At 72.4% G+C, this 55,936-nt stretch carries 51 protein-coding genes (1 of these 51 cut by a window edge); 23 read left to right on the top strand and 28 right to left on the bottom strand.

All coding sequences use genetic code 11. From position 1 onward, the window contains the following. From ABFX54_RS16535 to ABFX54_RS16560, 6 genes are all read right to left on the bottom strand, one after another. Positions 1-370 (bottom strand): precorrin-2 dehydrogenase/sirohydrochlorin ferrochelatase family protein (locus ABFX54_RS16535; protein ID WP_346105699.1); only part of this gene is annotated, 370 nt, incomplete at its 3' end. A 78-nt stretch (positions 371-448) separates the two neighbouring features. After that, complete coding sequence (gene speB / locus ABFX54_RS16540; protein ID WP_346105700.1) at positions 449-1,462, bottom strand: agmatinase; 1,014 nt, start codon at positions 1,460-1,462, stop codon at positions 449-451. 24 nt (positions 1,463-1,486) lie between these two features. Next, entirely contained in the window at positions 1,487-2,557 is a 1,071-nt protein-coding gene (cobT, locus tag ABFX54_RS16545; RefSeq protein WP_346105701.1) for a nicotinate-nucleotide--dimethylbenzimidazole phosphoribosyltransferase, read from the bottom strand. A 56-nt stretch (positions 2,558-2,613) separates the two neighbouring features. Continuing rightward, positions 2,614-3,459 carry a sirohydrochlorin chelatase gene (locus ABFX54_RS16550; protein ID WP_346105703.1) on the bottom strand — a complete coding sequence of 282 codons (846 nt, stop codon included), beginning with the start codon at positions 3,457-3,459 and terminating at the stop codon, positions 2,614-2,616. A gap of 70 nt (positions 3,460-3,529) precedes the next feature. Next, entirely contained in the window at positions 3,530-4,705 is a 1,176-nt protein-coding gene (locus ABFX54_RS16555; protein ID WP_346105704.1) for a bifunctional cobalt-precorrin-7 (C(5))-methyltransferase/cobalt-precorrin-6B (C(15))-methyltransferase, read from the bottom strand. 146 nt (positions 4,706-4,851) lie between these two features. Next, positions 4,852-5,952 carry a GNAT family N-acetyltransferase gene (locus tag ABFX54_RS16560; RefSeq protein ID WP_346105706.1) on the bottom strand — a complete coding sequence of 367 codons (1,101 nt, stop codon included), beginning with the start codon at positions 5,950-5,952 and terminating at the stop codon, positions 4,852-4,854. A gap of 202 nt (positions 5,953-6,154) precedes the next feature. On the opposite strand from ABFX54_RS16560, the gene ABFX54_RS16565 reads away from it, so the two are divergent. Next, positions 6,155-7,165: a baeRF2 domain-containing protein gene (locus ABFX54_RS16565; protein WP_346105708.1), complete on the top strand. Its 1,011-nt coding sequence runs from the start codon at positions 6,155-6,157 to the stop codon at positions 7,163-7,165. 15 nt (positions 7,166-7,180) lie between these two features. Here ABFX54_RS16565 and ABFX54_RS16570 read toward each other — a convergent pair whose 3' ends face one another. Genes ABFX54_RS16570 through ABFX54_RS16580 form a run of 3 tightly spaced genes read right to left on the bottom strand, consistent with a single transcriptional unit; the run spans position 7,181 to position 9,844 of the window. Further along, complete coding sequence (locus tag ABFX54_RS16570) at positions 7,181-7,738, bottom strand: LutC/YkgG family protein (protein ID WP_346105710.1); 558 nt, start codon at positions 7,736-7,738, stop codon at positions 7,181-7,183. Further along, on the bottom strand, positions 7,725-9,116 hold the full coding sequence (locus ABFX54_RS16575; protein ID WP_346105712.1) for a lactate utilization protein B: 1,392 nt from the start codon (positions 9,114-9,116) through the stop codon (positions 7,725-7,727). Before ABFX54_RS16575 ends, ABFX54_RS16570 begins: the two co-directional genes overlap by 14 nt. Continuing rightward, positions 9,113-9,844, bottom strand: coding sequence for a (Fe-S)-binding protein (locus tag ABFX54_RS16580; protein WP_346105714.1), 732 nt, complete (start codon positions 9,842-9,844; stop codon positions 9,113-9,115). Before ABFX54_RS16580 ends, ABFX54_RS16575 begins: the two co-directional genes overlap by 4 nt. 97 nt (positions 9,845-9,941) lie before the next feature. On the opposite strand from ABFX54_RS16580, the gene ABFX54_RS16585 reads away from it, so the two are divergent. Beyond that, positions 9,942-10,640, top strand: coding sequence for a FadR/GntR family transcriptional regulator (locus ABFX54_RS16585; protein ID WP_346105716.1), 699 nt, complete (start codon positions 9,942-9,944; stop codon positions 10,638-10,640). A gap of 40 nt (positions 10,641-10,680) precedes the next feature. On the opposite strand, the gene ABFX54_RS16590 is transcribed toward ABFX54_RS16585, so the two are convergent. Then, complete coding sequence (locus ABFX54_RS16590; protein ID WP_346105717.1) at positions 10,681-12,111, bottom strand: sulfatase family protein; 1,431 nt, start codon at positions 12,109-12,111, stop codon at positions 10,681-10,683. Positions 12,112-12,193: 82 nt separating this feature from the next. Between ABFX54_RS16590 and ABFX54_RS16595 the strand changes: the two genes are divergently transcribed. Continuing rightward, positions 12,194-13,195 (top strand): LLM class F420-dependent oxidoreductase, encoded by a 1,002-nt coding sequence (locus ABFX54_RS16595; RefSeq protein WP_346105719.1) that lies wholly within the window; start codon positions 12,194-12,196, stop codon positions 13,193-13,195. Positions 13,196-13,231: 36 nt separating this feature from the next. On the opposite strand, the gene ABFX54_RS16600 is transcribed toward ABFX54_RS16595, so the two are convergent. Beyond that, the gene (locus tag ABFX54_RS16600) at positions 13,232-15,172 is read right to left on the bottom strand and encodes an FtsX-like permease family protein (RefSeq protein ID WP_346105721.1); all 1,941 of its coding nucleotides are present in this window, start codon (positions 15,170-15,172) and stop codon (positions 13,232-13,234) included. 85 nt (positions 15,173-15,257) lie between these two features. Beyond that, on the bottom strand, positions 15,258-15,935 hold the full coding sequence (locus tag ABFX54_RS16605; protein WP_346105723.1) for an ABC transporter ATP-binding protein: 678 nt from the start codon (positions 15,933-15,935) through the stop codon (positions 15,258-15,260). 92 nt (positions 15,936-16,027) lie between these two features. Between ABFX54_RS16605 and ABFX54_RS16610 the strand changes: the two genes are divergently transcribed. The 3 genes from ABFX54_RS16610 to ABFX54_RS16620 are packed head-to-tail and all read left to right on the top strand — an operon-like array spanning position 16,028 to position 17,458. Continuing rightward, positions 16,028-16,675 (top strand): response regulator, encoded by a 648-nt coding sequence (locus tag ABFX54_RS16610; RefSeq protein ID WP_346105724.1) that lies wholly within the window; start codon positions 16,028-16,030, stop codon positions 16,673-16,675. Positions 16,676-16,721: 46 nt separating this feature from the next. Continuing rightward, positions 16,722-17,150, top strand: coding sequence for a DUF4328 domain-containing protein (locus tag ABFX54_RS16615; RefSeq protein ID WP_346105726.1), 429 nt, complete (start codon positions 16,722-16,724; stop codon positions 17,148-17,150). A 23-nt stretch (positions 17,151-17,173) separates the two neighbouring features. Continuing rightward, a complete protein-coding gene (locus tag ABFX54_RS16620) occupies positions 17,174-17,458 on the top strand; it encodes a hypothetical protein (protein WP_346105728.1) in 285 nt (94 codons plus the stop codon). A 22-nt stretch (positions 17,459-17,480) separates the two neighbouring features. On the opposite strand, the gene ABFX54_RS16625 is transcribed toward ABFX54_RS16620, so the two are convergent. From ABFX54_RS16625 to ABFX54_RS16635, 3 genes are all read right to left on the bottom strand, one after another. After that, positions 17,481-21,137, bottom strand: a complete 3,657-nt coding sequence (locus tag ABFX54_RS16625; protein WP_346105729.1) for a DNA polymerase III subunit alpha — start codon at positions 21,135-21,137, stop codon at positions 17,481-17,483. Next, positions 21,137-21,403, bottom strand: a complete 267-nt coding sequence (locus tag ABFX54_RS16630) for a DUF6504 family protein (protein WP_346105731.1) — start codon at positions 21,401-21,403, stop codon at positions 21,137-21,139. The genes ABFX54_RS16625 and ABFX54_RS16630 overlap by 1 nt, the downstream gene beginning before the upstream one ends. 81 nt (positions 21,404-21,484) lie before the next feature. Continuing rightward, complete coding sequence (locus tag ABFX54_RS16635; RefSeq protein ID WP_346105733.1) at positions 21,485-22,231, bottom strand: GntR family transcriptional regulator; 747 nt, start codon at positions 22,229-22,231, stop codon at positions 21,485-21,487. A 112-nt stretch (positions 22,232-22,343) separates the two neighbouring features. Between ABFX54_RS16635 and ABFX54_RS16640 the strand changes: the two genes are divergently transcribed. Genes ABFX54_RS16640 through ABFX54_RS16665 form a run of 6 tightly spaced genes read left to right on the top strand, consistent with a single transcriptional unit; the run spans position 22,344 to position 28,557 of the window. Further along, entirely contained in the window at positions 22,344-23,495 is a 1,152-nt protein-coding gene (locus tag ABFX54_RS16640) for an ABC transporter substrate-binding protein (RefSeq protein ID WP_346105735.1), read from the top strand. Continuing rightward, on the top strand, positions 23,492-24,316 hold the full coding sequence (locus tag ABFX54_RS16645) for an ABC transporter permease (protein WP_346105737.1): 825 nt from the start codon (positions 23,492-23,494) through the stop codon (positions 24,314-24,316). The genes ABFX54_RS16640 and ABFX54_RS16645 overlap by 4 nt, the downstream gene beginning before the upstream one ends. Next, a complete protein-coding gene (locus ABFX54_RS16650) occupies positions 24,304-25,152 on the top strand; it encodes an ABC transporter permease (RefSeq protein WP_346105739.1) in 849 nt (282 codons plus the stop codon). The genes ABFX54_RS16645 and ABFX54_RS16650 overlap by 13 nt, the downstream gene beginning before the upstream one ends. Beyond that, positions 25,149-26,222, top strand: coding sequence for an ABC transporter ATP-binding protein (locus tag ABFX54_RS16655; RefSeq protein WP_346105741.1), 1,074 nt, complete (start codon positions 25,149-25,151; stop codon positions 26,220-26,222). Before ABFX54_RS16650 ends, ABFX54_RS16655 begins: the two co-directional genes overlap by 4 nt. Then, on the top strand, positions 26,212-26,868 hold the full coding sequence (locus ABFX54_RS16660) for an HAD family hydrolase (protein ID WP_346105743.1): 657 nt from the start codon (positions 26,212-26,214) through the stop codon (positions 26,866-26,868). Before ABFX54_RS16655 ends, ABFX54_RS16660 begins: the two co-directional genes overlap by 11 nt. Positions 26,869-26,925: 57 nt before the next feature. After that, positions 26,926-28,557 (top strand): protein kinase domain-containing protein, encoded by a 1,632-nt coding sequence (locus tag ABFX54_RS16665; protein WP_346105745.1) that lies wholly within the window; start codon positions 26,926-26,928, stop codon positions 28,555-28,557. Positions 28,558-28,731: 174 nt separating this feature from the next. Here the strand turns inward: ABFX54_RS16665 and ABFX54_RS16670 are convergent, their stop codons facing one another. Then, positions 28,732-29,280, bottom strand: a complete 549-nt coding sequence (locus tag ABFX54_RS16670) for a TetR/AcrR family transcriptional regulator (protein ID WP_346105747.1) — start codon at positions 29,278-29,280, stop codon at positions 28,732-28,734. A gap of 130 nt (positions 29,281-29,410) precedes the next feature. Here ABFX54_RS16670 and ABFX54_RS16675 point away from each other — a divergent pair, with 130 nt between their 5' ends. The 3 genes from ABFX54_RS16675 (at position 29,411) to ABFX54_RS16685 (ending at position 33,512) form a co-directional block, all read left to right on the top strand. Continuing rightward, on the top strand, positions 29,411-31,120 hold the full coding sequence (locus ABFX54_RS16675; RefSeq protein ID WP_346105893.1) for an ABC-F family ATP-binding cassette domain-containing protein: 1,710 nt from the start codon (positions 29,411-29,413) through the stop codon (positions 31,118-31,120). A gap of 104 nt (positions 31,121-31,224) precedes the next feature. Beyond that, a complete protein-coding gene (locus ABFX54_RS16680; RefSeq protein ID WP_346105749.1) occupies positions 31,225-32,106 on the top strand; it encodes a Vgb family protein in 882 nt (293 codons plus the stop codon). 458 nt (positions 32,107-32,564) lie between these two features. Beyond that, positions 32,565-33,512, top strand: coding sequence for a quinone oxidoreductase family protein (locus ABFX54_RS16685; protein WP_346105751.1), 948 nt, complete (start codon positions 32,565-32,567; stop codon positions 33,510-33,512). A 382-nt stretch (positions 33,513-33,894) separates the two neighbouring features. Here the strand turns inward: ABFX54_RS16685 and ABFX54_RS16690 are convergent, their stop codons facing one another. The 3 genes from ABFX54_RS16690 to ABFX54_RS16700 form a co-directional block, all read right to left on the bottom strand. After that, positions 33,895-34,947, bottom strand: a complete 1,053-nt coding sequence (locus tag ABFX54_RS16690; protein ID WP_346105752.1) for a PucR family transcriptional regulator — start codon at positions 34,945-34,947, stop codon at positions 33,895-33,897. Positions 34,948-35,471: 524 nt separating this feature from the next. After that, the gene (locus ABFX54_RS16695) at positions 35,472-36,263 is read right to left on the bottom strand and encodes an ABC transporter permease (RefSeq protein ID WP_346105754.1); all 792 of its coding nucleotides are present in this window, start codon (positions 36,261-36,263) and stop codon (positions 35,472-35,474) included. Continuing rightward, entirely contained in the window at positions 36,241-37,152 is a 912-nt protein-coding gene (locus ABFX54_RS16700; RefSeq protein ID WP_346105756.1) for an ABC transporter ATP-binding protein, read from the bottom strand. The genes ABFX54_RS16695 and ABFX54_RS16700 overlap by 23 nt, the downstream gene beginning before the upstream one ends. 101 nt (positions 37,153-37,253) lie before the next feature. On the opposite strand from ABFX54_RS16700, the gene ABFX54_RS16705 reads away from it, so the two are divergent. Beyond that, positions 37,254-38,072 (top strand): patatin-like phospholipase family protein, encoded by an 819-nt coding sequence (locus ABFX54_RS16705; RefSeq protein WP_346105758.1) that lies wholly within the window; start codon positions 37,254-37,256, stop codon positions 38,070-38,072. Between the two features lie 19 nt (positions 38,073-38,091). Next, complete coding sequence (locus tag ABFX54_RS16710) at positions 38,092-39,120, top strand: 1-acyl-sn-glycerol-3-phosphate acyltransferase (RefSeq protein WP_346105759.1); 1,029 nt, start codon at positions 38,092-38,094, stop codon at positions 39,118-39,120. A 6-nt stretch (positions 39,121-39,126) separates the two neighbouring features. Here ABFX54_RS16710 and ABFX54_RS16715 read toward each other — a convergent pair whose 3' ends face one another. Then, positions 39,127-40,626 carry a cobyric acid synthase gene (locus ABFX54_RS16715; protein WP_346105761.1) on the bottom strand — a complete coding sequence of 500 codons (1,500 nt, stop codon included), beginning with the start codon at positions 40,624-40,626 and terminating at the stop codon, positions 39,127-39,129. A 136-nt stretch (positions 40,627-40,762) separates the two neighbouring features. Between ABFX54_RS16715 and ABFX54_RS16720 the strand changes: the two genes are divergently transcribed. After that, positions 40,763-42,082, top strand: a complete 1,320-nt coding sequence (locus tag ABFX54_RS16720) for an MFS transporter (RefSeq protein WP_346105763.1) — start codon at positions 40,763-40,765, stop codon at positions 42,080-42,082. 113 nt (positions 42,083-42,195) lie between these two features. Here the strand turns inward: ABFX54_RS16720 and ABFX54_RS16725 are convergent, their stop codons facing one another. Both ABFX54_RS16725 and ABFX54_RS16730 read right to left on the bottom strand, forming a co-directional pair. Then, positions 42,196-42,468 carry an antitoxin gene (locus ABFX54_RS16725; RefSeq protein WP_346105765.1) on the bottom strand — a complete coding sequence of 91 codons (273 nt, stop codon included), beginning with the start codon at positions 42,466-42,468 and terminating at the stop codon, positions 42,196-42,198. Between the two features lie 37 nt (positions 42,469-42,505). Further along, entirely contained in the window at positions 42,506-42,838 is a 333-nt protein-coding gene (locus ABFX54_RS16730; protein WP_346105767.1) for an SCO4225 family membrane protein, read from the bottom strand. A 126-nt stretch (positions 42,839-42,964) separates the two neighbouring features. Between ABFX54_RS16730 and ABFX54_RS16735 the strand changes: the two genes are divergently transcribed. Next, positions 42,965-43,954, top strand: a complete 990-nt coding sequence (locus ABFX54_RS16735) for a MerR family transcriptional regulator (protein WP_346105769.1) — start codon at positions 42,965-42,967, stop codon at positions 43,952-43,954. Here the strand turns inward: ABFX54_RS16735 and ABFX54_RS16740 are convergent. Continuing rightward, entirely contained in the window at positions 43,918-44,793 is an 876-nt protein-coding gene (locus ABFX54_RS16740) for an NAD-dependent epimerase/dehydratase family protein (protein ID WP_346105771.1), read from the bottom strand. The genes ABFX54_RS16735 and ABFX54_RS16740 overlap by 37 nt on opposite strands. A gap of 97 nt (positions 44,794-44,890) precedes the next feature. On the opposite strand from ABFX54_RS16740, the gene ABFX54_RS16745 reads away from it, so the two are divergent. Further along, a complete protein-coding gene (locus tag ABFX54_RS16745; RefSeq protein WP_346105773.1) occupies positions 44,891-45,811 on the top strand; it encodes a DNA-3-methyladenine glycosylase family protein in 921 nt (306 codons plus the stop codon). A gap of 97 nt (positions 45,812-45,908) precedes the next feature. Here ABFX54_RS16745 and ABFX54_RS16750 read toward each other — a convergent pair whose 3' ends face one another. After that, entirely contained in the window at positions 45,909-46,208 is a 300-nt protein-coding gene (locus ABFX54_RS16750) for a hypothetical protein (RefSeq protein WP_346105775.1), read from the bottom strand. Positions 46,209-46,557: 349 nt separating this feature from the next. Between ABFX54_RS16750 and ABFX54_RS16755 the strand changes: the two genes are divergently transcribed. Further along, on the top strand, positions 46,558-47,988 hold the full coding sequence (locus ABFX54_RS16755; protein ID WP_346105777.1) for a hypothetical protein: 1,431 nt from the start codon (positions 46,558-46,560) through the stop codon (positions 47,986-47,988). A gap of 14 nt (positions 47,989-48,002) precedes the next feature. Here ABFX54_RS16755 and ABFX54_RS16760 read toward each other — a convergent pair whose 3' ends face one another. Beyond that, positions 48,003-49,367 carry a sensor histidine kinase gene (locus ABFX54_RS16760; protein WP_346105779.1) on the bottom strand — a complete coding sequence of 455 codons (1,365 nt, stop codon included), beginning with the start codon at positions 49,365-49,367 and terminating at the stop codon, positions 48,003-48,005. Between the two features lie 144 nt (positions 49,368-49,511). Further along, positions 49,512-50,525 carry a LacI family DNA-binding transcriptional regulator gene (locus ABFX54_RS16765; protein WP_346105781.1) on the bottom strand — a complete coding sequence of 338 codons (1,014 nt, stop codon included), beginning with the start codon at positions 50,523-50,525 and terminating at the stop codon, positions 49,512-49,514. Positions 50,526-50,754: 229 nt separating this feature from the next. Here ABFX54_RS16765 and ABFX54_RS16770 point away from each other — a divergent pair, with 229 nt between their 5' ends. Both ABFX54_RS16770 and ABFX54_RS16775 read left to right on the top strand, forming a co-directional pair. Then, positions 50,755-51,513, top strand: a complete 759-nt coding sequence (locus ABFX54_RS16770; protein WP_346105783.1) for a ThuA domain-containing protein — start codon at positions 50,755-50,757, stop codon at positions 51,511-51,513. A 10-nt stretch (positions 51,514-51,523) separates the two neighbouring features. Continuing rightward, positions 51,524-52,615, top strand: coding sequence for a Gfo/Idh/MocA family protein (locus ABFX54_RS16775; RefSeq protein WP_346105785.1), 1,092 nt, complete (start codon positions 51,524-51,526; stop codon positions 52,613-52,615). A gap of 91 nt (positions 52,616-52,706) precedes the next feature. Here the strand turns inward: ABFX54_RS16775 and ABFX54_RS16780 are convergent, their stop codons facing one another. Together ABFX54_RS16780 and ABFX54_RS16785 are read right to left on the bottom strand one after the other, a co-directional pair. Beyond that, entirely contained in the window at positions 52,707-54,089 is a 1,383-nt protein-coding gene (locus ABFX54_RS16780; RefSeq protein WP_346105787.1) for a S28 family serine protease, read from the bottom strand. A 137-nt stretch (positions 54,090-54,226) separates the two neighbouring features. Beyond that, a protein-coding gene (locus ABFX54_RS16785) for a DUF2264 domain-containing protein (protein WP_346105789.1) crosses the window boundary here: on the bottom strand, positions 54,227-55,936 show its 3' portion. It continues 147 nt past the right edge of the window; 1,710 of the gene's 1,857 nt are visible here — the last part of the coding sequence; its start codon lies off the right edge, out of view — the gene reads right to left on this strand; its stop codon occupies positions 54,227-54,229.

Below are 55,936 nucleotides of genomic sequence, written 5' to 3' on the forward strand. Positions count from 1 at the left end.
CGCTGATCTCGTCGACCCGGCCGCTGGCCGGGGTCCAGGCGGCGGAGGCGTCCTTGTCGTCGGCGCGCACGCACCAGACGCGCTCGGCCTCCGCCTCGGCGGCGACCGCGGTGTTGACGGATCTGTCGTCGGTGCAGGCCTGGACGAGCCAGGCTCCGTCGCAGTCGCCGACCTCGTAGGGCCGGGCGTGCCAGGTGACCCTGCCGGCGGCGATCAGGTCGTCGAGCGCCGGCGTGACCGACGGCGACACGACGGTGACCTCCGCACCGGCCTCTAGCAGCGCGGGAACCCGGCGCTGGGCGACGCGGCCGCCGCCCACGACGAGCACCCGGCGGCCGGAAAGCCGCAGGCCGAGGAGGTAGGGGCCCATGGGGGGAATCTCCCGTTCGCGAACGTTGTGTTAGGAGGTAAACCTACCGGCTTCGCATGTGTCATTTGCTGCGCCCGGTCAACGACCGTCGAGAAGGGGCTGCCGGGGATCCCAGCGAGGCCCGCCCTCATCGTCCTTACGGCGTCTGGCCATCGCTGACAAGGCCTCAAGGATAACCCGGTTCCCGAGGTAGGCGGTGATGTCGGCATGATCGTACGGCGGCGCCACCTCGACCACCTCCATCCCCGCTACGGGCAGCTCGTAACAGATCCGGCGGACGGCGTCGAGGAGCTGCCTGGCCGTCAGCCCGCCCGGCTCGGGCGTGCCCGTGCCGGGAGCGTGGCCGGGGTCGCACACGTCGATGTCGACCGAGAGGAAGACCTGGTCACACTCGTCGAGCGCGATCCCGAACGACTCCGTCAGGCACTCGTCGAGCCCGCGGGCCACGATCTCGGTCATCTCGTAGGAGCGCATGTTCTGGGCGGCCATCCAGCCGAGCGTCTCCGGCTCGGGCCAGTAGCCGCGCAGCCCGAGCTGCAGGAACCGGTCGCCGCGGATCGCCCCCGACTCGATCAGCCGCCGCATGGGCTGGCCGTGGCCGTACAGGTGGCCGAAGGAGATGTCACCGGTGTCGGCGTGGGCGTCGAAGTGGATCATCGAGGTGCGCCCGGGCGCGTGGGCCCGCGCGGTGCCCCGCGCGTCCGGCAGCGCCACGGTGTGGTCACCGCCGAGCACCAGCGGGATCGCGCCCGACGCGGCCACCCGGTGCACCGTCTCCTCGATGGCCGCCAGCGAGCCCTCGACGTCGCCGGAGTAGCACTCGACGTCGCCGGCGTCCAGCACCCGCAGGTCCCGCAGGGCGTCCACGCGCAGGGCGAGGCTTGGCCTGGAGCCGTCGTGGGGCAGGTAGCACGCCTGGCGCAGCGCCATCGGCCCGAACCTGGCGCCGGGCCGGTTGGAGGTGCCGCCGTCGAACGGAGCTCCGATGATCACCACGTCGGCGCCGGCGTAGGTCGCCGGATCGCCCACGTCGCACCGGCCGACGCCGAGGAACGTGATGTCGGGCCCGTACATGGGTCCGTAACGCGCCATGGCCTGCACCTCCCGCCCTCATCATCACACGGGTTTCTCGGTCACCCCCGCGGAGTCGAACGTGGCCACGTCGTGCATGACGCGTACCGCGGCGCAGACCATCGGATGCGCGAGCAGGCCGCCGGTGCCCTCGCCGAGCCGCAGCTCCAGCTCCACCAGCGGGCGCAGCCCGAGGTGGGCGAGCGCGGCGGTGTGGCCGGGCTCGGCCGAGCGGTGGCCCGCCACGCAGTGGTCGATCGCGGCGGGGTCGAGCGCGGCGGCCACGAGGGCGGCGGCGCCGGCGATGACGCCGTCGAGGATCACCGGCACGCGCTCCGCGGCGCCGCACAGGATGAGCCCGGCGATGGCCGCGTGCTCGAACCCGCCGACGGCGGCCAGGGCCCGCAGCGCCTCGCTGGGCGAGGAGGAGACGTCCGAGACCGCGTTCGCGCGCAGGGCCGAGCGGACGAGGCCGACCTTGCGCTCGTACGTCTCGTCGTCGATCCCCGTGCCCCTGCCGGTCACCTCCGCCGGGTCCATGCCGGTGAAGGCGGAGATCAGCGCGGCCGACGCGGTGGTGTTGGCGATGCCCATGTCGCCGGTGATCAGGCAGCGCGCGCCCGCGGCGATGAGCTCCTTGCCGACGAGGATGCCGGCCTCCAGCGCTCTGACGGCCTGGTCGACGGTCATGGCGGGGCCCTGCGACAGGTCCGCGGTGCCGTACGCGATCTTGTGCCTGATCAGCTGCGGCGCGTCGGGCAGGTCGGCGGCGACGCCGACGTCCACGACGGTCACCGTCGCGCCCGCCTGCGCGGCGAAGGCGTTGGCGACCGCGCCGCCGGCCAGGAAGTTGCCCACCATCTGCACGGTGACCTCCTGCGGCCACGGTGTGACGCCGCGCGCGTGCACGCCGTGGTCGGCGGCGAAAATGGCCAGCGCCGCCGGCTCGGGCATGGGCGGCGGGCTGACCCCCGCCGCGCCCGCGAGCCGGACGGCGACGTCCTCCAGCACGCCGAGCGAGCCGCGCGGCTTGGTGAGGCGGTCCTGGTGGGCTCGGGCCTCGGCGAGCGCCCGCGGGTCTGCGGGGCGGATCGCGGCGAGCGTCTCGGCGAGCACGGCAAACCTCCGGTCTAGGGGAAAGCTGGAGGATCTAGGGGGACGGGCTGGAGGGGCTAGGGGACGAGCTGGAGGGCTTCCTCGTAGCGGTCGATCACGACGTCGGCCAGGGTCTCGCAGTCGCCGATCACCTCGGCGCAGCGGATGTCGAGGTCGGGATGCCCGGCCCCGTAAGCGAGCGCCTGCGCCCAGACCCGCTCCAGCATGCCGCCCGCGAACAGCAGGTACGGCACCACGATCACCCGCTTGGCCCCGAGCCGCCGGCAGCGTTCGAGCCCGCCGGGCACTCCGGGCGGGGTGACCGACACGAAGGCGGTCTCGACGGTCATGTAGTCGTAGGCGTAGGTCTCCCAGAACAGCCGCGAGACGCGGTGCACCTCGGCGTTCGCGGTCGCGTCGGTGGAGCCCTCGCCGACCAGGACGACGGCGGTCTCGCCCGGCTCGACGTGCGCGTGGAAGTCGTCGGACGGCGGCGCGTCCACGGAGCGGAGCCTCGGCCTGGCGCCGACCAGCTCCAGGGCGCGCGGCCTGGACAGCTCGGCGGCGGCCTCGTTGAGCCGCTCGGCCAGCAGCGACAGCACGCGGGGGTCGGGGCCGAGGGGGCGGCCGTAGTCGTACATGAGGGTGGGGTGGCGCTGCTGCTCCAGCGCCATCGCGGCCGGGAACTCCTCGCTCACCCTGCTGAGGCTCAGCGGCAGCGCGACCAGCCGGTGGTGGCCCCTGGCGACGAGGGAGGCCACCGAGTCGCTCAGCCGGGGAGTGGCCCGCTCCAGGTAACCCCCTGACACGTCGGCGCCCGTCTGGTCGAGGCGGCAGCGGAGGCGGTGGACGAACCTGCCGAACTCCGCGGCATAGGCGTCGTCCTGTGAGCCCTGCCCGATCAGCAGGAGCGGCGGCTTCATTGTGAGGGATTCTCCGGTGCGGTAGACAAAGTCACGCGAGGATAACCGATGCGCACCGGTACGGAACAGGTCACCCTGTGTGTGCGGGCGTCGCGTGGACCACGAAGACGGGGTCGGAGGCGGTCAGGCGGTGTGAGCCGTCGGGGTCGAGGGTCAGTCTCGAGGCCATGATCTGGGTGCCCTCGCCGTGGTAGCCCTGCTCGCGCAGCCGGTCGAGCACGGCCGCGACCTGCTCGACCTTGCTCAGTGCGCACACGAGCGAACGGGGACGCCTGGCGGCGCAGGCCATCACCACGTCGAGGCCGCCGCCGCCCACGAAGACCGCGTCGGGATCGGGCAGCGGCTCCAGCGCGGGCGGCGCCTGTCCCCTGGTCAGAGCCACTTTGACGCCGTGTTCGAGCACGTTGGCGCGCAGCTCGGCGCAGCGGCCCTCGTCTCGCTCGACGGCCACGACGGCGGCGCCCAGCCGGGCGCACTCGACGGCGATCCTGCCGGTGCCCGCGCCCACGTCCCACACCAGGTCTCCCAGCCGGGGGCCCAGCTTGGCCAGCACGTACGCCCGCACCTCCGGCGGCAGCCCGCCCTGGTACGGCAGCGCCCACCCGGCCGGCCCGGGCCGCGCCCCCGCCACCCAGCTCGGCTCCTTGGGCTGGTGCAGCGGGTCGATGACGAGGACCACGTCGGGGTCCTTCCACGGCCTGGTGGTGGCCTCGCCCATCCGGCTGTGGGTGACCCGTTCGTCGGGCCCGCCCAGGTCCTCGCAGACGATCAGCGCGCGTGGCGTCGTGGGGGCCAGCTCCCTGGCGATCTCGCCGGGGCCGACGCCGGGCGCGACGAGCAGCGCGACCTTGGGATGGGCGCGGCAGGCGTTGACCACCCGGTTGAGCTGGGCGGGTCCTGAAGGGGCGACGACCAGGGCGTCCTCCCAGTTGAGCCCGGCGCGGGCGAAGGCGCGGCCGACGAGCGAGACGGCCGGTAACACGTCCGGCTTGAGCCCGTGTTCGCGCAGGGTGCGGACGACGCCGAAGAAGCCGGGATCTCCCTCCGCGAGCACGACCGCGGGGCCCTCGCCGTGTTCGAGATGGTCGTCGATGGCTTCGAGCAGCGACCCGTCCACCGCGGTCCTCGCGTTGAGCTGGAGCCTTCCGAGCACGGCCGCGGGCGCCACCACGAGCCCGGCCTCCTGCAGTTTGCCCACCGCTCTGGCCGAGAGCTCGGACCCGTCCCAGCCGACCACCGTGATCATTGCGCCTCACCGTCCTCACCTCAAGGGTGACGGGTACGGAGGTGTTTCACAAAGGGTGACAAGGTCAGTCCGGCGTGCCTCCGGGCCAGGCGGGCCGACTCTCCTCAGGCCAGGGACGGGTCTCTTCACGCCAGGGACGGGTCTCCTCAGGCCGGCGCCGGGTCTCCTCCGGCCAGGTCGGACGGGATGAGACTGTAGACGACCAGGTCCTCGCCACCGAGCGAAGCACGGGCGACGCCCTCCCGGACGAAGCCGGCCTTCTCCGCGACCCGCTGCGACGCGGTGTTGCCGGGCGAGGCGCGCAGCTGGAGCCGGCTGAAGCCCTGCCGCTCGAACAGCCAGCGGGCGATGGCCAGCACGGACTCGCCCGCGTACCCCTTGCCCCTGGCCCAGGGGGCGGTCATGTAGCCGACCTCGGCCGTGCGGCTGTTCCAGTCGACGTCGCGCAGGGACACGTTGACGGCGAAGCGTCCGGTCTCCAGCTCCTCCGCCGTCCAGGTGATGCCGGCGCCCCTGATCCTGGTCCGCTCCGAGCCTTCGACGTAGGCCAGCGCGTGCTCCTCGCTGTAGCCGCGCGGCACGCCCGTCATGGCCTGGGTGAGGGGGTCGGCGCCGGTGGCGGCCAGGTCGCGGACGTCGCCGGGGGACGGCTCACGCAGCAGCAGGCGCGGTGTGCGCAGCTCGGTCCTGGGCAGGGCGTTGGCGGGCAGGCGGCCGTCCTCGCGCAGGAGGCCGAACATGACCAGGTCGTGCGTCCCGTCCTCGTCGAGCACGGCGGAGCGCAGCACGCCCTCCCAGGTGAAGCCCGATTTGAGCGCGACGCTGAGCGAGGCCGGGTTGTCCAGGTTGGCCGTCAGGTCGATCCTGCGCAGGCGCGTGGTGTCGAACACCCAGCCCGTCAGCCCGCGTACGGCCTCGGTGGCGAAGCCGCGGCGGCGGTAGAGGGGGTGCACGCCGTACCCGACTTCGGTCGTTCCTGCCTCCCACGAGGTCTTGAACAGGCTGATGGCCCCCACGACGACCCCGTCTGCGTCGGCCATGGCCAGGTGGATGCCCTGTCCTGAGCGGCGCAGCTCGTGCACGCCGTGCGTGAGCCAGCGCGCGATGCCGGAGGTCCTGGTGGGCGCGCCCGGCGGGAGGAAGCGGGCGCCGGACTGCACGACGGACCTGATCCGCGCGGCGTCCCCGGGGCCGAAGGGGCGGAGCGTCAGCCGTGCGGTGGCGATGCTCACGTCGGGATCGAACACGCTGGGCAGGGTACACAGTCGCGATGTTTGCCCACGAAAGCGGGGGTAAGGGGGCGCTTGGGAGAGGAGTGAGAGAACCATGCAACGTGGGAGCGACAAGCACGGCCCCCGTCCGGACGAGCAGCAGAAGCACGAGACCGAGGGCATGGCCGATCTCGCCGAGGCGCTCGGCATCGGGGTGGAGAGGCGGAGGTGGTGACGGGTGCGGCTGGACTTCATCAGGCGCCTGTACGAGCGGCCGGGACCGTACGCGTCGGTCTATCTCGGCGCCTTCACCGGCTCTGAACGCCGGGCCCACTGGCGCGGCGCGCGTGACCGGCTCGGCCGGCTCACCGAGACCACCCTGGACGCGCTGGAGGAGGAGGCCCTGCGGCCCGCCGCCGGGCGGGCGCTGTTCGCCACGGACGGTGACGTCGTGCTGGCCGAGTCGCTCGACCGCCAGCCCGACGAGATGACCATGTGGACGCCGCTGCCGCACGTCACGCCCATGCTGATGCTGCGCGGCGAGAACGTGCCGCACATCCGGGTCATCGTGGACCACGCGGGGGCCGAGGTGACCGTGTTCGCGGGCGGGTCACCGCGGACGACCACCGTGCAGGCCGCCTCCTGGCCGCTGCAGAAGACCGCGCAGGGAGGCTGGTCGCAGAAGCGCTACGAGCAGGCCGTGGACGAGACCTGGGAGAAGAACGCGGTCGCCGTGGCCCACGAGATCGACGAGCAGGTACGCCGCATCGGCGCGGAGCTGGTGCTGATCGCCGGCGAGCCGAAGTCGCGCTCCTACCTGCTGCGCCACCTCGGTACCAAGGCCGCCGACCGGGTGACCATGGTCGAGCACGGCAGCCGCGAGAACCACGGCCGGTTCGAGGAGGACGTGGAGCGGGCCCTGGACGACTGGCTCGACCAGCGGCGCGCCGAGCTGCTGGAACGGCACCAGGAGTCCTCGGGGCCCACCGGCATGGCCCAGGTCTCGAAGGCGCTGCGCGAGGGCCGGGTGCACGCCCTGCTGGTGCCCGGCCAGATGCCGAGGCCGGTCTGGATCGGCGAGGGCGGCACGCAGCTGTGCACCGACCGGGAGGAGCTGCACCGGTGGGGCGTGGCCGAGCCGATCCAGGAGCGCTCGGACTCCGCGCTGGCCAGGGCCGCGGCGATGACGGACGCGGAGCTGTGGTTCACCGACGTGGTCGACGACGTGGCCGCGGTGCTCAGGTACTGATGATCGTGACCGTGCTCACGTGCTGATGATCACTTCCAGGGTACGGGGGCCGTGCACGCCCTCGACCCGGTTGAGCTCGATGTCGCTGGTGGCCGAGGGACCGCTGATCCAGGTGAGCGGACGGGCCGGGTCGAGCCGGGCGACGGCCTCGGGGACGCCGGCCACGATCTGGTCGGCCCGCACCACGCACAGGTGGTAGTCGGGGACCAGCGTCTGCGCCCGCGTGCCCTGGCCCGGCCCGTGGTCGAGCACGATGGTGCCGGTCTCGGCGATGGCCACGGCGCAGTTCGTCACCACGCCGTCGGCCGTCTTGAGGTCGCTCCAGCCGCCCGGACGGTCGAAGCCGTCCGGGACGATCATGCGGCGCTCGCCCAGGCACTCGTCGAGCTTGGCGGGCACGTCCGCCGCCGGCACGACATGGACGATCGCCCGGTAGTCGTCGACCCGCTCGGCGAACAGCCCGACGAGGTCCTCCACCTGCCGTTCCGTCCGGTAGTGGCGGGGGATCTCCACCTCCGCGCCGCCGGCGACGGCCCGGCCGATCCGGGCGAGGATCTCCTCACGCGCGCTCATTCCGCTCCCACCAGTCTCTGAACGATTCTTCGGGAATGTCGGGCAGATCCCGGGTGTCGGTCCAGGCCGACAGCGGGCCGGGCAGCCGCTTCGGCACCAGCTTGCGCAGCCGTCCGGCCGCCCGCTGAGCCTTGGCCAGCCGCTCGTGGTCGCTCAGGATCCAGCCGGCCACCTTCATGCCCGCCTGCTCCGCCGCCGCGTGCGGCGCCTTGGCCCGCAGGTCGACCAGCACCTCCGGGATGTCGATGGCCACCGGGCACGCCTCGTAACAGGCCCCGCAGAGGCTGGAGGCGAACGGCAGCGAGGCGTCGAGCTCGGAGGACATGCCCCTGAGCTGCGGGGTGAGGATCGCGCCGATCGGGCCCGGATAGACCGACCCGTACGCGTGACCGCCCGCGCGCTCGTAGACCGGGCAGACGTTCAGGCAGGCCGAGCAGCGGATGCAGCGCAGCGCCTGGCGGCCCACCTCGTCGGCGAGCACGTCGGTGCGGCCGTTGTCGAGCAGCACGAGGTGGAAGTCCTGGCTCTCGACCGCGCCCGTCCACATGCTCGTGTACGGATTCATCCGCTCACCCGTGGAGCTTCTTGGCAGCAGCTGGAGGAACACCTCCAGATCCCGCCAGGAGGGCAGCAGCTTCTCGATCCCGACGACGCTGATGAGGGTCTCGGGCAGGGTCAGGCACATCCGGCCGTTGCCCTCCGACTCCAGCACCACCAGCGTGCCGGTCTCGGCCACCATGAAGTTGGCGCCGGAGATCGCGACCTTGCTCCTGAGGAAACGTTCGCGCAGGTGCAGCCGGGCCGCCTCGGTCAGCGCGGGCGGGTCGTCGGTGAGGTCGGGCGAGACGTCCGGCATCTTGTCGAGGAAGATCTCGCGGATCTCCGACCGGTTGCGGTGGATCGCCGGGACCAGGATGTGGCTGGGGAAGTCGTCGCCGAGCTGGACGATCAGCTCCGCCAGGTCGGTCTCGTAGGCGGTGATGCCGTGCTCGGCCAGCGCCTCGTTGAGCTGGATCTCCTGCGTGGCCATCGACTTGACCTTGACCACCTCGCGCTCGCCGGTGGCCTTGACCAGGCCGGTCACGATGCGGTTGGCCTCGGCGGCGTCCCTGGCCCAGTGGACGGTGCCGCCCGCCCTGGTCACGGCCGTTTCGAGCTGGACGAGGTAGCGGTCGAGGTGGCGCAGGGTGTGGTCCTTGATCGCCTTGCCGGCGGCCCTGAGCTCCTGCCAGTCGGGCAGCTCGGCGACGACGCCCGCGCGCTTGCCGCGGATCGTGTGCGTCGCCTTGCGGAGGTTGAAGCGGAGCTGGGAGTCCTGAACGGCCTTGCGGGAGTTCTCCGGAAAACTCCCGGGCATGCCGAGAAAGGTGGCGCTCATGGGGCCTCCTCCGTCGATGCGAGGATTTCGGCCAGGTGCATGGTCCTGACGCCGGTCTTCTGGCGGCGCAGGGTGCCGCCGATGTGCATCAGGCACGAGTTGTCGGCCGCGCAGAGCACCTCGGCGCCGGTGTCCTGGATGTGGCGGACCTTGTCGGCGCCCATCGCGGCCGAGACGGCGGGGTTCTTCACCGCGAACGTGCCGCCGAAGCCGCAGCACTCCTCCGAGCCTGACAGCGGCACCAGCTCCAGGCCGCGGACGTTGCGCAACAGCCGGGCGGGCCGGTCGCCCAGGTGCAGGCCGCGGAGCGAGTGACACGTCGGGTGATATGTCACCCGGTGCGGGAAATATGCGCCGACGTCCTCGACCTTCAGGACGTCGATCAGGAACTCGGACAGTTCGTACACCTTCGGCGCCACCTCCGCGATGGCCGCCGCTCCCCTGCTGCCCGGTTCGGCCAGCTTCGGGTACTGCTCGCGCACCATGGCCGCGCACGACCCCGAGGGCGCGACGACGGCGTCGTAACCGGCGAACACCTCGGTGAAGTGGCGGGCCAGCCGTACGCCGTCCTCCCGGTAACCGGTGTTGACGTGCATCTGCCCGCAGCACGTCTGCGCGGCGGGGAAGTCGACCTCACAGCCGAGCCTGCGCAGGAGCGACACGACGGCCTTGCCGGTGCCGGGGAAGAGCGTGTCGTTCACGCACGTGATGAACAGGGCGACGCGCACGGCTCTCCTTCCGCTAATGGTCTGACCACAGTATGGTCAGACCATATCGAACCATCACGAATCCGGCCAGCATCCATCCCGGCACCAGGAGGCTTCGTTGGACGGCACCGGCTGGCGTCCCGTCAAGCGAACGCGGACGTTCGAGGACGTACTCGCTCAGATCGAGCGGCGCATCACCGAGGACGGCCTCACCGTGGGCGACCGGCTGCCCGCCGAACGCCAGCTCGCCGAGCAGCTCGGCGTGAGCCGATCGTCGGTACGCGAGGCCATGCGTGTGCTGGAGACCCTCGGCGTGGTCTCCTCCCAGGTGGGCCGGGGCCCCGACGCCGGCGCCGTGCTCACCTCGCGGCCGGACTCGGCGCTGACCGACCTGCTCCGGCTGCACCTGGGCCTGGCCAGCCTGGAGATGCGCGAGGTCATCGGAACCCGGCACATGATCGAGCAGTGGGCGGCCGCCCAGGCGGCCACCGCCCGCGCCGACACCTCCGCGCTCGCCGCCGCCCTGGCCGGGATGGACGCGGCGGGCTCGGCCGAGGAGTTCGTCGAGCACGACACGGCCTTCCACTGCGCCATCGCGGACGCCTCGGGCAACCGGCTCATCGCCGCCATCATGCGGTCGCTGCGCGACTCGATGCGAAAGTACTCGGTCGAGGCGGTACGACGCCTCGGGGACACGTCGATCCTGCGCGCCGACCACGTCCGCATCCTGGAAGCCCTCGAACGCGGCGAGGCGGACGAAGCGGTCGCGGCCGTCTCGGAGCATCTGGCGCACGCGTACCCGTCGCTGTTCACCTGAGCCGGCCCGGAACCAGGCAGCCGCAACCGGCCCTGGGCCGTCACTGCTGCCGGTCGGCCTCGCGGCAGCCGGCCCCCGCGCACCGCACCATCCCGTGCAGCAGCGCGTCCAGCCGGGCCATGAGTGCCGGATCGGCGCTCGCCGCCAGGTTGTGCAGCTGGTAGGGATCCGCGTGCAGGTCGTAGAGCTGCAGTTCCCCGGTCTCGTACCGGACATAGGTGTACTGATCAGTGCGCAACGCCCGATAGGCCGGCACCGGCGTCTGGGCCGCCGACGACCGGTTGAGCGGCCGGTTGAACTCGATCAGCACGTGCTTGCGCCACTCCCCCAGCGACCGGCCGCGCAGCAGCGGCACGAGCGAGCGCCCCTCCGCGAACGGCGGCACCGTGGCCCCGCCGAGCTCGGCGAACGTCGGCGCCAGGTCGATCGTGGCCCCCATCTGCGTGACCGCCGACGCGGCCGGCACGCCGGGACCCCTGACGACGAGGGGGATGTGGATGGCCTCCTCGAACGGCGTGGTCTTGCCCTGCTTGAGCCGGTGGGTGCCGAGATGGAAGCCGTTGTCGGAGGTGAAGAAGATGTAGGTGTTGTCGAGCTTGCCGGTGTCCTGGAGCGCCTGGACCACCGTGCCGACGAGGTCGTCGACGCCGAGCATGGAGCGCAGCCTGGTGCGATATCGCTCGTCGATCTCGGCCACGGTCTCCGGTGTGAACGGCGGCCGCTCGCGCAGCCAGAGCGGCTCGCCGGAGACGTCGGGCTGGTCGAAGGAGGGCGTGCGCGGCGCCATGGCCAGCGGGAACGCGTCGGCGTGCCGGTAGGCGGGGTTGGCCGGGTTGTGCGGGCCGATGGGCGCGAGATACAGGAAGAACGGCTCGTCGGACCCGGCGATGAAGTCGCGCGCCTTGCCGGCCAGCACGTCGGCCAGATAGTCCTGCTCCGACCAGCCGTAGTCGAACAGGCCGCCGTTCTCGTTGAGCCGGTAGCCGTACTCCTGGTAGAGCTGGCGCACCGGCACCTCCCACTCGTCCCAGCCCGGCGGCACGTACGCCTCAGGAGCCGAGTTGCCCGGATAGTGGTTGAGGAACTTGCCCATGAGCGCCGTGCGGTAGCCGGCCTCCTGCATCCAGGTGCCGATCGTGGAACGTTCCAGATTCTGCTCGTGGAAGCGGGCGAAACCGCCTTCCGGCGCCGTGTTGGTCAGGACGCCGTGGCTGTGGACGTGCTGGGAGCGCAGGATCGAGGCCCTGGACGGGCAGCACCAGGAGTTGGTGACGAAGAAGCGGTCGAACGAGGTGCCCTGCCTGACCAGGTGCTGAGTGATGTTCGGAAAGTACGGCAGCGTGCCGTTCTCCAGGTCGTCGGCCAGGATGAGGACGATGTTCGGCCGGGAGCCGCCCTCGGCCATCGTCGGCCCCGCCGCCGGCAGCAGAAGCAGCAGGCAGGCGACGAGACGGCACAAACCCTTGAGCACAGAGTGTGACTACCCAGGATCTTCCGCCATTGACACGCAGACCGCCCACCGCCGTAATAGAACTTAATTCCGGAGGTGTCTTATGAAGCTCGGCCTGAACCTCGGCTACTGGCAGCGCAACGCCGACGACGCGACAGAATCGGTGCTCGCCGCCGAGCGGCTCGGCTACGACTCGGTGTGGACGGCGGAGGCGTACGGCAGCGACGTGTTCACGCCGCTGGCCTGGTACGGCGCGCGGACGACCCGCATCAAGCTGGGCACCTCGATCGCCCAGCTGTCGGCCAGGCCGCCGGTCACGACCGCGATGACCGCGATGACGCTCGACGCCCTCACCGGCGGCCGGCTGCTGCTCGGGGTGGGCGCCTCGGGGCCGCAGGTCGTGGAGGGCTGGTACGGCCAGCCGTTCGCCCGCCCGCTGGCCAGGACGCGCGAGTACATCGAGATCATGCGCAAGGTCTGGCGGCGAGAGGAGCCGGTCACGTCCGACGGGCCCCACTACCCGCTGCCGCTGCCGGGCGGGCTGGGCAAACCGCTCAAGTCCATCACCCATCCACTCCGCCCCGACATCCCCGTCTATCTCGGGGCGGAAGGGCCGAAGAACGTCGCGCTGGCCGCCGAGCTCGGGCAGGGCTGGCTGCCGCTGTTCGCGTTCCCTGAGAAGATCGAGCAGATGTACGGCGAGGCGCTGTCGGGCGCCCGGCCCGGCTTCGATGTGGCGGCCATGGTGATGGTGATCATCTCCGACGACGTCAAGGCGGCGCTCGACGGCGTGAAGATGATGCTCACGCTCTACATCGGCGGCATGGGCGCCAAGCAGCGCAACTTCCACGCCGACATCATCGGCCGGATGGGCTACGCCGAGGCCGCCGAGCACATCCAGTCGCTCTACCTGGCGGGGCGCAAGGACGAGGCGTTCCAGGCGATCCCGGACGAGCTGGCCGACGGCATCTCGCTCGTCGGCCCGCCCGGCCGGATCAAGGAACGTCTGGAGCTGTGGCACCGCAGCCCGGTGACGAGCCTGCTCGTGATGGGGCCGCGCGACGAGCCCTCGCTGAAGCTCGTCCGCGACCTCGTCCTCGGCTGAGGCCCTCTGGTTTCCGCCGGACGCCCGCCCAGGGGGTTAGTCCGGGCGCGGGGCCGGGTCGGCGGTGACCGAGCGCAGCAGCGGGCGGCTCAGGGCGCCCGCCCCGATCACACCGGCGAAGCCCACGACGACGCATCCCGCCAGCGTGATCGCCCCGGCCGCGTTGACCCCGCCGATCATGAACGGCAGCGCGCAGAACGCCCCCACCAGGATCGCTCCCCCGCCCATCACCGCCAGCGGGATGAGCGTCTCGGACCGGCGGGCCCGGTCCAGCACCGACAGCGGCGTGCCCGCCAGGCGCAGCAGCCCGTACGTCTGCCGCCGGTCCAGCACCGACGACATGGCGGTGATCCCCGAGCTGGCGATGGCCACCAGGAACGACACCGACAGCACCACGATCGTGCCCACCCGCACGTCGGCGAGGATCTCGACGCCGAAGCGCTCGTCGTCGGCCTCCGTGGTGGGCGTGCGTCCCGGCACGAGCCCGGCCAGCGCCGTACGGGCCCTGTCCACGTCCGCCGCGCCCGCCGCGCTGCTCAGGGCCGCGACCACGACGTTCTTCACCGGCTTCACCTCGGCCGTCACCCCCGCCTCGCGCAGCCGCTCGCGGGCCTGCCGCACCATCTGCTCCGCCTGTCCGGCGGGCGCGGTGATCCGCAGCTGGGGCGGTCCTCCGGGGTCCTGGTCGAACGTCGCCGGGCTGAGCAGGCCGAGGAAGCCCGCCACGAACCCGGTCAGCGCCACCCCGCTCACCGTCCGCCAGGCCGAGCGCGGGTCGTCCACCAGCCGACGGCCGGCGAGCAGCCGGGCCGGGCCGCGCGCCGTGGCCGCCGTGATCCGGCCGATCAGGCCGACCACCCACGGGCCCACCAGGTTGACGCAGAGGAACGCCAGGGCCAGCGCCACCGCGATGATCGAGACGCTGCTGCCCCTGCTCAGCATCGGGAACACGGCCAGCACCGCGAGCAGGGCGAGCACCCGTACGAACCGCAGGGCGGGCGGCGTCTCGCGCTTGGCCACGCCGAGCGGGCTCACCACGACCCGCCGCAGACCGGCCACCGCCGACAGCCCCACCAGCAGCGGCACCGCGACCAGCACCCCGGCCAGCACCAGCGGTCCGGGGAACAGGTCGGCGGCGAACCACCGCCCGCCCTGCATCTCGATCCCGGCCAGCAGCGGCACGGCCAGGGCGAAGACGGCGGCGCCCACGAGCGCGCCGGCCAGCGCGACGATCACCGCCTCGGTCACGGTCATGCTCACGACCTGGCCCGGCGTCGCCCCGATCAGCCGCAGGGCCGCCAGCCGCTGATCGCGCCTGGCCACCGTGAGCCGGGCCGCCGCGCCCCCGAAGACGAGCAGCGGCACCGCCATCAGCACGCTGGCGACGAGCGAGAGCATCCGGTACGCCTCCGCGTCCTCGCTCGGCGTTCCCGCCAGGCTCGCGACCTTGACCGGCGGTTTGCCGAGCAGCCAGTCGTCGGAGCGGGCGGCGGTCATCTCGGGCGAGTCCGCCTGCCGGCCGACGACGGCGACGAGCTCGTCCGGATGGACGAGGGCCGCGTCGCCGAGCACCCCCTTGGGCGCGGGGTAGCGGGCGGCGAGCTGGTCGGCGGGCAGTTCCCTGGCCAGTTCGGTCAGGGCGGGCGACAGCCACACCTCGCCGGGCGCGGGGAAGCGGGGCAGCCCTGGCGGCGGGGCCGGGGTTCTGCCGTCCAGCGCGGCCAGGTCGACGACGGTGATGGTCCGGTCGCGGACGAAGTCGAAGCGCGACGCCTCGATCGCCACGGCGCCGGACGTGGCCGGGACCGGGTTGCGCCAGGCGCCGCGCTCGGCCCTGGCCTGGAAGGCGGAGTTCGCGGCCACCGCGAGCAGCAGCAGCGCCGTGGCCACGGCCGGGGCGCCCAGTGTCAGCCAGGCGCCCAGCAGTCCCCTGCGCCCGCCGCCCTTGAGGAGCCGCCAGGTCAGATCGAGGTTCACGGGCGCATCCCGCTCTTGAGCAGCGGCGAGGTCGGGTCGAGGTTCGTGCGCGCGTTCGCGTGCGCGTTCCAGGTCAGGCCGGAGGTCACGCCATCGCCCCGCTCGTCAGGAGCCGGCCGTCGCGGACCTCGACCGTGCGGTCGCACCAGGCGGCCACGTTCGGGTCGTGGGTGACGACGATCAGGCACGCCCCGTTGTGCTTGGTCGCCTCCACCAGCAACCGCATCGTCTCCTGCCCCGTCTGCTGGTCGAGCGCCCCCGTGGGCTCGTCGGCGAAGACCACGGCCGGCTTGCTCACCAGCGCCCTGGCGATGGCCACCCGCTGCGCCTGGCCGCCGGACAGCTCGCCCGGCCGCCGCGTCTCCATGGAGTGCAGGCCGAGGGGCGCGAACCACTCGCGCGCCTGCCGTACCGCCTGGGTCCTCGGCACGCCGCCCAGCATGAGCGGGAGCGCCACGTTCTCCTCGGCGGGCAGCTCGGGCAGGAGCTGGCCGAACTGGAAGACGAAGCCGAAGCGGGTGCGGCGCAGCGCGCTGCGCCGCCGCTCGCCGAGCGCGTCGATGCGCTGGCCGAGCAGGTGCACCTCACCGCTGTCCGGCTTCATGATGCCGGCCAGGCAGTGTAGCAGGGTCGACTTGCCGGAACCGCTCGGCCCCATGATCGCCACCGCTTCGCCGGCCCGTACCGCGATGTCCACGCCACCGAGGGCGACCGTCTGCCCGAACCGTTTGGCCAGGGCCCGTCCAACAAGCACGTCGTTCATGACGTCCAGCGTGGCCGGGAGCGGGGGTGCGCCGGATCGGCCGTGCGTCCATTTCCGCCTCAGCCGAACGGCCGATCCTTAGAGTTGGGGCCGTGACTATTCGGGTTCTCATCGCCGACGACCAGCAACTCGTACGAACCGGCTTTCAGATGATTCTGGACGCGCAACCGGACATGGAGGTCGTGTCCGCGGTCGCCGACGGCGCCGAGGCCGTGGCGGAGGCCAGGCGGCTGCGGCCGGACGTGTGCCTGCTCGACATCAGGATGCCCAAGCTCGACGGGCTGGAGGTGACCCGCGCGCTGGCCGGGCCCGGCGTGGAGAACCCGCTGCGCGTGGTCATCGTCACCACGTTCGACCTGGACGAGTACGTCTACGGCGCCCTGCGCTCCGGCGCCATCGGCTTCCTGCTCAAGGACAGCGGGCCGACGCTGCTCATCGAGGCGGTCAGGGCCGCGGCGGCGGGCGACTCGCTGGTGTCACCGTCGGTGACCGTACGGCTGCTGCAGCACCTGTCCAGGCCCCGGCGCAGCGCGCCGCCGATGGACGACCCGCTGACGGACCGCGAGCTGGACGTGGTGCGCCTGGTGGCCAAGGGGCGGACCAACCAGGAGGTGGCCGCCGAGCTGTTCGTGTCGTTGTCGACGGTGAAGACGCACCTGGGCAGCATCTTCGCCAAGCTCGGTGTCCGCAATCGGGTTGAAATCGCAGCTTGGGCGTGGGAATCCGGCGTGGTGAGCTGATTAACAGCAGGGCCGGCGGGATACAAGTGAATCAGAACCTCAGCGCATGGCCCGGGGGGAGAACAACGTGCGCTACACCCAGGCATCGCCCGCCAGAGCCGCCACCGCCGTCTACGCCACCCTCACCGCCCAGGTCCTCTCCCTCGGCGCCCTCGTGATCTTCGAGCAGTCCATGGGCCGCGAACTCGCCGCCCGCCTCGCCGCCTTCGGCGGTCGTCCCGTGGGGGCCGACGCGGAGGCGGTGGTGGGTGCGGTGACCACGTTCGCGGTGCTGATGATGACCGTGACCGGCACCTCGATCGCGGCCGCGGCCGCCTACGTGACCTGGCTCGTGCGGGCCAGGCAGGCCAACGACCGCTCGGCCGCGACCGGCCCGGTGGCGGCGGCCTGGCTGGTGCCCGGCGTCAACCTGTTCGCTCCCGCGCTGCTGGTCGACGAGGTCTGGCGGGGCACCCGCCCCCCGGATGGTGGCTGAGCTGGCTGGCCACGCTCGCGCTGGTGACGATCCGGCTGCCGCTCGACAGCTCGGCCGGCGGCCTGGCCGGGGTGGGGGCGCCTGAGCTGGGGTGCGCGCTGATGGCGGCCCTGCTGTGCGCGGGGACGGTGCGCGAGCTGACCCGGCTGCAGCGCGCGGCCCGCGACGCCAGGCCGGGCGCGGCGCCCGCCTTCGCCGCGGCCCCGGCCTCGGTCTCGGCCCCTGCGGCGCCGTCCGCGATCTCACCGCCGCCCACGTTCTCGCCGAGCGCCGTGATCGAGGGGCCGCTGGCGACCGACTCCCACTGACGGGCCCAGAAAGAACGCGTGCTCAGGCCGCGGTCGGGCCCGAGCTGCCCGGGCTGGCGTGCCAGAGCTTCCTGGGCGGGCCGGCCAGGGCGGGGGCGAGGTCGGCGTAGGGCGAGAGCCGGAAGCCGTTGGCGTACTCGATCGCGCGTCCTCCGACGCCCGCCAGGTCCTCGGGCGTCCGGTCGAGGACGGCGCGCACCGCCTCGACGCCCTGGGAGCGCCAGAGCGCGTCGAGGTCGGCCAGGTTCCAGCAGTCGACCGCCCGCATGGTCACCGCCCGTGTCCCCGTGCGCCTGACCACGCCCTTGGCCAGCATGAGCCATGAGCCGAACACGGTCGAGGCGCAATGGCCCTGCACCGACTCGAAGAAGGTCAGGTCGATCGGCCCCGTCGAGTCGTCGAGGGTGGTGAAGATGACCCGCTGCCCCGAGCGCACGGCCGGCGTCTGGGTCGCCACCTTGACCCCCGCCACCAGGATCTCCGCCCCGTTGCGCTGGGCGAGCAGGTCGCGGGAACGTACCACGCCGAGCGCGTCGAGCAGCTCGTCGTGGAAGCTGATGACGTGCCGGCTGACGTCGATGCCGAGGATCTCCAGCTCGGCCTCGACCATCTCCGTCTCGGTCATCTCGGGCAGCTCCCCCGGCAGCAGGTGCTCGCCGAACCCCAGCGGCAACTGGACCGCCGGAGGAGCCGCGTTCTGGGCGGACGACAGGTCCATGTGCGACAGGTGGGAGCTGTAGCGCTTCGACTTGCGCGGCCCGGCCCGCACGCCGATCGCCGAGGCCCGGTCGAGCGCTCCGACCTGGGCGATCAGGTCGCGCCTGGTCAGCTCGCCCGGCCGCCAGCGGGGCCCGCCCGGGTGGAGGTCGTGCAGCGCGTCGAGGCCGCCGACCTGGACGATCCGCTCGATCGTGGGCCGCGAGGGCCTGGCACGGTCCCAGAAGTCGGCCAGCGACGTGTACGGCTGCCCGGCCACCATGCGTTCGACCTCCGCCTCGCTCACCCCCTTGACCGCCGAGAACGGCACGCGCAACGCGTACCCCTTGCCGATGTCGCCGGCCCTGAACTCCCTGCGCGGCCCGCCAGGTCCTTCCAGCGCGGCCGGGCGCACCCGCACCTGGACGCGCGGCCCGAGCCGCTCCACCCGCCAGTCCTTGCCCGACTTGTTGATGTCCAGCGGCAGGATCTTCACCCCGCACTGCCTGGCCTCGTCGATGATGACCCGCGGCGGGTACATGCCGGGCTCGTGCGTGAGCACCCCGGCGAAGAACGCCGCCGCGTGGTGCCGCTTGAGCCAGGCCGACTGGTAGGTGGGCAGCGCGAACGCCGCCGCGTGCGCCTTGCAGAACCCGAACGCCCCGAACGCGTCCAGCACCTGCCAGGCCCGCTCCACCTCCGCGTCGCCGAACCCGTTGGCCCTGGCCATGGGCGTGAACGTCCTGCGCACCCGCTCGCGCCCCTCGGGCGTGTCGAGCGTGCGCCGCAGCTTCTCGGCGAACGACAGGTCGCGCCCGGTCATCACCGAGATGATCTTCAGCACCTGCTCGTGGAACACCACGACGCCGTGCGTCTCCTTCAGCGCCTCGCGCAGCCTCTCGTGCGGATAGTACGGCTGCCGCCACCCGTGCCTTGCCTCCAGGTAGGGCGTGACCATGTCGGAGTTGACCGGTCCAGGACGGAACAGCGAGATGTCCACGATCAGGTCGTGCATCCTGCGCGGCTCCAGCTTGGCCACCAGCTCGCGCTGGCCCGGGGACTCGATCTGGAAGCAGCCGAGGGTCCTGGACGCGCAGATCATGTCGTAGGTGTCCTGGTCGTCGTGGGGGACGTACTGGACCTCCGGGTCGTCGCCGCGCTGGGTGTCCAGCTCGACCACGACGTCGTCGACCCGCTTGACCTCGCTCAGCGCGTACGCCAGCGCGGACTGCATCCGCACGCCCAGCACGTCGAGCTTGAGCAGGCCTGCCTCCTCCACGTCGTCCTTGTCGAACTGCGACATGGGGAACTCCAGCAGGCTGCGCTCGACCGGCGTCCGGTCGCGCAGGCCGCTGTTGCCGATCAGCACGCCGCACGGATGCAGCGCGATGTGCCTGGGCAGCCCGTCGAGCTTCTCCGCCAGCCGGAACACCCGGTCCAGGCCGGCCTCGCCGAGCCGGCTCTCGCGCAGCTCGGGCAGGTCGTCCAGGGACGCGGTGATCTGCCTGGCCCTGATGTGCGGGAACGCCTTGGCGATGGCGTCGATCTCGTGCGGCGGCAGGCCCATCGCCCCGGCGACGTCGCGGATGGCGCTGCGCGCCCGGTAGGTCTCCATCATGGACACGCAGGCCACGCGGGCCTCGCCGTAGCGTTCGAAGATGGCCTGGTAGCAGTCGAGCCGGCGGGCCGACTCCACGTCCACGTCGATGTCGGGCAGCCCGATGCGGCCCTCGGACAGGAAGCGCTCCATGAGCAGGCCGTGTTCGAGCGGGTCGACCTCGCCGATGCCGATGAGGTAGTTGACCAGGCTGCCCGCGCCCGAGCCGCGGATGGCGCAGCGGACACCCATGCCGCGGATCATGTCGGTGATGCCGGCCACGGCGATGAAATATCCGGACAGGCGCTTGCGCTCGATGACGGCCAGCTCGGCCCGCAGGCGCTCCCTGGCCTCGCCGGAGCGGTCGAGGCCGCGCCTGATCAGCCCGTCCTCGACGCGGTGGCGCAGCAGCGGCACCGGGTCGCGGCCGACCTCGGGCAGGTGCAGGGCGGGCGGGTCGTTGCGGAGCGCGAGCAGGTCGAGCGGCTCCATCGCGCACGCCTCGGCCAGCCGCCTGGTGGTGTGCAGCAGCCGGGCCACCCGTTGCTGGTCGGCGCCGCACACCTTGGCCGCCACCTGCCACATCTCCTTGGTGCTCTTGAGATAGGCGTGGGAGGTGGTGCGTTCCAGGTGGCGCGGGTGCAGCGGGACGAGCTGGCGGGCCGCGTCGAGCACGTCGCCCACCTGGTGGTCGGCCGGGTCGAGGTAGCGTGCCGCGTTGGTCAGCACGGCGGGCACGCCCATGGACTCGGCCAGGCCGAGCATGCGGACGGCCGTGATGGCGTCGCGGAAGCCGTACTGGTCGACCAGTTCGACGACCACGCCGGGCACGGCGGCGCGCCACAGGCCGAGCAGTGTCCTCGCGTGCTCGTCGCGCCGGTCGGCCACCGCGCGGCCCACGTCGGAGCGGGGGCCGAGCAGCACCACGAGCCCGTCGTCAGCGCCGAACCCGTGATCACCACCAGGCCCGCCGGCCCATTCGCCGATCAGCTCCCTGGTCACCTTGGGCGCGCCGCGCTCGCCCGTGTGGTGGGCGGCCGTGACCAGGCGGCACAGGCGCGGCCAGCCCTTGCCCCTGGACAGCACGGTGACGCGATCCTCGGCGCCAGGGCCGGTCTTGGGGCGCCGCGCAGCCGCCCCGGGCACCGGGGCGAAGGGCGAGGCGGGGACGTCGAGGGCGAGGTCCACGCCGAGCACCGGCGCGATGCCGGCCTCCGCGCACGCCCGGACGTGCTTGATCGCGCCGTAGAGGCCGTCGCGGTCGGTCAGCGCGAGGATGTCCATCCCGTGCTCTGACGCCCGGTTCACCAGTGCGCGCGGGAAGGCGGTGCCGTAGCGCATGGAGTAGGCGGAGGACACGTGCAGGTGCGGGAACGGGGGCGCCATCAGTCCCACGCCCTCAGCAGCAGCCAGCCGTTGCCCGCGGTGTCGTAACGCAGCTCGTAGGAGCCCGACTCGCGGCCGGGGCTGGCCTCGACCCGCCAGAAGCGGCGTTCGCCCGGATCGCCCTCGCCGGTCTTCCACCACTCGCGCGCGACCACCCAGTGGTCGAGGACGCTCCGGACGAGGTAGAGCCGGTCACGCCAGACGAACTGGGTCGGCTCCCCGTCGCGGGTCCACACCTCTATCGGATCGCCATAGAGTCTGCTCAAGACGCTTCTCCCCGCCAGGCTCTGGTCCGTATGCTGAGCCACCCGGGGGAAGACGGGCGCTTATGACTCGAACATATGTTCTCAGCGCTCGAAACGCAAGTCGCCGGGCTCCCGTACGAGCGGGTTGGCCCCGATCGAGTTGCGGATGCTGAAGGCCACGCTGCCCGCCCGGTAACGGTCGTCCGACGACTCCACCGGCCGGCCCTCGTGCGTGGTCGTCACCCGCCTCTGGCGCAGCAGCGGGCTGCCCCTGCGCACGCCCAGCAGCCGGGCGTCCTCGGCGCCGGCCGGAACCGCGTCGATGAGATGCTCGCCGTAGGCGAACACCAGGCCGACGGACTCGTAGAGCGCCTCGGTGACCGACCCGCAGTCGGCGGGCAGGCTCTCCACGGCGGCGGCCACCCATCCGGCGTAGACCGTGCGCTCCAGCAGCACGGGCTCGTCCTCCAGCGAGCGCAGCCGCAGCACCTCCAGCACCTCGCCGGAGCCGAGCCGCGCGAGCTCCGAGCCGCTCGCGGGCCGGCGGCGCTGGGCGATCACCCGGCCGCCGTAGCGGTAGCCGTTCGCGCGGGCCCACTGGGCGAAGCTGTGCAGCTCGGCGAAGCTCTGACTGCGCGTCCTGCCGAGCACGATGCGCCTGGCGCCCTGCCGGGAGCCGACCAGGCCCTCGGTGGCCAGCACCGCGACCGCCTGCCGTACGGTGCCGCGGGCCGCGGAGAAACGCCCGGCCAGCTCCGCCTCGCTCGGAAGCTGCGAACCGACCGGATGGCCGCCGGACAGGATCTCGTCCCGCAGCTCATCAGCGATCCGTTCATAGCGGGCAACCATCCCCGACCCTTCCCATTCATGAAAGAGCAACACTTATGCGACTTACTGGTGCTCGCTTGTTTGTACAAGTTCCCCTACGTTCTTGCCACACCCCCTGGAAAGTGGAGGCGTCGTGTTCACACCTCGCGCCCGCGCGGCCGGCGTTGTCGCAGTCCTGACCGTAGTCACCGCGGCGTGCGGCGCCGCCCCGAGCTCCCAGACCACCCAAGCATCCCAAGGCGGGGTGAACGCGGCCACGGCCACGTCCGCCGCCGACTTCGGCGGATTCGACCAGTTGGTCACCGCGGCCAAGAAGGAAGGCGCCCTGCACGTCATCGCCCTGCCGCCCGACTGGGCGAACTACGGCGAGATCATCGAGAAGTTCCAGGCCAAGTACGGCATCAAGATCGAGAGCGAGACCCCCGACGCGGCCAGCGCCGACGAGATCAACGCGGTCAAGACGCGCAAGGGCCAGGACCGCGCCCCCGACGTGCTCGACCTGGGCCAGTCGTTCGCGATCAGCGGCGCCAAGGAGGGGCTGTTCGCCCCGTACAAGGTGCAGACGTTCGACAAGATCCCCGAGGGCCAGAAGGAGCCCACCGGGCTCTGGGTCAACGACTACGGCGGCTACGTCTCCATCGGTTGCGACGCCAAGCAGATCAAGACCTGCCCGACCAGCTTCGCCGACCTGCTCAAGCCCGAGTACAAGGGACAGGTCGCGATGAACGGCAACCCGACCGAGTCCGGCTCCGCCTTCGCCGGCGTGTACGCGGCCTCGATCGCCAACGGCGGCTCCTTCGACGACATCCAGCCCGGCATCGAGTTCTTCGAGAAGCTCAAGGACGCGGGCAACTACAACCCGGTCGAGACCACGCCCGCGACCATCGAGAAGGGCGAGACCAAGATCAGTATCGACTGGGACTACAACAACGCCGCCTACGCTCCCCAGATGGCGCCCAAGGGCCTCGACTGGAAGGTGAACATCCCCACCGACGGCCAGTACTTCCAGATGTACGCCCAGGCCGTCAACAAGGACGCCCCCCACCCGGCCGCCGCTCGCCTGTGGCAGGAGTACCTCTACAGCGCCGAGGGCCAGAACCTCTACCTCAAGGGCTTCGCCCGCCCCGTCCTGCTGCCCGCGATGACCGCCGACGGCACCGTGGACAAGGCGCTGGCGGACAAGCTGCCCGCGGTCGAGGGCACGCCCACGTTCCCGACGACCGAGCAGGTGGACGCGGCCAAGGCCAAGCTGGCCTCCGGCTGGGACGCCGCGATCTCCGGATGACCCGCACCCGTTCGAGGGGCTGGCTCGGCGCGCTCCCGCTGCTGGCGTTCTTCGCCTTCGTGTTCGGCATCCCCGCCGTCGCGCTGGTGGCGGGGGCGTTCACGGCACAGGGACGGCCGAGCCTGGCCAACCTGACGCAGAGCCTCCAGGGCGGCTACCTCACCGCCATGATCGGCAGCGTCAAGCTGTCGGCCGTGGTCGCGCTGCTCGGTGCCGTCCTGGGCACGTTCCTGGCCCAGGCGGTCGTGGCCTCGCGCGGCACGCTGCTGCGCGAGGCCGTGCTGACCGCCTCCGGCGTGCTGGCCAACTTCGGCGGGGTGCCGCTGGCCTTCTTCTGGATCGCCACGCTCGGCAACTCCGGCGTGATCAGCGGCCTGGTCGGGCTGCCCTCCGGCTCCCTCTACACGTTCTGGGGGCTGGTCGTGGTCTACCTGTACTTCTCCGTCCCCCTCATGGTGCTCGTCATGGCCCCGGCGCTGGACGGGCTGCGGCCGCAGTGGCGCGAGGCGGCGGCGAGCAGCGGGGCCACCTCGTGGCACTACTGGCGCTTCGTCGCGCTGCCGGTGCTGGCCCCGGCCATGCTGGGCGGCGTGGTGCTGCTGTTCGGCTCCTCCTTCTCCGCGTACGCCACCGCCAACGCCATGGTCGGCACCGTCGTCCCGCTCGTCACGCTGAAGATCGCCAGCGCGCTGACCGGCGACGTGCTGATCGGCTACGAGAACATCGCGCTGGCGCTCAGCCTCGACATGGTCGTGGTGGCCGGGCTGGTGATGGCGATCTACCTGCCGCTGCAGAGGAGGACCTCCCGATGGCTGCACTGACCGGCCTGGAACGTGTCTCCGGCACCGTCACGCGACGGCCGGGGACAGCCTGGCGCGGCGTGGTGTTCGCGCTGGCCGCGGCCTACTTCCTGGTCCCGCTGGGTACCTCCGTCTGGTACACGATCCACACGCCCACCGCCGGGGTGTCGTTCTCCGCGTACGGGGAGCTGCTCACCGCCGACGGCTTCGTGCGCTCGCTGTCGCTCTCGCTCGGGCTGGCCGTGGCCACGATCGCGGTGGTGCTGCTGCTCGCGCTGCCCGCGATGCTGGCCGTGCGGCTCTTCGCGCCCCGGCTGCGGCCGGTGATGGAGGTGCTGTGCACGCTGCCGCTGGTGGTGCCGCCGATCACGTTCGTGGCGGGGATCGGCACGTCGCTGCGCAACGGGACGGAGGTGCTGGCGCCGACGCCGTTCTGGGCCACGCTCATCGCGGTGCAGGACCCGGCCTTCCCCGTCGTGCTCGTGCTGGCGTACGTGGTGCTGGTGCTGCCGTTCGTGTACCGGTCGCTGGACGCGGGGCTGCGCACGATGGACGTGCGCACGCTGGTGGAGGCGGCCCGCAACCTGGGGGCGTCGTGGCCGTACGTGCTGGTGCGGGTGATCGTGCCCAACCTGCGCTCGGCCCTGGCCAGCGCGTCGTTCCTGACGCTGGCGCTGGTGCTGGGCGAGTACACCGTGGCCAGCCTGCTCGGCTACGAGCCGTTCGCCGTGTGGATCGTGACCGTCTCGGGCTCCAAGGGGCAGCTCTCCGTCGCGGTGTCGATCCTCAGCCTGCTGCTCATCTGGTTGTTGCTGCTCGCCGTGTCCACGGTGTTCGGCAGGAAGAGGGAGAAATGACGGCATCGGTGGAGTTCCGCGGGCTGCGGCGCGCGTACGGCAAGACGGTCGCGCTCGACGGGCTGGACCTGATCGTGGCGCCCGGCGAGTTCGTCGCCCTGCTGGGCCCTTCCGGCTGCGGCAAGACGACGGCGCTGCGCTGCGTGGCCGGCTTCGAACGGCCCGACTCCGGCGCCGTGCTCGTGGACGGCAAGGACGTCACCGACGTCCCGGCCAACAAGCGGGACGCGGGCATGGTCTTCCAGTCCTACTCCCTCTTCCCCAACCTGAACGCCCGCGACAACGTCGCCTTCGGCCTGCGCGTGCGCAAGGTCCCGGTGGCCACCAGGCGGTCCAGGGCCGACGAGCTGCTCGAACTCGTCGGCCTGCCCGCGCACGCCGACCGCTACCCGCACCAGTTGTCCGGCGGCCAGCAGCAGCGCGTCGCGCTGGCTCGCGCGCTCGCCCTGGAGCCGCGCGTCCTGCTGCTGGACGAGCCGCTGTCGGCGCTGGACGCCAAGGTACGCGTGAGCCTGCGCGAGGAGATCCGCCGCCTGCAGCTCGACCTGGGCATCACCACCATCTTCGTGACCCACGACCAGGAGGAGGCCCTGTCGATCGCCGACCGCGTGGCGGTGCTGCGCGACGGGCGGCTGGAACAGGTCGGCGCCCCCGCCGAGGTGTACGACCGGCCCGCCACGCCCTTCGTGGCCGAGTTCGTCGGCACCATGAACCACCTGGCCGGGCGCGTGTCCGGGGACCAGGTGACGGTGCTGGGCCAGATCCTGCCCGTGGACGGTCCCGTACCTGAGGATCCGTCCGTGGACGTCCTGATACGTCCTGAGGCGGTCACGGTCGTCCCCTCCCCCGACGGGCCGGCCGAGGTGGTGGCCGCGTCGTTCAGGGGCGCCTCCGTGCGGCTCAGGCTCGCGGTGGAGGGCGGGGAGGTGCTCGCGGACGTCCCCGGCCACGAGGCGGCCCAGCTCGGCCCCGGGACGCGGGTCACGGTGCGGCTGGTGGAGCGGCCGGTGCTGGTGGCCGAGCGCACGGTCACCGTTCCCGCGCCCGTCGTGGCGGCCGATGCGGTCTGAGCTCGCCGTGCCGTCCCGCCGCGCCGGTCCCGACGCGGTCCTGCTGGACATGGACGGCACGCTGGTGGACACCGAGGGCCTGTGGTGGCAGGCCGTCGCCGCCGTCGCGGGCCGTCCGCTGACCGAGGCCGACACGCCGTACGTGCTCGGGCGCACGATCGAGGACGTCGCCCGCCACCTCGGTGAGCCGGGGCTCACCCCCCGGCTCACCGCGGCCTTCGGCGAACGCGTCGCCCGTGACCTGACGGTCGTGGCGGGGGCGGCGGAGCTGCTGTCCGGGCTGGCCGCGGCCGCCATCCCGACGGCCCTGGTCAGCGCGTCGCCCAGGAGCATCGTGGAGCTGGTGCTGCCGCGGCTGGGGCACGCGTTCGACCTGGTCATCGCGGACGAGGACACGCCGCGGGGCAAGCCGTGGCCCGACCCGTACCTGGAGGCGGCCCGTCGGCTCGGCACCGTGCCGTCACGGTGCGTGGCCGTCGAGGACAGCCCGGCCGGGATCGCGGCGGCGAGCGCGGCGGGGTGCCTGGTGCTGGTCGCGGGGCCCGAGAACGGGCTGCCCTCGCTCGACCACCTGCGCGAGTCGTTCACCTGTTTCCCCGGGGGCTGTCCCGGAGGGAACGCCGAGGGGGCCCGCGACGAGCGCTGAGGGTGCGCGTGTGGCGCGACTGCGGCGGTAGGCCTTGTATCGGTAAGCTTGCGCGGCGTGAGCGGTGAAACCTCCCACATCGGGCGCTACAGGCTACTTAGCGTGCTGGGGCGAGGCGGGATGGGCACGGTCCATCTCGCCGAGGACGCCGCTGGGCAACGGGTCGCGGTCAAGGTGATCAACCCGGAGCTCAGCCAGCACGAGCAGTTCCGCATGCGCTTTCGCAGGGAGGCCGACGCGGCGCAGCGGGTGCGCCGGTTCTGCACCGCCGCCGTGATCGAGGCCGCGCTCGCCGGCGACCAGCTCTACGTGGTCACCGAATACGTCCCGGGGCCCAACCTCGAAGAGGCCGTGCAGCAGTCGGGTCCCCTGCGCGGCTCCAGCCTGGAGGCGCTGGCCGTGAGCGTGGCCACCGCGCTCACCGCCATCCACGGGGCCGGGGTGGTGCACCGCGACCTCAAGCCGTCCAACGTGCTGCTGTCCCCCGTCGGCCCGCGGGTGATCGACTTCGGCATCGCGCGGGCGCTCGACACGCTCGGCGGCGTCACCAGCACCGGCGAGATCGTCGGCACTCCCCGCTACATGTCGCCCGAGGTGCTGCGCGGCGACCCCGTCTCACCGGCCTGCGACGTGTTCTCGTGGGGCTGTCTGGTGGCGTACGCGGCCAGCGGGCGGGCGCCGTTCGGCGGGGAGACGCTGCCGGCCATCGTCTACCAGGTGCTCAACACCGAGCCCGACCTCCAGGCCGTCGACCCCGGCCTGCGCGAGCTGGTCGCCGCCGCCCTGCGCAAGGACCCGGCCGCGCGGCCCACCTCCCAGCAGCTGCTCGACCATCTCATCGGGCGCTCGGCCGGGCCTGAGCACGCGGCGCAGACCGTACAGGTGGCCTGGCAGCGGGCCACGTCGCCGTACACGATCGTCCCGACGGGCTCCCGGCCGCCGCGCAGGGGCCGGCTCTACACGGCGCTCGCGGCGGCCGGCGCGGTCGTGCTCGCGGCCGGCGTGGGCGCCTGGATGCTGTTCGTCCCCGGCGGGCCGCCCGACGACCTTCCCGTGCTGTACCAGGAGGACTTCACCACCTCGGGCGACTGGAGCGGCACGTACGACCCGTCCATGAGCGGGAGCTACTACGGATACCGTACGGACGGGACATACGGGATCGACGTCGGCACCGGGCACGAGGAGAAGTGGGCCAGGGCGCCCGTCCCCTTCACCTTCCACAAGCCGACCGCCACGCCCGAGCCCTCCGCCACGCCCACCCCGATGCTGCCCGCGACCGTGCTCATCTCCGTCACCGCCGACGTCAAGAAGTCCTCGGGCAGCGGCGACTACGGCATCTACTGTCACAACTCGGAGGACGACAAGTCGTACTACGAGTTCGCGCTGGACACGACGGGCAAGGCCAAGATCCGGCGCATCTCGAACGGCGCGGGCGGCACGGTGGCGCAGCCCGTGGACGCGGAGGTGGAGCGCGGGGACACGGCGCGGATCGCGGTGTCGTGCGAGCAGTCGGGGAAGACGGTGCGGCTGACGATGTGGGTGAACGGCAAGCAGGTGCACGACGTGGAGGACCCGAACGGGATCGGCAGCGGGTCGCTGGGGGTGTTCGCGCGCACGGTCAAGGACGGCAGGTCGCAACTGCAGACGACGTGGGACGACTTCGAACTGCGCGGCCGCCCGGAGTCCTGACCCCGGGCCCGTACCGAAGACGCCTCTCCCCAGGTCGTACCGAGCGCTGAGACGCGCTCGCCGCGGACACCGGCATCACGGACACCTGCGTCACGGACACCTGCGTCACAGACACCTGCGTCACAGACACCGGCAACACGGACGCCTTAAGAGTCGCAGAGGACCCGGCGGGGCTTACAGGACTCCCGCGCGGGCGGCGGCCAGCGCGGCGTCGGCGGCCCGGTCGGCGTCGCGCTCGGTCACCGGCTCGTGGGCGACGAACAGCCGGTAGTAGACGGGCGCGACCGCCACTCTGATCACCTCCCTGACGTCCACGACGTCGGGCAGCTCACCGCGCGCGACGGCCCGCCGCACCACCTCGGCCGACTGCTCGTGCCTGGCCACGAAGAAGTCGTGCAGCGCCCGCGCGGCCGAGGAATTCTGCATGGCCGCCGCCACGAACGCCGACGACACCGGCCCCAGCTCCGGATCGTCGAACCCGGTGCGGACGAGCTGGACGATGCCCCGCAGATCACCCTCGACCGAGCCGGTGTCGGGAATGGGCCACGGCTCGTCGCCGGCCAGCTCAAGGGCGTCGGCGATCAGCCCTTCGACGCCGCCCCAGCGCCGGTAGACGGTCGTCTTGTGCACGCCTGACCGCTCGGCGACGTTTTCCACGGTCAGGCGCGCGTAGCCCCCTTCGAGCAGCTCCGCGAGCGTGGCCCGCCGCACGGCGTCACGCACGCGCGCGCTCCGCCCCCCGGGGCGTTTGTTAGGTTCCAAAGACTACTCCAGTTGCATTAAGCCTCAAGCCATGCCACACTAACGCTACAACAGTCGCGATTGGAGTTCCATTCTGATCCACGTTCACCAGATCACCAAGTCCTACGGCGAGCGGGCCGTCCTCACCGACGCCTCCCTCTCCGTGAGACCCGGCGAGCGCGCCGGCATCGTCGGGGAGAACGGCTCCGGCAAGTCCACGCTGCTGCGCCTCATCGCGGGGGTCGAGCGGCCCGACGACGGCGAGGTGCGCATCGAGGGCGACTTCGGCCACCTCGGCCAGACCCTCGGCCTGCCACCGGACCACACGGTCCAGCAGGCCGTCGACGCCGCGCTCGCCGACCTGCGCGCGATGGAGCGCAGGATGCGCGAGCTGGAGTCGGCGCTCACCGACGAGGTCATGGACGAATACGGGGAGCTCATGACGGCCTACGAGCTGCGCGGCGGCTACGAGGCCGACGCCCGCGTCGAGCGGGCCTTCCACGGCCTCGGGCTCGCCCACGTGAGCCGCGACCGGCCGCTGTCGAGCCTGTCCGGCGGCGAGCAGGCGCGGCTGGGCCTGGCCTGCGTGCTGGCCGCCGCGCCGCGCGTGCTGCTGCTCGACGAGCCGACCAATCACCTCGACGAGTCGGCGCTGACCTGGCTCGAAGAGCGCCTGCGCGAGCACCGGGGCACGGTGGCCGTGGTGTCCCACGACCGCGTCTTCCTCGATCGGGTCGCCACGGTGATCCTGGAGGTCGAGCACGGCACGGTCACCCGCTTCGGCGGCGGCTACACCGGCTTCCTCGCCGCCAAGGCCGCGGCCAGGGCGCGCTGGGAGCAGGCGTACGCGGCCTGGTGCGAAGAGATCCGCCAAGTGCGCGAACACGCCGCCACCACCGCCCACCGCGTGGCCGCCGGGCGGATGATGCGCGACAACAACAAGATGGCCTACGACCGCAACGCCGGGCGGGTGCAGAGCTCGGTCGCCAGCCGCGTCCGCAACGCCCACGAACGCCTGCGCCGCCTGGAGGCCGACCCGGTCCCCCGCCCACCCGACCCCCTCCACTTCCACGCCACCTTCGCCACCACCGGCCGGCCCGGCGACCCGTCCGGACGCGACACCGGCGGGGGCGACGGCGCGGCCGGCGAGCGCACCCATCAGCCAGACGGTGCTGCGACGGGAGGCGGCAGGACAGCCGGCGCCACGCGGGCATCCGCAACCTCACCCGATGCGCCACAGGACGTCGCGGCGTCATGGAGTACGACGCGGGGGGCCGCGACCGCACCACCGGTGCTGGTGGAGCTGCGTGACGTCCGGGTGGCCGACCGGCTCCAGATCGAGTCGCTGACCATCAGGGCCGGCGACCGCCTGCTGCTCCGGGGCGCCAACGGCGCGGGCAAGTCGACGCTGATGCGCGTACTCGCCGAGCGGGCCGGCTGCCGCGTCGGCTACCTGCCGCAGGAGGTGACCTTCGACCCCGGCCAGAGCGTGCTGGAGGCCTATGGCATCGGCTACGCCGACGAACGCAGATCGGCGCTGCTCAACACCGGCCTCTTCCGGCCCCACACCCTCACCCAGCGGACGGGCGACCTGTCGGTCGGCCAGCAGCGCAGGCTCGCGCTGGCCAAGCTGCTGGCAGGGGAGCACGACCTGCTGCTGCTCGACGAGCCGACCAACCATCTGTCACCGGTGCTGGCCGAGGAGTTGGAGCGCGCCCTCGACGCCTTCGCAGGGGCGCTCGTCGTGGTCTCCCACGACCGCGCGCTCCTGCGCCGATTCCGCGGCGAAGAGCTCAAGCTGGCAGGAGGACGCCTCCAATGACCGACACCCCACCTTCCTCGCCCCGCAGGAGCCACGCGGAGACATCAGCGGATGTTCGGGGGCGGGGGTTCTCGACCACACCTACCACCATCGGGGAGAAGCACATGTTGACCATGATCGACGCGGGCGCGCCCTACGGCATCGCCACGGCAACCGACGGAGCCCTCTGGTTCACGCTCGCGCACCAAGGCTGCGTCGGCAGGCTGGTGCCGGGCGAGAAGCCCGTGATCCACCACCTCGACCCGGCGGATGGGCAGCCGACCCTCATCGTGCGTGGTCCCGACGGGGAGATGTGGTTCTCCGAGTACAAGGGCAACCGGATCAGCCGCATCACCGCCGACGGACGGCTCACGACTTACGAGGCGAAGACGCCGTACGGGATCGCCACCGGCCCTGACGGGGCCCTGTGGTTCACCGAACTGGAGTCGGGCCGAATCGGGCGCATCGGCGTCGACGGGGTCATGAGCACGTTCGACGTGCCGGTCGAAGGCGGCATGCCCTCATTCATCACCGCAGGGCCGGACGACGCGCTCTGGTTCACCCTCAACCAGGGCAACGCCATCGGACGCGTCTCCCTGTCGGGCGAGATCACCCTTCACCCACTCCCCACGGAGGGCGCCGCCCCGGTGGGGATGACGCTGGGACCTGACGACGCCCTCTGGTTCGTCGAGATCGGCGCCGGCCAGATCGGCCGCATCGACGTCTCAGGCCAGATCACCGAACACCCCCTGCCAGACCGGGGCGCCCGCCCTCACGCGATCATCACCGGCCCTGACGGCGCGTTGTGGTTCACCGAGTGGGGCGTAGGCCGACTGGGCCGCATCACCACCGACGGCACCGTCGACGAGCACCCCCTGCCCGTCCCACCGGCCAAGGAGGACGCGGACCCCGCCAGGCCCGAGCCCCACGGGCTGACGATCGGCCCGGACGGAGCAATCTGGGTAGCCCTGGAAGCAGGGGCCCTGGCCCGCGTAGAGGTCCCCTGACTCGGCCGTTCCCCACCCATCCCTCAGGAAGGGCCTGTCGCCCCACCCAGCTGTTCCCCACCCACGCCTGAGAGGGCGCAGGACCGTGTCCTTCCTTCCCCCAGTCCGACCGTCTCCCACCGACGTCAGGGGAAACGCCGGTCTGCGGTCTTGGCCCCAGCCCGATCAAGCCTCGGAACCGCCGAGCTGCACCCATCCGGGCAGAACCGGCCGGGGACGCTGAGACGTACATGAAGGTTGCGGAGGCATGCCGCCGAGCAGTGACGATCCGGTCGATGCGCTCACCATCCGCTGGGCCACGGCTGCCGGTGGGCCGTGGCTGCCGGTGGGCCGTGGCTGCCGGGCCTGGGGGCGTGGGCGGGCCGGCCGGTGGGAGGGACGGATGCGTCACCGCGCTACCATCCGAAACCATGGCCCCGGGGTGGCATGGCCCGAGGACGGCGGAGTTGACTAGGGGCATGCATGCCATCGTCATCTCCGCCCAGGGCGGTCCAGAGGTTCTCCAATACGTCGAGCGTCCCGACCCGGTACCCGGTGAGGGGGAAATCGTGGTCGACGTCGCCGCCAGCGGCGTCAACTTCATCGACATCTACCAGCGCTCCGGCGCGTACCCGCTCGATCTGCCCGCCGTCATCGGCAGCGAGGGCGCGGGAACGGTGTCGGCCGTGGGGCCGGGGGTTCGGGATGTCGCCGTGGGGGACACGGTGGCGTGGGCGAGCGTGCTCGGCAGCTACGCCGAGAAGGTCGTGGTGCCCGCCGATCGGGCGGTGCCGGTGCCCGACGGCGTGTCTGCCGAGGTGGCGGCCGCGACGATGTTGCAGGGCATGACGGCCCACTATCTGACGCACTCCACGTACGCGGTGAAGGAGGGCGACCAGGTCCTCGTGCACGCGGGCGCGGGCGGCATGGGGCAGTTGCTGATCCAGTTGGCCAAGCTCAAGGGCGCCAAGGTCTACAGCACGGTCTCCACCAGCGAGAAGGAGAAGCTCGCCAGGCAGGCCGGGGCGGACGAGGTGCTGGGGTACGACGACTTCGCCGACGCCCTGCGCGGCAAGATGCACGTCGTGTACGACGGCGTCGGCAAGTCCACGTTCGACGGCGGGCTGGAGGTGTTGCGCCCCCGCGGCTTCATGGCCCTGTACGGCGCCGCCAGCGGACCCGTCCCGCCGATGGACCCTCAGGCGCTCCAGAGGAAGGGCTCACTCTTCCTGACCAGGCCCACGCTCGGTCACTACATCGCCGACCGCGAGGAGCTGCTCCAGCGCGCCTCCGACCTGTTCGGCTGGATCGCGGCGGGCCGGCTGGCGATCAACATCTCCCACCGCTACCCGCTGGCCGACGTACGGCAGGCCCACGAGGACCTCGCCGCTCGCCGCACCACCGGAAAGCTGCTGCTCATCCCCTGACGCCGACCCACTAAGACGCGACATTCTCGAACATCCCGGGCCCGGATCCGGGTCGGGAACCAGGTCTGGGCCCAGGCCCAGGTCCGGACCCGAGCCCAGATCCGGAACCGGGCGGGTTGTTCGCCGTCGTGATCGCAACCCGCATCGCCGACTCCCGCTCGGTGCCCGGCCCCGACGCGGCCCCTCGTCCTGCGTACGTTCCTGATGGCGATGGACGCCTCCCAGCCCAGATGGGATACAGACCGGCAGACCCACCTGGGGCGTATGCGCCGCCGTGGGGCCGTCAACGCCACTGACAGCCTCGCGACCGGAGCTCGTCCTGCCCCAGGTTGGTCATACAGCTCGGCACGCCCACCTGGGAGATACGCGCCGCCAGTAGGGGTCATGGGTTCTGGCGCGGGGTGGGGGTGGGGCGGGGAAAGGTGGTGGGCCAGCCCAACAGGCGGGCGCCGAGTACTGCTGTCTCCAGGGTGAAGCGTTGCGTGGGATCGTCCGGGGAGAAGCCGGTCAGGCGGCGGATGCGTTCCAGCCGGTACGTGATCGCCCGCGGGCTCACCCGCAGCCGCCTGGCCGCGGCCGTCTGGTTGCCCTGGGAGGCGAAGATCGCCTCCAGCGTCTCCAGCAGCGGCTCATGGCCGCCCCGCGCCTCCAGGAGCGGGTTGAGCACGCTGGTCACCAGGTCTTCGATGGCGCTTCTGTCGCGTAGCAGTACGGGGAAGACCAGGAGGTCGGCCGCCTTGACGACGTCGGGTTTGAGTCCGAGGCCGTCGGCCAGCTCAAGGGCTTGGGCCGCCTCCCGGTAGGAGGCCACCACTCCCCCGGGGCCCCGGTGCGGGCGGCCCACGCCGACGCGCCAGCCGACCGGGAAGCGGGCGCGTACGAGATGGGTGAACTCGCCGAGGGCGGCCGGGAGCATCGCCGGGGCGACGCACACGAGCAGCCCGTCGCGTACGGCCACGAGCACGTTGTGGGAGCCGAACCTGGCGATCAGGTCCCGTTCGATCCGGTCCTGGTCGCCGTCGCGCATGCCGCGGGCCGCCGCCACCACGTACGACTCGGCCAGCCGCAGCCCGAAGTGCTCGGCCCGCTCCGCCAGCCGCTCGGCCCGGCCCTGGAGCAGGTCGTCCACGAACTCCCTGCGCGCGTCCTCCTCGGCACGCAAGGCCAGTTGCTGCGCCCGCTCGTACCCCTCCATGAGCGCCGCGACGGCCTTGCGGAGTGCGGGCAGTACGCCGGGCAGACCTTCGCCGGCGGCGAGGGCGGCGTCCACGAGGGCCCGCAGCGGGACGCCCTCCTCCGCCGCCCTGGTGCCGGCGGCGCGGTAGGCGTCCATGGCCTGCCTGTCGGGTAATCGGCCGGTGGCCGCATGATCCGCCAGCCGCTGCCGGTGCCCGCCGAGCAGTTCCGCGGCCCCGCCTCCCTCCGTCCTGTCCACGTGCGGCTCCTCAGGCAGGCCCGCCCCCACCGGTCCGTCTGCCCCCAGGTCGTCAGACTTCTCCGCCCGAAGGTCACCGGGCCTTTCTGCCCGAAGGTCGCCAGGCCCTTCCGCCTGCGGGTCGCCAGGTCCCTCTCCCCGCTGGTCGCCAGGTCCCTCCGCCCGAAGATCGCCAGGCCCCTCTCCCCGAAAGTCACCGGGCCTCTCCGCCCGAGGGTCACTGGGTCCCTTTGCCCGTAGGTCGGTGTGCGGGGCCGTGGGAAGACCCGCAGGCACGTCCGCCGACAGACCCGCACGCCTGTTCGCAGGCATGTCGGCGGGAGCATCCGTCCGGAGACCCGAGGGCGGGCCGGTGTCCGGAGGCAGGCCGGCGGGCGGGCCCGCGCGCGGGCGTAGGCCCGCAGGCGAACCGGCGTCCGGCGGTAGACCAGCGGGCGAGTCAGCCTCCGACCCCGGACCAGCAGGCGGGTCGGCGTCCGGCGGCGGGTCGGAGGACGGGTCTGGGGGGAGGGTGGGGCGGGGCATCAGACTCCTACGTCACGCCTGTCGAAGGCGAGTACCGCGGTGAGCGCGAGCACCACCGTCGCCCCCGCCAGCACAAGGTAGTCCCCCACCGGCAGCCCCTCGTAGAGGGGTCGCCCCGAGGAGTAGTAGTAAAACGGTGAAACCCACTTCAACCAGGCGATGGACTCCACCGACCGCCCGATGGTGGTGACCGCGTACCCGGCCACCACCCACACCCCCACCACGGAGGTGGCGACGATCCGGCGGCCGGTGGCGGCGCCGACGGTCAGGGCGACGGTGCCGTAGAAGAGGGCGATCAGCAGGACGCCGGTGTGCCCGGCGAGGATCCGGCCGAACGGGACCCCGGCGGAGACGAGCGCGACCATCCCGACAGCGACCAGCAGCGTCACGGCCGCCAGCAGGAGCAGGCCCAGGACCAGCGCGGCGAACCTGGCGAGCACGAGCCGCCGCCGGTCCACCGGCAGGGTGACGATCAGCTCCAGCGTCCCCGTCTCCTCCGGCGCCGCCAGCGCCCGGTTGGCCAGCAGGGTCGCGCAGGCGATGCACAACATGGGGACGAACAGCTGGTAGACGACGGTCTGCAGGAAGCCGGCGCCGGAGGTCATGTCCTCGAGGCCGCCCATGAGGTCGCGCAGCGGGCCGGGGAACTTGCTCAGCATCGCGGGCCCGTACAGGTCGGGGCTCTGCTTGATGCTGCGGAAGACGGACAGGTACATGACGATGAAGGCACTGACGCCGGCGGTCCACCAGGTGAGCGCCCATCGGAAGTCACGCAGACCGCGGGCGATCATGGTGTGCCTCCTCGTTGCTGTAGTAGGTCAGGAAGATCTCCTCCAGGTCCGGCTCCGCGCTGACCAGGTGCACGACGGTGAATCTGGCCGCCGCCTTGATCAGCGCGTCGGGCCGGCCGTCGATGGTGCAGCTCAGGCCGGCGCCCTCGACGCGCAGGTCCCGTACGCCGGGCAGGCCGGCGAAGGCGGCGCGCGGCACGGGCGACTCGAAGTGCAGCTCGACCCGGCGGACCGCCTTCTCGCGCAGGACGGCGACGTTCTCCACGGCCACCAGCCGGCCGCCGCGGACGATGCCGACCCGGTCGGAGACGTTCTCCACCTCGGCCAGCACGTGGGAGGACATGAGCACGGTCCGCCCGGAGGTGCGCACCTCGCGCACCAGCGCCAGGAACTCCTGCTGCACCAGCGGGTCGAGCCCGGCGGTGGGCTCGTCGAGGATGACGAACTCCGGTTCGTGCATGAACGCCTGGATCAGCCCGATCTTCTGCTTGTTGCCCTTGGACAACCTGCGCATCGGCACCGACAGGTCGGCGTCGAAGCGTTCGGCCAGGGCCTCGATGCGGGAGGCCGGCACGCCGCCGCGGACGCGGCCGAGGAAGCGCAGGTAGTCGATGGCCCGGTCGCGTTCCTCCAGCACCAGGTCGCCGGGCAGGTAGCCCATCCTGGCGCGGGTCGCGGGCTCGCGCGGATCGGCGCCGAGCACGCGTACGGTGCCCCTGGTGGGCCTGATCACGTCCAGCAGCAGCCGGATCGTCGTCGTCTTGCCCGCGCCGTTGGGGCCGAGGTAGCCGAAGACCTCGCCCGGCTGGATGTCGAGCGTGAGATCCTCCAGACCCCGGCGTTTGCCGTAATACTTGGTCAGCCCTTCGGTCTGCACCACTGCTGTCATGGCCGAATCGTCGCGCCTCGCCGGGCGGCACGTCATGGGGCGGGCCCGGCAGGTTGTGGCCCGCTTGGCTTCCGGAACCCGGCAAGGAGAGGGTGAGTCGCGTGGAGACCGCGTTCGTGCTCGGTGGCGGCGGCGTGCTCGGCGCGCACGAGGTCGGCATGCTGCGGGCGCTCGACGAGGCGGGCATCCGGCCCGACCTGGTGGTGGGCACGTCCGTCGGGGCGCTGAACGGGGCGGTCGTGGCCGCCGCGCCGGGCGAGGCGGCCGACGTGCTGGCGGGCCTGTGGAGCTCCGACATCGTCCGTACGGCCTTCGCCGGCTCGTGGGTGGCCCGGCTGTCGACGCTGGCCAGGACGGGCACCCATCTGCACCCGATCGGCCCGTTGCGCGAGGTGCTGACCGAGACGCTGCGGGTCTCCCTGATCGAGGAGTTGCGGGTGCCGTTCCAGTGCGTGGCGGCCTCGGTCGAGCGCGCGGCGGCCCACTGGTTCACCAGCGGGCCGCTGGTGGAGGCGGTGCTGGCGTCGTGCGCGGTGCCGGGGCTGCTGCCGCCGGTCGTGATCGGCGGTGAGCATTTCTACGACGGCGGCCTGGTGCACAGCATCCCGATCGGGCGGGCCGTGCTGCTCGGGGCCAAACGCGTCTTCGTGCTGCACGTCGGCAGGATCGAGCAGCCGTTGTCGCCGCCCAGGAGGTTCTGGGAGGTGGGCATGGTGGCGTTCGAGATCGCCCGCCGGCACCGGTTCGCCGAGGACCTGGCCACGCTGCCGCCGGGCGTCGAGGTGCACGTGCTGCCGACCGGGATGACCGAGCCGCTGTCGCCGCTGCGCTACCGCGACGTGTCGCAGATCGCGGCCTCGATCGAGCGCGCCTACCAGGCGTCTTCCCGCTATCTGCGCGACGGTGGAGACTGGGAGTAGACCTCTGAGGGAGGCCGCGTTGATTCCACCACGTATTCTGCGCAGGCTCGTGCTGGCTCCTCTGGTCATCGTGATGACCCTGTTCATGCTGGTGACGCTGCCGTTCTGGCTCGTCGTCACGGCCGCCGCCTCGTTGCGGCTGCCGCCGCCGCAGCGCAGGGGGCCGAGGTTCGTCTGGTTCGGGATCGTCTGGCTGACGCTGGAGTCGGCGGTGCTGATCGCCTGCCTGTGGTTGTGGCTGGCGGGCGGGGCGCGCCGGCAGGAGCGGCATTACGCGCTGATCGGATGGTTCCTGTCGAAGGTGTACGCCACCGCGGTGCGGATCTTCCGGCTGACCCTGGACATCGAGGAGCCCGAGCCGACGCCGGAGGAGCGGGCGGCCCGGCTGACGCGACCGGTCATCGTGCTGTCACGGCACGCGGGGCCGGGCGACTCGTTCCTGCTCATCTACCACCTGCTGGCGTTCTACCACCGGCGGCCCCGCGTCGTCATGAAGGCCGCGCTCCAGTACGACCCCTCGCTCGACGTCGTCATCAACCGGCTGCCGAACGCGTTCGTCCCCCGAGGCTCCGCCGCGCAGAGCCGGGTCGTCGAGGAGATCCGCCGCCTGGCCGCGACGATGGGCGACCAGGACGCCCTGGTGATCTTCCCCGAGGGCGGCAACTTCACCCCGCGCCGCCGCCGGCTGGCGATCAGGCGGCTGGAGGAGAAGGGCCTTTCCGCGCAGGCGGATCGGGCGCGCGGCATGGACCACCTGCTCCCGCCCCGCCCGAACGGCGCCATCGCGGCGATCGAGGCGTGCCCGGGGGCGGACGTCATCTTCGTCGCGCACACCGGCCTGGACGACCTGATCACGCTTGGGGACGTCTGGCGCAAACTCCCCCTACGCGCTCACATCACCGCGAAGTGGTGGCGGGTACCCGCCGCCGAGGTGCCCGCGGAGCGCGAGGCCAGGATCGGCTGGCTGTACGACCACTGGGAGCGGATCGACGCCTGGATCAGCGCCCAGCGCCAGGCCAAGACCCCCGACCGCGCCGAACACGGCTGAGCGCGGTCACCGGGGTTCGCCCATCTGGGAGCCCGGCGGCAGGAGCGGAAGGCCGGGTGGCGGGCCGTGCTGGATGAGGTGGAGCAGGGCGGCGGTGTCCAGGTGCTGTTCGACCAGGTCTCCGAGCGCGTCGAGCCGCTCCTCGCGCAGCGTGGCGAAGTCGGTGCCCGGGTCCGGGACGAAGTCCCGCCCCGCCCGCGCGGCCACGTCCGCCAGGAACGCGCGCCTGAAGCCGTCGTTCTCCAGGGCGCCGTGCCAGGTGGTACCCCAGACGTTCCCCTGGCGGCAGCCGTCGAGGAAGGGCTCGCCGCCCTCCACCGTGGCCACCCCGTGGTGGATCTCGTACGCCCGCACCCGCTCCCCGTACGCCTCCCCTTCGGGTCTGGCCAGGCGCTTCTCCCGCTCGAACGTGATCCGTACCGGCAGCAGGCCCAGCCCTTCGACCCGGCCCACGCCCGACTCCACCTCGTCCACGATCTCCCTGCCGAGCATCTGGAACCCGCCGCAGACGCCCAGCACGGGCCCGCTCCGCTCGCGCAGGGCCGCCGCCAGGCCGCGCTCGCGCAGCCAGGTCAGGTCGTCGACGGTGGCGCGGGAACCGGGCAGCACGACGAGGTCGGCGTCGTCCAGTTCGGCCGGATCGCTCACGAAGCGCACCAGGATGCCCGGCTCGGCGGCCAGCGCGTCCACGTCGGTGAAGTTCGAGATCCTGGGCAGCCGCACGACCGCCACCCGCAGGGTCTGCCGCCCGTACGGGGGCCGCGCGGTGACCTGACGGCCGTCGAGGGCCAGTGAGTCCTCGACGTCCAGCCAGGGTCCTTCGAGCCAGGGCAGGACGCCGTACACCTCGCGCCCGGTCAGCCGCCCGAGCATGTCGAGGCCGGGCTGCAGCAGCTCCTTCGCTCCCCTGAACTTGTTCACCACGAAACCGGAGACGAGGGCCTGGTCGGCGGCGTCCAGCAGGCTCAGCGTGCCGTAGAAGGCGGCGAACACGCCTCCTCTGTCGATGTCGCCGACCACGAGCACGGGCAGGTCCGCGGCCCTGGCCAAGCCCATGTTGGCGATGTCGGTGCGGCGCAGGTTGATCTCCGCCGGGCTGCCCGCGCCCTCGCACACCACCACGTCGTACTGCTCGCGCAGCCGGTGCAGGGCCTCCAGGGCCGTCTTACGCAGCATGCCCTTCAGCGCGCCGTACTCCATGGCGTCCACGTCCGCCACCGGGCGGCCCATGAGCACGACCTGACTGCGGCGGTCGCTGCCCGGCTTGAGCAGGACGGGGTTCATGTCGGCGACGGGCTCCAGGCCCGCCGCCCGCGCCTGGGCGGCCTGGGCGCGGCCGATCTCGGCGCCGTCGGCGGTGACGTACGAGTTGAGCGACATGTTCTGCGCCTTGAAGGGCGCGACCCGGACGCCCTGGCGGGCCAGCCAGCGGCAGATGCCGGCCGTCACCACGCTTTTACCCGCGTCGGACGTGGTACCCGCGACCAGCAGTGCCCCCTTGACCATGGGACCACCGTATCGAAGGAGTGAGTCACGAAATTTCGCGGTAATCACCCATTTACGAACGCTGTGACTTCTGCCACTCTGACTAGAACATCGCCCTAGAACAGAATTCTAGATTTCCCTACTGGAAAGGGTGGGCATGGTCGGGACGTTCGGTTCTCCGCGTGCTGGCTTGATCGACGCGCGTTCCCGCGCACCATTCGGATGGGCGCCCCTCGTGGTGCTCTTCATCGTCGGACTAGTGGACCGGATCGAGCACAACCTCCTGTCCGGGGTGCTTCCGCTCATCCAGCGGGAATGGGGCTTCAGCGACACCGCGGCCGGCTCCATCCCAACTGCCGCCGCGCTGGCCGCGGCCGTCGTGGCCCTGCCCGCCGGCTATCTGGCCGACCGCTTCAGCCGTACGCGCATCATCGCGATCGTCGTCTTCTGCTGGGCCATCGCCACGCTCGGCTCGGGCCTGGCCACGGGCTTCGCCCTGTTCTACCTGATGCGGGTGTTCCTGGCGGCGGCCGAGAACATCGACAACCCGGCCGCGGGCAGCCTGCTGGCCGACTACTACCCGCCCGCCAGCCGGGCCAAGGCGTACGGGCTCACCCGCGTCACCACCTACCTGGGCGGCGTCGGCACCCTGCTCGGCGGCGTACTGGCCGGGAGTTTCGGGTGGCGCGCCGCGTTCCTCATCATGGTCGTGCCCGGCGTGCTCACGGCGCTGCTCGTCTGGTTCCTGCGCGAGCCGCGCCGCGGCGAGCTCGACCGGATGGTGGCGAGCGGCGAATCGCTCCCGGCGGACCCGCCCGCGGCCGAGGCCAAGGCGCCGTTCTGGGCCCAGTTCCGGCAGGTGGTGGCGATCCCGACGCTGATCTTCGTCTGCGTCGGCCTGGCGCTGCTCAGCCTGGGCCTGGCCGGCGTCTTCTACTGGCTGCCCACGCTCATGGTGCGGACGTTCGGCGTCGGGGTGGCCACGGCCGGCTCGCTCAGCGGCCTCATCACCGTCGCGGGAACCCTCACCGGCACCCTCGTCGGCTCGTGGCTGGGCCGGAAATGGCACGGCACCCGCAAGGGCGGCCGGCTGCTCGCCGGTGGCGGCGGCATCACGGCGGGCTCCATGGTCCTCGCCGTCGCGCTGTCCATGGACTCGATCGGCGCGCTCACGGCGCTGGTGCTGCTCGCCTGCTCGCTGATGTCGATCGCGATCCCCAACATGACGGCGTGCCTGGCGGACGTGGTGTCCGCCGGCACCCGCGGGCTCGGCTTCGCCGTCCTGCAACTGCTGCTCACGGCTGGGGCCGCGTTCGGCTCGCTGGTCGTCGGCATCGCCTCCGACCGGTTCGGCTCGCTGTTGTCCGGGATGTACGTCCTGATCGTCCCCATGGTGGTGGGCGGGCTGCTCACGCTCGGGGCCAGGGCGTCGTTCGAACGGGACGCGAACAAGGTCCTGGAGGACGCGCGCCGCTGACGTGCGGGGACGGTGCCGGTGGTGTGGCCACCGGCACCGTCCCCGCCGTCAGCGGTCCCGCGACTCTCCGCTCGCTGGACGCTCAGCCCTGCGGCTCTGCGCGCGTTGGAGGCTCAGCCCTGCGGCGGCATGCGCCGCTCGCGCTCCTCCTGGGTCTCCTGGCCCGCCGGCTGCTGACCGGGCTGCTGCTGACCGGACTGCTGGCCGCCGCCCCCGCCGTAACGCTGCTGCACGGCGTCGGTGCCCTTGCTGATCTGGTCGTCGTATTTGTGCCCGGTACGTTCCTTCGCGTACTTCTCGGCGCGGTCCAGTATCTGGTCTGCCTGCTTGGAGTGCCCCCGGGCCAGGTTCTCGGCTTTCTTCAGCCACTCCGCTATGCGGCTCATGACCGTGTCCCCCTCGTTTGTCCTGTCTCCCGGCCCCCTACCCCGGCTGCCGCGGATGATGTACCACCCGCCGACCCCGCGTGAGCAGCCACAACACCCACGCCTGCAGCAGGCCGGCTCCCACGATCAGCGCGAGATACAGCTCCGACGGCAGCATGTCGGACACCGGGAGCAGCATGATGAGCCACGAGCTCGGAGCCGTGACCATGAAGAGGTAGATGCCCTCAAGCCCCTGGCTGTTCGCCGCCAGCCGGGTACTGATCTCGACATAGGCGGCGACCCCCAGGACGAGCAGCGCGTACGCCCCCGCTATCGCCAGACCGCGCCGCCACCGGTCGTAGCGCGACACGTACTCTCTCAGCGAACTCATTCCCCCAGCCTGTCAGGGGCGGGCCCGCGCCGGCCTGAGCATTCGTCCCCAGGCCCGCTGAGTACCCCGGCTCATCTCCGTCAGGGCGCTTGAGTCTCCAGTGAGGGGAGGCGCGAGAGTGGGGGCATGGACGGGGACACGCTCTACTCGATCGGCGACCTGGCCCGGCGGACCGGGCTCACGGTCAAGACCATCCGGTTCTATTCCGATCAGGGCATCGTGCCACCCGCCTGCCGCAGCCCCGCCGGCTACCGCCGCTACGACCCGACCGCCCTCGCCCGCCTCGACCTCGTACGCACGCTGCGCGACCTCGGGCTCGACCTGGCCACCGTGCGTGCCGTCGTGGACCGGGAGATCTCGCTGGCCGAGCTCGCGGCCGCGCACGCGGCGGCGTTGGAGACCCAGATCCGCACGCTGCGCCTGCGCCAGGCCGTGCTGACGGCCGTGGCCAGACGCGGCTCCACCCCAGAGGAGATGGAACTGATGCACGAACTCGCCCGACTGTCGCAGGCCGAGCGGCGCCGCCTGATCGGCGACTTCCTCGCCGCCGCCTTCGGCGACCTGGACGGGGATCCGGCCTTCGCCGGCATCATGACGTCGATGACGCCCGAGCTCCCGGAGGATCCCGAGGCCGAGCAGGTGGAGGCGTGGGTGGAACTGGCCGGACTCTCCCGCGACCCGGCCTTCCGCGCCTTGATCCGCCGCCTGGCCGAACACACGGCCGACCATCTGGCCGATCACCTGGCCGGACGCGGACGGGGTGAGGCGCAGATCGCCGTCGTGCGGCCGGATGCGGCCGCCATGGCTCGGGGTCGGGCCGCGCCCGCGCTCGCCGCCGGCATCGACCCGGCCTCCGCCGAGGCCGAACCGTACGTGGCGGCGCTGCTCACCGCGACGGGTCTCGATGGCGCGACCCTGCTGGACCGGCTGGAGGCGGCCGCGGATCCGCGCAGGGAGCGGTACGCCGAGCTGCTGGCCGTGATCAACGGCTGGCTACCGCCGGAGAGCCTGGCCCCGGCCCTCACCTGGTTCGTCACAGCACTGCGCACCCACCTGCCCGACCGGGACGCCCCGCCGAGTCAGCCCGCGCCGAAACCCGTTCGCCAGGTGGGGTGACGAGGGCGCCAGCCGCGGGAGCGGGCCAAGGTGTTGTCGGCGCCGCGTTGCCAGGCCGGCCGCCCCGCCGTCGGAGCGGGGGCGGGTGCGTCCACGGCGGCGGCGAGCGCCGGTAGCCACTCGCGGGCGGGCGCGGGTTCGTCGTCCACGATGTTGACCGGGCCCGACGGCCAGTCGAGCGCGGCGACGGCGGCCAGGGCCGCGTCCTCGACGTGGACGAAGGACGACACCGCGTCGTTCGCGGCCAGGTCGCCGAGCATCCGCGCGGCGGGATCGCCGGTGTCTCCGCGCAGCACGTCGGCGACCGGCCCGCCCGGCCGGTACCAGGTGCCGGGGCCGTAGAAGAGGCCGTAGCGCAGGATGACGTACCGGTCGAGCTCGGAGACGGCGTCTTCGAGGGCACGGACCGCGGCGATCATGCCGGCCCTGGGCTCGGGCGCCCGCTCGTCCAGAGGGGTGGCCTCGGTGGCGGGGGCGTCGCCGGGCTCGTACACCCAGGAGATCGACTGCGCCACGATGCGCGGAACGCCGGCGCGCCGGGCGGCGTCCACCAGGTTGCGGGTGCCGATCCTGCGGATGCGGCCGTTGTCGGCCGGGTTGCCGTCGCTCAGCGCGGTGAGCTGGTGGATGATCGCTTCGGGCGCGGCGGCGGCGATTGTCCGTCGGACGGCCTCGGCGTCGTAGACGTCGAGGCGCACGCCGGACGCCCCCTGGCCGGCCAGCAGGGCCAGCCCCGCCTCCGTCCGGCTGGTCGCGGTGACCTCGTGACCGGCGGCGACGAGCGCCGGGACGAGATACCGGCCGACGGCGCCGGTGCCGCCCGCGACGAAGATGCGCATGTGAGTACTCCTGTCAGTCCGATACCTGTTCTGCCGCCGTCGAGGCGCCGGCGACGGTGATCGCCGGCCGGCCCCGAGCGGCGCCTACCATACGCCCATGACCACGCACGGATTCACGATCACCGCCGAAGGTCCGTTCGACTTCGCCGACTCCCTGCGCTTCGTGGAGGACTGGCCGGCCACCAGCGCGCTGCCGCCCTCGGACGGCCGGACGCTGCGTTTCGCCTACTGCGCGGAGTCGGACTGGCGGCCGATCGGGGTGAGCGTGACGGGGGCACCCGGCGGAGTGGAGGTGGCGACGACGCGGGCGGCGGGGCCGGGCATCAGGGGCGAGGTGGCACGGATCCTCTCCCTCGACGTGGACGGCGCCGGATTCGCCAAGCTGGGCGAGGCCGACCCGGTGCTCGGCGACCTCCAGCGGCTGCGGCCGGGGCTGCGGCCTGTGTGCTTCTGGAGCCCGTGGGAGGCGGCCTGCTGGGCGGTGATCGTGCAGCGCTCGTCGATGCTGGTCGCGTCCCGGATCAAGCAGCGCATCGCGGAGCGGTACGGCGCGCGCGTCGAGGTGGGCGGGCAGCCGATCGCGGCCTTCCCACCGCCTGTCTCGCTGCTGGACGCGGGCGGTCTCGGGCTGCCCGCGCAGAAGGAGGAGTGGGTGCGCGGGCTGGCCAGGGCGGCGCTCGACGGGCTGCTCACCACGGAGCACCTGCGCTCGCTCGCCCCCGAGGAGGCGCTGGCCGAGCTGCGCGGACTGCCCGGGGTGGGGCCGTTCTCGGCGGGGCTGATCCTGATCAGGGGCGCGGGGGCGCCGGACGCGTTCCCCGGTGACGAGCCGCGGCTGTTCGCGATCCTGCGTGAGGCGTACGGGCTGGCGGAGGACGCGCCGCCGTCGGCGTACCGGAGGCTGGCCGACTCGTGGCGGCCCTACCGCTCGTGGGCGTCGTTCCTGTTCCGGGCGACCGCGTACGGCGTCATGAACGACGGCGAGCCGCGCGACCGGACCCCCGGCGACGCGTCCTGAGGCGGCGCCGACCGGCACCACCGGTCCGCGCCACCGAACCGGCACCACCGGTCCGCGCCACTGAGCCGGACCGGGACGCAGGGACGCGTCGGCTGGTCTAGCCGGTTCGGCCCGCCGGCCTGCGGTGCACGCCAACCAGGTGGCCGTTGTGGCGGATCTGGGCCGCGTCGTAGGGGCACACCGGACGGGTCACGTACGTCTCCGCGATGCTGTCGGCCTCGCCCCTGCCCACGCCCCAGCCGATCGTGTGCCAGCGCGGCCGGCCGTCCTCGCTCGTGGTGTCCAGGACGGCGATCTCGAACAGCGCGGCGGCGGCGGGAGGTGTGCAGCGGACGTGCGCGGGCGAGCCGCCCGCGGTGGTGCGCTCATGCCGGTCGCCGGATCCCCGCTGGTCCATGTGGATCTCCCTTCGATGTCGCACAATCCCGGTCCGGGAGATGCATTCCCGATCTCCGGCGGGTCAGTCATCCCGCAGGCGGCGACCCTCGCGAACGTCATGGACGGGCATGCGTTGCGCCAGCACTCGCCGTTCCGCCCGCCGTGGCGTGGCGACCGGGGCTAAGAACGGGGCGGTGGGATCGAATGAGACGCCGCTGCCCCGCCGGATGGCGCCGTGGTCGGCGTGGCGAGCACGGTCGCGGTCGGCGTGGCAGGCACAGTCGTGGTGGGCGTGGTGGGCGTGGTGGGCGTGGTGGGCGTGGCGGGCGTGGCGGGCGTGGCGGGCGTGGCGGGCACGGTCGCGGTCAGTGTGGCGGGCAGGGCGGGCGTGGCTGGTTCTGGTGGCGGTGGGTTACGCGGTCGTCCAGCTCGTCGCGGTCGCCCCCGGGATGGGGCTGGGCTGGGACGAGGTCGTCTACGTCAGCCAGGTCGACCCGCGCGTGCCGGCGGCCGAGTTCATCGCGCCGCGCGCCAGGGGGATCACGCTGCTGGTCGCCCCCGTGGTGCTGGTCACCTCGTCCACCGAGGCGCTGCGGGTCTATCTGTGCGTGCTGTCCGCTCTGGGGCTGTACGCGTCGTTCGGCGTCTGGCTGCGGGTGCGTCCCGGGCCCGTGGTGCCGGTCGCCGCCCTGCTGTTCGCGTCCACGTGGCTCGCGCTGTTCTACGGGAACGAGGCCATGCCGAACCTGTGGGTGGCCTTCGGCGCGGTGGCCGCCACGGGGTTCTTCCTGCGCTGCGTACGTCCGGGGGCGGGGCTCGGCCCGGCGACCGGGCTGGCGCTGAGCGTGGCGGCCGTGGCGCTGCTGCGCCCGCCGGACAGCGTCTGGCTCGTGCTCCCGCTCGCGCTCGCCCTGGCCTGGCCCGGGTGGAGGTGCCGGCGGGCCGGGGCCGCCCTCGTAGCCGGACTGGCCGTGGGCTGGGCGGACTGGATCGTCGAGGCGTACGTGCGCTTCGGCGGCCTGGCGGCGCGCTGGCACGCGGCCGGTGCGGCGAACGAGACCGGCCTGCACGTCTCGCTCCTCGATCACGTCAGGGCGCTGGACGGGCCGCTGCTGTGCCGCCCTCCCGCCGACTGCGGGCCCGTCGTGACGCCGTGGCTGGTCTGGCTGATCGCGGTTCCCGTCCTGGCTCTGCTCGGCCTGTACGCCGCCCGCCGCCACGACCGATCACCCGCAGCCCCGCGCGTGCCCGGCGGCGTGCCCAGCTTGCCCGGGTTCGTGCTGGCCGTCGGCTGCGGGCTGGCCATGGCCGTCCCGTACGCCTTCCTCGTCGGGTACGCGGCGCCCCGCTTCCTGCTGCCCGCGTACGCGCTGCTGGCCCTGCCCGTCGCGCACGCCGTGTGGTCTCCGGGCCGGCGCCCCGCCCTGGCCGGGCTCGTGGCCGCCGGTGTGGTGGCCCAGGTCGTCCTTCAGGGGATCACGCTGGACAAGGTCGTCACGGGCGGGCTGGCCAGGCGCGGGGACGACGTCCGGGTGGCCCGCGCGCTGCTGGCCATGGACGTCCGGCCGCCCTGCCTGGTCTACGGCGAGCACGCGGTGATGATCGCCTACCGGATGGGCTGCCACGGCTACCCGGTCCTGAGCTGGCCGCAGGAGGCACCGGCCCAGGTGCGCGGGGCGCCGGGCACGGGCACGCGGGTGGTGGTCGTGGACCGGGGAGGCCCGACGCCCGCGCCGTTCCTGCGGCCCTGGGAGGCGGCCGGGATGCCGGGCCGCTGGCACGCCTACCAGCTGCGCTGAACCGCGAAGACCGGTCAGTCCTCCGAGATCGGGATCCGGAGGACGAATCTGGCGCCGACGTCGGAGTCCTCCAAGGTCAGCGTCCCGAGGTGGACCGAGGCGATCTCGCGGGCGATGGCCAGCCCGAGCCCCGTGCCGCCGGCGTCGCGGCTGCGGGAGGCGTCGAGGCGGGTGAAGCGCTGGAAGACGATCTCGCGCTGATCCGGCGCGATGCCGGCGCCGTCGTCGACCACCTCGATCACGGCGTCGTCGCCCTCCTGTCGAGCGGTCACGACGATCTTCGACTCGGCGTGCCGCTCGGCGTTGTCCAGCAGGTTCGTCAGCAGGCGGGCGAGCTGGAGCCGGTCGCCCATGACCCGCAGGCCCGGCTGCAGCGTGGTGACGATCTGCTTGCGGCGTGGCCTCGCGGTCTCGGCGGCGATCAGCTCGCTCAGGTCGAGGGGCTCGCGGTTGTCGGCGGCGCCGGCGTCCAGCTTGGTCAGCGTGAGCAGGTCGGTCACGATGGCCTGGAGCCGGTCCAGGCTGGCCAGCACCGCGGCGCCCGTCTCCCGCCAGTCGGTGTCGTCGGGATGGAGCAGGGCGTCCTCGATCTGGGCGCGCATCGCCGTGATCGGGCTGCGGAGGTCGTGCGAGGCGTCGGCGGCGAACCTGCGCTGCCGTTCCATCAGCACCCGCTGCTGCTCCAGGGCCGACTCCAGCCGGCCCAGCATCTCGTTCGCGGTCTCCGACAGGGCCTTGATCTCGTCGTCGGACTCCGGCACGGGCACGCGCATGCCGCCGCCGCCCGCGCTGATCTCGGCGAGCTTCCTGGTGATGTCGCCGACGGGCGCGAGCGTCTGGGCCACGACGCGCGAGACCCCGAACCAGGTCAGCGCGACCAGCACCACCGCCAGGCCGATCTGGAACATGAGCACCTGCGGGCTGACGTACCAGGGGACGGCCGGGCCGAAACCGTAGATCGTCCACTCCCCGTCCGGCTGGTACGCGATCAGCACCACCGCGATCTGGCACTTGTGGTCGAAGGCGGGCAGATCGCACAGCGTGGTGTAGTCGTTGGTCTGGCGCAGGTGGGGGATCTCCGAGGTCACCCGGGGCTGACCGGCCAGGTTGGGGCTCCAGGCGACCGGCTCGCCGCGCGGGTTGAGCACCTGGAGACCGTCGAGCCCGGACGGGTCCAGCACCTGAGGCAGCTTGCCACGTTTGATCATGAGCAGCACCGTGATGGTCTTGCCCCTGATGTCGTGCGCCCTGGCGTCCGAGGCCTCGTTGCGGATGCCGTACAAGACGGACGCGCTGACGACGATGTACAGCAGCAGCATCGCGATGCCGGCGAACATCGCCAGCCGTGTCCGCAGCGAGCGGCCCAACCGTGTGCTCACGCAGTCTCCCCCGAGGGTCAGCAGAACACAGTCGTCGCCTTCGCCGCTAACCTCGGGAGATTCCCCGACAAATCCGTTTCGGCACCCATAACGGTGCATAGTCGCCGCAGGCCCAGGGCGGTGGGCACTCCCTCCGTTCGCGACTCAGCCCGTGGGCGCGGGGCCGACCGACTGGCCAGGCTCCAGGGCGCATGGGATCAGGACGTGCGGCGGCGCGTCCTGGACGCCTTCGAGCTGGTCGATCAGGGCGTCGGCGGCCAGGCGGCCCAGCTCGGGGGCCGGCGCCACCATGACGGTCAGAGCCGGCTCGATCATCTCGCCCAGCTCGCGCGTGGTGGCCGCCGAGATGATGGACAGGTCCTCGGGGACGCGCCGCCCGAGCGCCCGCGACCCCTTGACCAGCCCCGCCGAGGCGCCCTCGTTGACCAGGATCACGGCCGTCGAGCCGGGGAAGTCCGCGCCGAGCACGCTCGCGGCCTCGCGCCCCCCGGCCGACGTGCCCTCCACCGCGACGATGGCGGGCGGGGCCCCGAGCGGCGCGATGGCGTCGAGGTAGGCGGACTCGACCCGCGTGATCCGGCCAGGCTCGTGGCCGGCCTGCGCCTTCGTGCGCTGCGTGACCAGCGCGATGCGCTCGTGGCCGAAGGAGCGCAGATGCGCGACCGCCCGCTCGATCGTGGTGGCGAAGTCGATGTCGACGTACGGCAGGTCGTCCTTCTCGGTACGGCCGATCAGCGCGAACGGCACCCCCGACGCCAGCAGCCGCTCGACCCGAGGGTCGCGGATCCGCACCTCCATGAGCAGCACTCCGTCCACGAGCCCGCCGGCCAGCAGGTGGGACATCTGCTCGTCGTCGTTGACCGGCCACAACACCAGGTCGTAGCCGCGCTCGCGCGCCCCGTGGGCCGCCCCCATGACGAACTGGATCACCGTGGCGTTGGGCCGGGACTCCAGATCGGGGTGGAGCAGGGCGAGGATGCGCGTGCGCGAGCTGGCCAGGGCGCGGGCGACGACGTTGCGCCGGTAGTTGAGCTCCTGGATGGCCGCCTCGATGCGGGCGCGCGTCTCAGGGGAGACCCGTTTGCTGCCGTTGACGACGAACGAGACCGTGGCGATCGAGACGTTGGCCCGCTCGGCGACGTCGCGCATCGTGACCATCGAGGCCGCCTCCCCATCAGGCGCGGGCGTGCGAAAGCACTCGCGACTATATCGCCCCCGGGGCTTCCATAAACGCTCGACTTGTTATTGACATCACCAACAGAACGGCGCAACATACTGCACAAGCGAGCATGGTAAAGCGCTTTGATAAATCAAGGCCGACCGGCCGCGCGTGGCTCCGTACCGAAATCGCCGAACGCGCTGATCGAACGCCGAGGAAAGGACTGTCGTGGGAGCCATTCACGTCACGGTGTGGGGTGAGAACCGGCACGAGCAGGTCGAGCCGAAGGTCGCCGAGATCTATCCGGACGGCATGCACAACGCGATCCGGCGCGGCATCGAGGCCCGCCTGGGCGGGCGGGCCACCGTGGGCACCGCCACGCTCGACGAGCCCGAGCACGGCCTGACCGAGGAGGTGCTGGCCGGCACCGACGTGCTCACCTGGTGGGGGCACGCCGCGCACGGCGAGGTGGCCGACGAGGTGGTGGAGCGGGTGCACCGGCACGTGCTGTCGGGCATGGGGCTGCTGGTGCTGCACTCGGGCCACTTCTCGAAGATCTTCACCAGGCTCATGGGCACCACGTGCTCGCTGCGCTGGCGCAGCGAGAATGACCGCGAGCTGGTCTGGACGGTCGCCCCCACCCATCCCATCGCGCGCGGCATTCCCCACCCGATCGTGATCCCCGCCCAGGAGATGTACGGCGAGCAGTTCGACATTCCCGTGCCCGACGAGCTCGTCTTCATCAGCTCGTTCACCGGCGGCGAGGTGTTCCGCAGCGGCTGCACCTTCAGCCGCGGCAACGGCAGGATCTTCTACTTCAGCCCCGGCGACCAGGATTTTCCGGTCTACCACCATCCGGACGTGCTCCAGGTCATCGCGAACGGCGTCGAGTGGGCGGCCGGCGACCGGTCCAGGCGCGAGTTGCCCGCGGTGCGGCGTCACGACTCCGGCGACTTCCTCCCCAGCACGGCCCCCACGGCCCCGTGAAGCAGGCCCGGTGAGCGGGCTCCGCGTCGTCCAGGTCGGGGCCGGTGCGATGGGGCTGGCCTGGCTGCGTACGCTGACCGCCTCCCCCGACGTCGAGGTGGTCGGGGTCGCGGACCTCGACGTGGCGCGGGCGGAGCAGGCCGTGCGCTCGGTCGGCGGCGGCGCCGAGGTGAGTGCCTCGCTCGGCGCCCTGCTGGCGGCGACCAGGCCGGACGCCGTCGTGAACGTCACCGTCCCCGAGGCCCACACCGAGGTCAGCGTCGAGGCGCTGTTCGCCGGTGTCCCCGTCCTGTGCGAGAAGCCGGCCGCGCCCACGCTGGCCGAGGCGCTCGTCCAGGCCGCGGCCGCGCAGGCGTCCGGGCGGCTGCTGATGATCAGCCAGTCGCGCCGCTACTACGCCGCGCTGGCCGCCTACCGGGAGCGGATCGCCGCGCTCGGGCCTCCCGGCCTGCTGACCACCGGTTTCTACCGCGCCCCGAGGTTCGGCGGCTTCCGCGCCGAGATGCCGCAGCCGCTGCTGGTGGACATGGCCATCCACGCCTTCGACGCGGCCCGCTATCTGCTCGGTACGGAGCCGGTCTCGGTCGTGTGCGAGAGCTGGAACCCGTCATGGAGCTGGTATCGCGGGGACGCCTCCGCGACGGCGACGTTCCGCTTCGACGGCGGCGCCCGCTACGTCTACAGCGGAAGCTGGTGCGCGGACGGGCTGGAGACGTCGTGGAACGGCGAGTGGCGCGCGGTCGGCGCCGGCGGGAGCGCGACGTGGGACGGCGTGGACCGGGTCACCTCCAGCCTGGACGGCGCCGCCGACGTGCCGCCCGGCGCCGGTGAGGAGATCGCGGGTGCGCTGGCGGAGTTCGTCGCGGCGCTGCGGACCGGGGTGGAGCCGTCCGGGTCCATCGCCCGCAACCTGGGCAGCCTGGCGATGGTCGAGGCGGCGGTCCGCTCGGCCGAGTCGGGCGCGGCTCGGGTCGAGCTCGCGGACCTGCTGGAACGTGCGTACCGCGACGCGCTGGCGCTGACCGTCCGGCGGGAGGTCCGCGAGCGGCTGGCGTCCTGGGGAACGGCCGCACCGGCCCGCGCACCCGCCGGAACGGACTGACCGCCGCTCGCGCGCCTGCCGAGATGAGGCGGGCGCGCAGGGCGGCGGTCAGCGGGAGCGGTCAGCGACGGGCGGTCAGGAGGTGCCGTGGTCAGTGGGTGCGGCGGTCGATGAGCATGTCGTCGTCGGGCAGGCTCGCCGCCTCCGGCAGCCGCCGCGCCTGCGGCACGTCCGCCCAGCGCAGCAGCGTGGCGGTGGCCGCCTGCCGGTCCGCCTCGGTCAGCCGCGCGATGCTCGCCCCGTGGTTGGAGCCGGGCGCGACGTAGAGGTAGGAGTCACGCCGGCTCGGGGTGAACCGCTCCGCGCTCCACGGGTCGTTCTGCCCGTAGACGAAGAGCATGCGCTCCGACCGGGTGCGCACCCAGTGGTCCACGTCGAGCATCGGGCGCGGGTCGTGCCGGGAGCGCAGCTCGGTGGGCAGCACCGAGTTGGGGTGGTAGAGGCCGCGGTGGCGGGTCAGCCCGCGCAGGTGCGCGAACTTCAGGTCGGGCCAGCCGAGCTGGGTGGACGCCTGGTAGTAGTACGGCCAGTAGTACTCAAGGCCCTGGTCGGTGTAGAAGCCGAAGAAGGTGACGGCGTCGATCCAGGCGTACAGCTCCTCGTCCGTGGCGCTCGCGGGCGGCACGGCGGCGCAGTCCGCCTCGGACATGTACTGCCAGAACGCCCACGCCGTGTCGAGGATCGTCATCTCGAACGAGCGGTCGGCGCTGCCGAGCGTCCTCGCGAACGTGTAGCCGTTACGCGCGGCGTCGGCCTCCAGCAGCGCCACCATGCGGTCGCGGCGCTTGAGCGCCTCGCGCTGCACGGTCCGCAGCGCGGCACGGCAGGCGGGGGTGCCGACACGGTCGAAGAAGCGGTCGTAGGTCTGGTCCGCCTGGTTCACCGGGTCGTCGGGCGCGACGTAGGCCACCACGCCGTCCACGTCGCCGGGGTAGAAGCGGCGGTGGTAGACCGACGTCATGCCGCCCTTGCTGGCCCCGGTCTGGATCCACTTGCCCGAGTAGACGGTCTTGAGCGCCTGGACGATCCGGTGCTCGTCGGTCGCCTCCTGCCAGATCGTCAGGTCGTCCCAGTCGGCTGGTGACGGACGGGACGGGCTGAAGAAGCGGTGCTCGACGGAGACCTGGTTGCCGTCCAGCAGCCGGGTCGGCTCGGTACGGGAGGCCGTGGGGGCGGCGGGCAGCCCGTATCCCCCGGTGTAGAGCACCACGGGCGCGTCGGCCGAGCGGTGCAGCAGGGTGAGCCGCTGCTGGAAGGTCCCCTTGCCGGGGTGGCGGTGGTCGGCCGGCTGGGTGAAGGTCATGACGAAGAACCGGTAGCCGGTCGGCTGGGTCTCCGACACCACGGTGAGTCCTGGGATGGCCTTGAGCCTGTCCAGCAGGTCGTCCTGCGCCGCGGCGGGTGGAGCGTTGAGCGTGAGGGCCGTCATGACGGCCATCGCGGCCGCCAGCGCGGCCAGGAACCGGGATCGCACGGTATGCCGCTCCTTGGAGGGGAGGAGGACCAGTATCGCCCGACCGTATACCGATCATCCCCCACCCGAACAGCCTCCTGCCGCCCCGCGCGTGCGCCGCGTTCGGCACGAGCATCGCGTTCAGCGCGGAGGCCCGTTCAGCGCGGGGAGCCGTTCAGCGCGGGAGCCCGTTTGCAGGACGGGGTGCCGTTCAGGTGGACGGTCGCCGTGTCGCCGCCGGCCAGGGTGAGGACGACCAGGTCGTCCCCCTCGACGCGCACGCCGGGCGACGCCGGCGGCGTCCCGGCCAGCCAGACGAGGCTGACGTAGACGGCGGTGCCGCCGGGATGGGCGCCGATCGCGTACGGGGTGGCAGAAAGGCGCCCGAAGGCGTTGGCCCCCTCGGCCGTGACGATCCCCGTGCCCGTGTACCCGTGCAGCGGCCGCACCCCGCTGCCCAGCCCGTCCAGCCGCCTGGCCTCCCCCTCTCCCAGGTCGAGCGGCACCGGGGCGGCCAGGGCGTGACCGCCGTCGCGCACCAGACGCCCGGCGGGGGCGGTGACCCGGTGGATCCTGATCTCGGCCGCCCCGTCCACGACCGAGGCCGTCACCACCCGGACGGGGCCGTCCTGGTAGGCGGAGGCGGCGAAGCGGTCGGCGACGGCCAGGGGTTCGATCCGCCGCCTGAGCGAGGCGGCGCCGTCGGGGCCGAGGACGGCCAGGTGGTTGTCAACGTCTCCCGTCTCGGGTCCCGAGTGGCTGGTGTAGGCGAGCTTGAGGTAGTGCGGGTCGGGGGCGGCGTCCTGGTCCTGGACGCGGTCGCGGTCGCTGCCGTGGTTGATCAGCCGGACCACGCCGTCGTCGCGGGTGGCGTGCAGCAGCCAGCCGGGCGCGGGCATGGCGATCGACTGGTCGGCCAGGTCGACGGGCGCGGCCTGCTCGGGCTCCGTCCAGACGGGGTGCTCAGGGGGCAGCAGCAGGCCGAGGAACGCCTTGCTGGCCCAGTACGGCGACGCCGGCCCCGAGTACGACTGCGTGACCGGCTCGAAGGCGTCGTACCAGCCGAGAGTGAGCAGGCCGCGCTCGTCGGGCGCGCCGCGCTCGGCGAAGTGCCGCAGCGCGCCGCTGGCGATGCGCCGGGTGCGGCCGGGCGGCAGCGGCGTGGCGCCGGTCAGCGCGCCCAGCCAGAACGGGACGACCGTGGCGAACCGGTACGTCAGCGACCGACCCTGGTGCACAGGACCGCCGTCGGCGGCGAAGAAGTGCTGGTACTGGCCCAGGAAGCGGTGCAGCCGGGCGGCGTAGAGCTCCTGGCGGGCGCTGTCGCCGGCCATCCTGGCCCACAGCGACGGGTAGAGGTGCATGGCCCAGCCGCAGTAGTAGTCGAAGTTCTTGCCCTGGCCGTCGGAGTACCAGCCGTCGCCGGCGTACCAGCTCTCGATGCGCTCCAGGCCGCCCTGGATCTCGCCGGGTTCGTACGGCCCGCCCACCTCGGCCAGGAACTGCTCGACGACCACCCGGAACAGCACCCAGTTGTTGTCCGGGGTGCGCCGCCCGATGAACCCGGCCAGCCAGGCCACCACCCGCTCCCGCTCGGCCGGGGCCAGCCGGTCGAACAGCCACGGGCGGGTCTCGTGCAGGGCGAGCGCGATCGAGGCGGCCTCGACGAGCTGCTGCGACATGTCGGTCAGCGGCGGCCAGGCGTGCGGGTGCGCCGGGTCGGTGCCGGCCACCAGGCCGCTCGCGTACCGCTCGATCAGCGCGGACGGCACCCGGCCGCCCGCGCCGGCGATCCTGAAGGCGGCGAGCAGGAACGTGCGGGCGAACCCTTCCAGCCCGTCGCTGACCGGTCCCGACCTGCTCGCCCG

Source organism: Nonomuraea maheshkhaliensis (assembly GCF_039529435.1).
Lineage (GTDB): Bacteria > Actinomycetota > Actinomycetes > Streptosporangiales > Streptosporangiaceae > Nonomuraea > Nonomuraea maheshkhaliensis.

What these genes read in the sequence shown, in the direction of transcription:
- ABFX54_RS16745 (WP_346105773.1), top strand. Translation starts at nt 44,891, where the DNA reads ATGACCACGCACGGATTCACGATCACCGCCGAAGGTCCGTTCGACTTC.
- ABFX54_RS16680 (WP_346105749.1), top strand. Translation starts at nt 31,225, where the DNA reads ATGTTGACCATGATCGACGCGGGCGCGCCCTACGGCATCGCCACGGCA.
- ABFX54_RS16720 (WP_346105763.1), top strand. Translation starts at nt 40,763, where the DNA reads ATGGTCGGGACGTTCGGTTCTCCGCGTGCTGGCTTGATCGACGCGCGT.
- ABFX54_RS16605 (WP_346105723.1), bottom strand. Translation starts at nt 15,935, where the DNA reads ATGAACGACGTGCTTGTTGGACGGGCCCTGGCCAAACGGTTCGGGCAG.
- ABFX54_RS16740 (WP_346105771.1), bottom strand. Translation starts at nt 44,793, where the DNA reads ATGCGCATCTTCGTCGCGGGCGGCACCGGCGCCGTCGGCCGGTATCTC.
- ABFX54_RS16575 (WP_346105712.1), bottom strand. Translation starts at nt 9,116, where the DNA reads ATGAGCGCCACCTTTCTCGGCATGCCCGGGAGTTTTCCGGAGAACTCC.
- ABFX54_RS16695 (WP_346105754.1), bottom strand. Translation starts at nt 36,263, where the DNA reads ATGATCGCCCGCGGTCTGCGTGACTTCCGATGGGCGCTCACCTGGTGG.
- ABFX54_RS16660 (WP_346105743.1), top strand. Translation starts at nt 26,212, where the DNA reads ATGCGGTCTGAGCTCGCCGTGCCGTCCCGCCGCGCCGGTCCCGACGCG.
- speB (WP_346105700.1), bottom strand. Translation starts at nt 1,462, where the DNA reads ATGGCGCGTTACGGACCCATGTACGGGCCCGACATCACGTTCCTCGGC.
- ABFX54_RS16725 (WP_346105765.1), bottom strand. Translation starts at nt 42,468, where the DNA reads ATGAGCCGCATAGCGGAGTGGCTGAAGAAAGCCGAGAACCTGGCCCGG.
- ABFX54_RS16645 (WP_346105737.1), top strand. Translation starts at nt 23,492, where the DNA reads ATGACCCGCACCCGTTCGAGGGGCTGGCTCGGCGCGCTCCCGCTGCTG.
- ABFX54_RS16730 (WP_346105767.1), bottom strand. Translation starts at nt 42,838, where the DNA reads ATGAGTTCGCTGAGAGAGTACGTGTCGCGCTACGACCGGTGGCGGCGC.
- ABFX54_RS16715 (WP_346105761.1), bottom strand. Translation starts at nt 40,626, where the DNA reads ATGGTCAAGGGGGCACTGCTGGTCGCGGGTACCACGTCCGACGCGGGT.
- ABFX54_RS16570 (WP_346105710.1), bottom strand. Translation starts at nt 7,738, where the DNA reads ATGAGCGCGCGTGAGGAGATCCTCGCCCGGATCGGCCGGGCCGTCGCC.
- ABFX54_RS16735 (WP_346105769.1), top strand. Translation starts at nt 42,965, where the DNA reads ATGGACGGGGACACGCTCTACTCGATCGGCGACCTGGCCCGGCGGACC.
- ABFX54_RS16555 (WP_346105704.1), bottom strand. Translation starts at nt 4,705, where the DNA reads ATGATCACGGTGGTCGGCTGGGACGGGTCCGAGCTCTCGGCCAGAGCG.
- ABFX54_RS16615 (WP_346105726.1), top strand. Translation starts at nt 16,722, where the DNA reads ATGGCCCGGGGGGAGAACAACGTGCGCTACACCCAGGCATCGCCCGCC.
- ABFX54_RS16655 (WP_346105741.1), top strand. Translation starts at nt 25,149, where the DNA reads ATGACGGCATCGGTGGAGTTCCGCGGGCTGCGGCGCGCGTACGGCAAG.
- ABFX54_RS16700 (WP_346105756.1), bottom strand. Translation starts at nt 37,152, where the DNA reads ATGACAGCAGTGGTGCAGACCGAAGGGCTGACCAAGTATTACGGCAAA.
- ABFX54_RS16765 (WP_346105781.1), bottom strand. Translation starts at nt 50,525, where the DNA reads ATGGTCACGATGCGCGACGTCGCCGAGCGGGCCAACGTCTCGATCGCC.
- ABFX54_RS16550 (WP_346105703.1), bottom strand. Translation starts at nt 3,459, where the DNA reads ATGAAGCCGCCGCTCCTGCTGATCGGGCAGGGCTCACAGGACGACGCC.
- ABFX54_RS16595 (WP_346105719.1), top strand. Translation starts at nt 12,194, where the DNA reads ATGAAGCTCGGCCTGAACCTCGGCTACTGGCAGCGCAACGCCGACGAC.
- ABFX54_RS16685 (WP_346105751.1), top strand. Translation starts at nt 32,565, where the DNA reads ATGCATGCCATCGTCATCTCCGCCCAGGGCGGTCCAGAGGTTCTCCAA.
- ABFX54_RS16625 (WP_346105729.1), bottom strand. Translation starts at nt 21,137, where the DNA reads ATGGCGCCCCCGTTCCCGCACCTGCACGTGTCCTCCGCCTACTCCATG.
- ABFX54_RS16635 (WP_346105733.1), bottom strand. Translation starts at nt 22,231, where the DNA reads ATGGTTGCCCGCTATGAACGGATCGCTGATGAGCTGCGGGACGAGATC.
- ABFX54_RS16750 (WP_346105775.1), bottom strand. Translation starts at nt 46,208, where the DNA reads ATGGACCAGCGGGGATCCGGCGACCGGCATGAGCGCACCACCGCGGGC.
- ABFX54_RS16650 (WP_346105739.1), top strand. Translation starts at nt 24,304, where the DNA reads ATGGCTGCACTGACCGGCCTGGAACGTGTCTCCGGCACCGTCACGCGA.